The organism is Pseudomonas sp. 2995-1 (assembly GCF_002742505.1).
Lineage (GTDB): Bacteria > Pseudomonadota > Gammaproteobacteria > Pseudomonadales > Pseudomonadaceae > Aquipseudomonas > Aquipseudomonas sivasensis.
In genome coordinates this window covers 1-56,035 of record NZ_LJSA01000319.1, presented here as the reverse complement: position 1 = coordinate 56,035, position 56,035 = coordinate 1, and the positions used below count along the sequence as shown (strand labels likewise).

Here is a 56,035-nt window from a genome sequence, read left to right as displayed (position 1 = left end):
GCTCACCTGCAACCTCAATTACCTGAGTGATACTCAGGCTAGCCTCGGCGCGCGCTGCACGCAAAAAGGCCGCATGCAATCGAGCTTCCGTATCCTCTTGCAAGGTGACGGAGTATTGATGGCGATGGCCACCGATTTGCTGGAACCGCAACTGGCCGACCTGAAGAAATACGCGGTGTTCTCCAAGTCCAAGCTCACCGACGAAAGCGCCGCCTGGGTGCGTTTCGGCCTATCGAACGCTGACCATGCACTCGCCAGCCTGGGTCTTGAACTTCCAGCCGAGACTGACAGCGTAGCGCGTGCCGACGTACTGATCGCCATCCGCGTATCCCCAGCCCGCGCCGAACTCTGGGTGCCTGCCGAGCAAGCCGACACTGTGCGCAGCCAACTGGCCGCTCACGTAAAAGAAGCAGACTTGAATGAATGGCTGCTGGGCCAGATCCGCGCTGGCATCGGCCAGGTCATGCCGCAAACCCGCGAAGTCTTCATCCCGCAAATGCTCAACCTGCAAGCGGTGGGCGGCGTGAGTTTCAAGAAAGGTTGCTACACCGGCCAGGAAATCGTCGCGCGCATGCAGTACCTGGGCAAACTCAAGCGCCGCTTGTACCGCCTGAGCCTCAACGCGGCTGACATGCCCGAGCCAGGCACCCCACTGTTTTCCGCCAGCCACAACAGCTCGATCGGCGAAGTGGTGATTGCAGCAAAAGCTGACCAAGCGATTGAACTTCTGGCCGTATTGCAAGCCGAAGCAGCCGATAGTGGCGATGTGCACTTAGGCACACTGGAAGGCCCAGGTTTAAACCTGCTTGAGCTGCCTTATACCCTCGACCGCGATCGAGAAATCCAGCGTTAGTCGCCGTACCTTTTTGCAGCACCCTAGAGAGCATGAATGAACAAACTGGCGGAAAAAGTCCAACAGGCGTTGGTTAAGGCCATCAACAACGATGACCTGGTTCTGCCGACATTGCCGGAAGTGGCCCTGAACATCCGTCAGGCCGCTGAAGACCCGGAAATCAGCATCAGCCACTTGAGCAAAGTCATCGGTCGCGACACCGCGCTGTCGGCGCGCCTGATCAAAGTGGTCAACAGCCCGTTGTTACGCGCCACTCAGGAAGTCACCGACCTGCACACCGCCATCACCCGGCTGGGTACCAACTACAGCAGCAACCTGGCCATCGGCCTGGTGATGGAACAGATCTTCCACGCCCGCTCCGAAACGGTAGAACAGAAAATGCGCGATGTGTGGCGCCGCAGCCTGGAAGTAGCGGGCGTGAGCTATGCCTTGTGCCGCAGCCACAGTCAGCTCAAGCCAGACCAGGCAGCGTTGGGCGGCCTGGTGCACCAGATCGGCGTGCTGCCGATCCTGACCTACGCCGAAGACCACTACGAACTGCTGTCGGACCCGGTCAGCCTCAACCATGTCATCGACAGCATCCACCCGGTATTGGGCGACAAGTTGCTCGGTGGCTGGGACTTCCCGGAAATGCTGGCGAAACTGCCAGGCCAGTACCTGAACCTGGAACGCGACTCCGCCAGCCTCGACTACATCGACCTGGTGCAGATCGCCGTGCTGTATTGCCATCACGGCACCGATCACCCCTTGGCAAAGGTGGAAGTCTCCAACGTGCCAGCGATGAAGAAACTGCGGGTCGACCCCTACAGTGAAAAACTGCGCGCAGAGCTGGATGAAGCCCGCTTGATGTTCGACTGATCAACCGGCGATAAAACTTACCCGCACCTTCAACCCCGCCTGCGCACCATCGTGCAGGCTGATCTGCGCCAGATGGGCACGGCAGATTTCGCCGACAATCGCCAGCCCCAGGCCTGAGCCCATGCCTTGCTGGCTGCGGCGGTAGAAGCGCTCGAACACCCGGTCGCGTTCATCCAGCGGAATACCAGGGCCGTCATCTTCCACCTCCAGTACCGCAGGCGCCGACACCCGCAAAATCACGTTGCCACCCGGTGGCGTGTGGGCCAGGGCGTTGTCCACCAGGTTGCTCAGCAACTCGTTCAGCAGCGTCGGCTCACCGCGCAACCACACCGGCTCGTCGGCCTCAAGCGCCAATGCCACGCCACGCGCATGGGCCAGGGGCGCCATGGCCATGCCCAGTTCACGGGCCAGCTGGCTCAGATCCAGCAACTGCGCCCCCCCTTCGGCAATCGCCCGCGCGCCATTTTCAATGCGTGCCAGGGACAGCAATTGATTGGCCAGATGGGTCAGGCGGTCGGTGCCCTGGGCGGCGGTTTCCAGGGTGCTGCGCCAGGTCGCCGGATCTTCCGCGCGCAGACCCAGTTCCAGCCGCGCCTTGAGTGCCGCCAACGGTGTACGCAGTTCGTGGGACGCGTCGGCAATAAACTGCGCCTGGCGTTCGAACTGCCCGCGCAGGCGCTCAGTGAAGTGATTGAGGGAACGCACCAGCGGGCCGAACTCATGCTGCACTTCCACCAACGGCAAGGGCCGCAAGTCGTCGGGCTGGCGTTCTTCCACTGCCGTGCGCAAGCGCTCCAGCGGGCGCAGCGCTGCGCTTACGGCGAACCACACCAATAACAACGCGCCGATCGCAAGCATGCCCAAGCGCAGCAAGGTATCGGCCATCAGGCTGCGGGCCATGCTCACGCGCGCTTCATCGGTTTCGGCCACGCGGATTTCCGCCATGCCGTTCATATTCGGCTCGGAGACGGCCTTGAGCAGGCTGACCACACGCACCTGCTGGCCTTGGTACGTGGCGTTGTAAAACCGCGCCAGCGCCGGATAGTCATCGGTGCGAGGCGTGCCCGGCGGCGGGCCGGGCAGGTTCTCGTAACCGGAGATCAGCTTCTGGTCGATGTCATTGACTTGGTAGTAGATACGCCCGGCGCTGTCGTAGGCAAAGGTGTCCAGGGCGACATAGGGCACGTTGGCGCTGAGGGTGCCGTCCACTTGGGTCAGGCCGGCCGCGATGGTCCGTGCCGAGGCCAGCAACGTGCGGTCATAGGCGGTGTCGGCCGCTTCGCGACCGTTCCAGTAGGCACTCATGCCACTGGCGAGCATCAACAGCACCAGCAACAGCGCCAAGTTCCACAGCAGGCGCCAGCGCAGGCTGCTGGGCTTATGCATCGCGGGCTTCCAGCAGATAGCCAAGGCCGCGGAAGGTCACGATGGCGATGGGCTGGCCATCGAGTTTCTTGCGCAACCGGTGCACGTAGATTTCGATGGCATCCGGGCTGGCCTCTTCGTCCAGGCCGAACACCTGGGACGCGAGTTGCTCCTTGCTCATCACCCGGCCTGGGCGCGCGATCAAGGCTTCGAGCACGGCTTGCTCGCGAGAGGTCAAGGTCATCAGCTCGCCGCCCACGGTGAAGCGCCGAGTATCGAGGTCGTACACCAACACGCCGCAGGTCTGCTGGCGCTCGCCGCCCAGCACGCTGCGGCGCAGCAGCGCCTTGACCCGGGCTTCCAGCTCCGTCAGTTCGAACGGTTTGGCGAGGTAATCATCGGCGCCCAGGTTCAGGCCATGCACGCGGTCTTTCACATCACTGCGTGCGGTGAGCATCAGCACAGGCAGATTTTTTCCGCGAGCGCGTAGACGCGCCAGCACCTCGAAACCATCCATGCGCGGCAACCCCACATCAAGGATCGCCGCCGCGTATTCCTCGCTGCTCAAGGCCAAGTCCGCGGCCACGCCATCGTGCAGTACGTCGACGGTCAAACCCGTGCTCTTGAGCGCCTGGGCGACACTTTCGGCGAGTTGCAGATGGTCTTCAACCAAGAGGACACGCATGGATTTCTACCTCGTTCATGGGTGGTCGATGCCACGCCTTGGCGGGCAGTTTACAGGCGCCGCCTGCCCTGTGAAGCCCGAAAACATTGAAAGGCAGCTGAAAGGTTAGTGAAAGCTTCGCCCTTTAGCATCCAGCCAAGGTGGGTCATGCCCGCCGAGCGACCAGATGAGTCGCGACCGAAAAGCGCCTCGATGCGTTTTCGCCAAAATAAGAACAATAACGGAGTGCAACACGATGCTGTCGACCCAGCCACAGGCTTGCCCGCCTGTTCGTTTTTCCCGCCTGACCCACACCGCCCTTGCCAGTGCCGCTGCCCTTGCCGGCTTTTCGCCGCTTGCCCAGGCTGCCTTCTTTGAAGACAGCAGCGCGACCCTGGAAACCCGCAACATGTACTTCAACCGAGACTTTCGCGACGGCACCAGCGCACAGCAATCCAAGCGCGACGAATGGGCCCAGGGCTTCATGCTCAACCTGCAATCGGGCTACACCGACGGCACCGTCGGTTTTGGCGTCGACGCGCTGGGCATGCTCGGAGTCAAACTCGACTCCAGCCCCGACCGCACCGGTACCGGCCTGCTGCCGACCCATGACGATGGTCGCGCCGCCGATGAGTACTCCAAGCTGGGTTTGACCGGCAAGGTGAAGATCTCCGCCACCGAGCTGAAGATCGGCTCGCTGATGCCTGAACTGCCGATCCTCAAGCCCAACGACGGCCGCATCCTGCCGCAGACGTTCAACGGCGGCCTGCTGACTTCCAAGGAGTTCAAGAACCTGACGTTCACCGGCGGTCGCCTGGACAAGGCCAAGGACCGCGACGACAGCAACTACGAGGACATCGCCCTCAACAACAAGAACAGCCGCTTCCTCAGCGGCGCCACCGGCAAGCATTTCAACTTCGGTGGCGTGGACTATAAGTTCGCCGACAAGATCACCGGTAGCTACCACTTCGCCCAGCTCGACGACGTTTACCTCCAGCACTTCCTCGGCCTGGTGGCCGCACGCCCGATGGGCCCCGGCACCTTCGCCACCGACCTGCGCCTGGCTATCAGTGATGAAACCGGTGCTGCCCGTGGCGGCAAGATCGACAATACCTCCCTCAACGGCCTGTTCAGCTATGCCCTCAATGGCCATAAGCTCAGCGCCGGCTACCAGCACATGTCCGGCGACAGCGCCTTCCCGTATGTGGATGGCAGTGACCCGTACCTGGTCAACTTCGTTCAGATCAACGACTTTGCCGGCGCCGACGAGCACTCCTGGCAGGCGCGCTACGACTACGACTTCGCCAAGCTGGGCATTCCCGGCCTGAGTTTCATGAGCCGTTACCTGTCGGGTGACAACATCAAACTCAAGAACGGCGAGACCGGTAAAGAGTGGGAACGCAACACCGAAATCAAGTACGTGGTGCAAACCGGCACGTTCAAAGACGTCGCTGTACGCCTGCGTAACGCCACGTACCGTTCCAACTATTCAGCCCGTGACGCGGATGAAATGCGCGTGCTGGTCAGCTACAGCGTTGCCCTTTGGTAAGTGTGCTCTGGCAGTAGAACCTCACAACAATAAAGATGGAGATAACCATGACCCTTTCACTGCGTAAATTTGCCCTCGCCGCCGGCTGCATGCTGTTCGCCGGTCAACTGCTGGCTGCCGATGAACCCAAGCGCCCGGAATGCATCGCCCCGGCCTCCCCCGGCGGTGGTTTTGACCTGACCTGCAAACTGGCGCAAAGCGCGTTGGTCAACGAGAAGTTGCTCAGCAAGCCGATGCGCGTGACCTACATGCCGGGCGGCGTGGGTGCAGTGGCTTACAACGCGGTGGTCGCCCAGCGCCCTGCTGATGCCGGCACATTGGTGGCCTGGTCCAGCGGTTCGCTGTTGAACCTGGCGCAAGGCAAGTTCGGTCGTTTTGATGAAAGCGCCGTGCGTTGGTTGGCGGCAGTTGGCACCAGCTACGGCGCCATCGCAGTGAAAAGTGATTCGCCCTACAAGACCCTCGACGATCTCGTCAAAGCCTTGAAGAAAGATCCGGGCAGCGTAGTGATCGGTTCCGGCGGCACCGTCGGCAGCCAGGACTGGATGCAAACGGCACTGATCGCCAAGGCAGCCGGGATCAACCCGCGCGAGCTGCGTTATGTCGCCCTCGAAGGTGGAGGCGAAATCGCTACTGCCCTGCTCGGCGGTCACATCCAAGTGGGCAGTACCGACATCTCCGACTCCATGCCGCACATCCTGAGTGGCGATATGCGCTTGCTGGCGGTGTTCTCCGAGAAGCGGCTGGACGAGCCAGAAATGAAGGACATTCCGACCGCCAAGGAGCAAGGCTACGACATCGTCTGGCCGGTGGTGCGCGGTTTCTATCTGGGGCCAAAAGTCAGCGATGCCGACTATGCCTGGTGGAAAGAGGCGTTCGACAAACTGCTGGCCTCGGACGAGTTCGCCAAGCTGCGTGACCAGCGTGAGCTGTTCCCGTTCGCCATGACCGGCCCGGAGCTGGACACCTACGTGAAGAAACAGGTGGCTGACTACAAAGTACTGGCCAAAGAGTTCGGCCTGATCCAGTAATCGCCCCGCCTTCCAAGTGCGGCCACGCCCTCTTTCACAAGGGGCGCGGCCCAGGAGTTCTACATGCTCTTACAACGCATTTTTGCCGCTGTGCTGTTGCTGGCCTGTGCCGGCCTTGCATTGATGGCTTGGCCGTATCAGGCGGCATTTTCCTACGAGCCGGTGGGGCCTCGTGCCTACCCGCTGCTGATGCTAGGGCTGATGAGCCTGGCACTGATCTACATGCTGTTTCGCCCGCAACCTACCAAGCACACCGAGGAAGAACCGGCGCTGGACCGCCAGACCCTGATCAAGATCTGCATCTGCGTAGCCCTGTTGATCGTGTTTGCCGCCACCTTCGAACCCCTCGGCTTCATTCTCAGCAGCATGCTGATCGGCATTCCCATGGCGCGTCTGTACGGCGGCCGCTGGGTGCCCAGCGTGGTGATCGTCAGCCTGATGGCCATTGGTCTTTATCTGCTGTTCGATAAAGCCATGGATGTTCCGCTGCCCCTCGGCCTGCTCGACGTTCTGGAGAACTGATATGGATACTTTCGGCTATTTGGGCCAGGGCTTCGGCGTTGCACTGTCCCCTTACAACCTGGTGACCGCCCTCTGCGGCACCTTGATCGGCACTGTGGTCGGCCTGTTGCCGGGCCTGGGCCCGATCAACGGCGTAGCACTGTTGATCCCCATCGCATTCGCCCTGGGCCTGCCGCCGGAATCGGCGTTGATCCTGCTGGCGGCCGTGTATCTGGGTTGCGAATACGGCGGCCGTATCAGCTCAATCCTGCTGAACATTCCGGGCGAAGCGTCGACCGTGATGACCACCCTCGACGGCTACCCGATGGCCCGTAAAGGCCTGGCTGGCGTGGCGTTGTCCTTGTCGGCATGGAGCTCGTTCATCGGCGCGTTTATCGCTACCTGCGGCATGGTGCTGTTTGCGCCGCTGCTGGCCAAATGGGCAATTGCCTTCGGTCCGGCGGAATATTTCGTACTGATGGTGTTTGCGATTGTCTGCCTGGGTGGCATGGCCGGTGACAAACCGCTGAAGACGTTTGTTGCGGCGCTGATCGGCCTCTTCCTCTCGGCAGTGGGTATTGACGCCAACAGCGGCGTGTACCGGTTTACCGGCGACAACATCCACCTCACCGACGGCATCCAGTTTGTGGTGTTGGTGCTGGGCCTGTTTTCCATCAGTGAGATCCTGCTGCTGCTGGAAAAAACTCACCGCGGCCAGGAAGCGGTGAAGGCCACCGGGCGGATGATGTTCAACCTGAAGGAAGCGGGTTCGGTGTTCGTGGTGAACATCCGCTGCGGCCTGCTCGGTTTCATCATGGGTGTACTCCCCGGCGCAGGTGCGACATTGGCCTCGGCCGTCGCCTACATGACCGAGAAACGCCTGGCCGGTGCCAGCGGCAAATTCGGCCAGGGCGACATGCGTGGCCTCGCCGCGCCGGAAACGGCCATCGGTGCTTCCGCCTGTGGCGCCCTGGTACCGATGCTGACACTGGGTGTACCGGGTTCGGGCACCACGGCGGTGATGATCGGTGCTCTGTCGCTGTACAACATCACCCCTGGCCCGCTGCTGTTCCAACAGCAACCGGACATCGTCTGGGGCCTGATCGCCTCGTTGTTTATCGCCAACATCATGCTGGTGATCCTCAACATCCCGATGATCCGCATCTTCACGCGCATTCTTGCCGTGCCGAACTGGGCGCTGGTGCCGGTGATCGCCATCATCACAGCGATCGGTGTGTACGCAGTGCACGCCACCACCTTCGATCTGTTCCTGATGGTGGGTATCGGCATCTTCGGCTACATCCTGCGCAAGCTGGATTTCCCGCTGTCGCCGGTACTGCTGGGCTTTATCCTCGGCGGCCTGATGGAGCAGAACCTGCGCCGTGCGCTGTCGATTTCCAACGGTGACCTGCAAATTCTTTGGTCGAGCCCGATCACCTTCGGTGTGTGGGTACTGACCGCGTTGATGCTGGCCTTCCCGCTGATCCGCATCTACCGCAAACGTGCCCTGCAGCGTCGTGCCGTGGCCGATGTCTGAGGTCACCTTTAAACAATGGTGGGGAACGCCGCTGGTCGGTCTGGCCGGCGGTTACCTGGCCAGCCTGGTCGGCTGGCCTTTGCCGTATATGGTCGGTTCGTTGCTGGCGATCATCCTCGTGCGTTGCCTCACGCCATGGCAGTTGGCGGAGATTCCCGGCGGGCGCAAATGCGGTCAATGGGTAGTGGGCATCGGCATCGGCCTGCACTTCACCCCGTTGGTGATTGAACAGGTGATGAGCCACTTCGGCCTGATCTTCTTCGGCGCGCTGGTCACCAGCCTGTCGAGCGTGGTCGGCGTGTGGCTGATGCGCCGCAGCGGTGAAGACCGCGCCACCGCGTTTTTCTCCAGCATGCCGGGCGGTTCCGGTGAGATGGTCAACCTCGGCGCACGCAATGGCGCGGTGCTCAGCCGCGTGGCAGCGGGCCAGAGCCTGCGGGTGCTGGTAGTGGTGTTGTGTGTGCCGGCGATTTTCAAGTATTTGCTGGAGGGCGGCGCGCCGCAGTTTCATCCGGCACCGGTGAGTTGGGCGTGGCTGGCGTTGCTGTTTCCTCTGGGTGCGCTGGTAGCCTGGGGCTGGCAGCGTTTGCGTCAGCCAAACCCGTGGTTGTTCGGCCCCTTGTTGGTGAGTGCCACCGCCAGCGTGGTGTGGGACCTGCACATCGGGTTACCTGACGGCGGCAGCCAGATTGGCCAATGGCTGATCGGCAGCGGCTTGGGCTGCCACTTCAATCGTCAGTTCTTCCGGCGCGCTCCGTCGTTCATGGTTCGCACCTTGATCGGCACGGCGTTGACCATGGCGCTGGCGACGCTGGCGGCGGTAGGCTTGAGTGCCCTCACCCACTTGGACCTTCGCTCATTGACCCTGGGCATGATGCCCGGCGGCATCGCCGAGATGAGCCTCACGGCCGAAACCCTGCAACTGTCGGTGCCGCTGGTGACGGCGATGCAGGTAATGCGGTTGTTGTTTGTATTGTTTCTGGCGGAGCCGTTGTTCCGGCATTGGAACCGCCAGCCGATGCACTAAATAGACGCCTTTGCCTGGCACCCAGATGAAACTTTGCTACCATCTGCGGCTTCGGAAGAGGTGGATTCCATGCATATTCAAAAGTTACAGATAGAGAACTTACGGTCTTTTAAGGCCGTAGGGCTCGACTTCAATGTGCCCGCCACAAGTAACTTACAGATCCAATACCCTAACGTGAATGTCTTGCTGGGAGATAACGGCCTCGGCAAGACCAGCGTATTGCGTGCAGTCGCATTGTCGGTGTTGGGGCCTTTGCTCAGCGGAGGGTCCGGCTTTGTTCCCGAAGGCCTGGTTCGTCGTACTGACGCCGCTGAAGAAAAAACGTCTCCCGCCACCATTACTGCAACGCTCCTTTCGACTGACGAAGAAAAAAATCCGAAGCAGACAGACCACCCGCTGCCCGATCAATTTTCGCTGAAGACCCAAATCAGTTCCTTCGGCTCCACCGAGCGCATGCGCAGCAAAGTGTCCCCACGCGATATCGAGAATACGGTCGAGTTTCTTCAGTTCAACGAAGACAATCCTGCGTTTTTCATTGTGGGTTATGGGGCGAGCAGAAGTGTTGAAGCCTCTGCCAGGGTAGATGAAAGTGCACGTAAAAAATCGCGCCTGCGCCGTTATGAACGGGTTGCCAGTCTCTTCGAAGAACACGTCACACTCATGCCATTGTCCTATTGGCTGCCTGAATACGCCAAAAGCAACAAAGGCCGATACACCCAAGTCATCAACCTGATAAACGATCTGCTGCCTCTGAACTGTCAAATTCAGAAAACGGTGCAGGAAAACGAAAACTTATTTGAAATGAACGGCATTGTGCTGCCATTCCGAGCCTTGTCCGATGGGTTCAGGGCTTATATTGGCTGGATAGGCGACATGCTGTTTCATGTCTGCCAGGGTGTCGCGACAGGGCTGAAACTAAGGGAAATGCGAGGTGTTGTAATGGTCGACGAAATCGATCTGCACTTACACCCTGAATGGCAAAAAGTAGTCGTCCCCACTCTGGCAAAAGCCTTACCCAACGTTCAGTTCATCTTCACCACCCACAGCCCATTGGTGGTGGGTTCATTGATGTCACAAAACCTCTTTTTGCTGAGTCAGGAGGAAGGTTCGACGCTCATAAAGCGGCTGCCCGAACATGTGAGGGGCAAGAGTTCCGAACAGATTCTGCTTTCGCCCTATTTCGGCCTGGACAGTACTCGCGCCGAGTCTACGTCAACCAAACTCAACGAACTGGCACGCAGTGCCGTTTCCGGGAATCGCGACGCCAGCGCCAACTACCTGAAACTTATGGCAAGCGGCCTAGGGTTCGACCAGCCCCCGTCACCACCGACCACTTCTGCGCCTAAGCGAAGAAAGAACGGGGAAGGCGTCAAGAAATGATCCGTTATCCAATCCTGGAGAAAGATCTCATTGCACAAATCAAAGAGCGGAATAAAACCTGGCTTGGCCGTGCCAAGGCACGTACTGGAACTTACGTGGCTGCCGGTAAATACACCGGCGGTACTGAGTTCTGGGGCCAGATAAAAACCGTCTATATAGCGCTGCAATATGAAAAATGCGCATATTGCGAAACCAAACTTCAGGGTTCGGTGCTGGCGAGCAAAGTCCACGAAGTGGAGCACTATCGCCCCAAGTCCAGTATCCAGGCCTGGCCCATACACCTTAACTGGGCCACCGGCGCAGCGAGCCCAACGGGGTACTACAAGCTCGCTTATCATCACTTTAACTATGCGATTGCCTGCACCCGTTGCAACTCAACCCTGAAATCAAACTTTTTCCCCATTCGCGGCCATCGCGATGTGCAAGGTTCCGACCCCGCACAAATGGGCAACGAGTTAGCGCTGCTGCTCTATCCGATCTCAACGGTTGACGTGGACGACCCGCAAACGATCATTACTTTTGATGGCGTATTAGCGGTTCCGGCGCAGCAAAACGGGCACGCCTATGAACGGGCGGTCACCAATATCGAATTTTTCCAGCTGAACCATGAGGACCTCACCTCACGGCGAGCGCTTGCACTGATAGAGCTCTGGGTTGCGCTGGAAGCCTTGGCGGCGGACAAGACCGACGTCGCGACGCGAAAGGTCGCACAGCAACTGATGACCTTCAAATGCAGCGCCCAGAGTGAGTTCACCGCTTGTAACCTTGCTTTCCGACAGCTCTACCAATCCGATTACAACGCCGCCAAACAGATGGCTCTCTTACTGGCGCAAGCCCTCCCGGAATAACCCAAGCCCCCTCACAGCGGCGGCAGCCGCCACTCAATCGGCGTCTCGCCATTCTGCTCAAGAAACTTGTTGGTACGGCTGAAATGCCCGCACCCCAGAAACCCTCGATACGCGGACAGCGGCGACGGATGCACTGACGTCAGTACTAAATGCTTGGTGGCGTCGACCAGTTTCTGCTTGCCTTGTGCATGGGCGCCCCACAACAGGAACACCAAATGCGGCTGGTGCTCGCTGACCACTTCGATAATCCGATCGGTAAAGAACTGCCAACCCTTGCCCGCGTGGGCGTTGGCGTTGGCGCGCTCCACGGTCATGGTGGTGTTGAGCAACAACACGCCCTGGTCGGCCCAGCTTTGCAGGCAGCCATGGTTGGGGATGTCGATGTTCAGGTCGCGCTTGAGCTCTTTATAGATGTTGGCCAATGACGGCGGCGTCGGCACGCCCGGTTGCACCGAGAAACACAAACCGTGGGCCTGGCCGGGGCCGTGGTACGGGTCCTGGCCGAGGATCACGACCTTGACCTTGTCCAGAGGCGTGGAGTTGAGCGCATTGAAAATCAGCGGGCCGGGCGGGTAGATCTCTTTGCCGGCAACGTGCTCCAGGCGCAGGAACTCGCGCAACTGAGCCATGTAGGGCTTATCGAACTCATCACGCAGGGCGTGTTTCCAGCTGGGTTCGAGTTTGATACGGTCGCCTTCGGTCATAGTTGAATTGTCTTGTAAAAAATAATGAGGCGAACCCTAGGAAAGCCGGCCTTGCTTGTCAATTGATCTGACACACCATCGGCACTTTCCCACGAAGCGATCATACTGATCCTTCACCCTCCCGAATGAGGTCACAATGAACCTGCACTTCGAAGAGCTCACCGGCAGCGACGGCGCCCGCGTCGGCATCGCCAGCCTTGATGCTGAAGCATCCCTCAACGCCCTGTCCCTGCCGATGATCCTGGCCTTGAGCGATCGCCTGGATGCGTGGGCCAAAGACCCGAACATCGTCTGCGTGCTGCTGCGCGGTAATGGGCCCAAGGCCTTTTGCGCCGGTGGCGAGGTACGCAGCCTGGCAATGGCCTGCCTCGAACAACCCGGCGAAGTGCCCGCCCTGGGTGCACAGTTTTTTGCCGCGGAATACCGCCTCGACTACCGCCTGCATACGTACCCTAAACCGCTGATCTGCTGGGGCCACGGGTATGTGCTGGGGGGTGGCATGGGCCTGCTGCAAAGCGCGGCCATACGCATCGTCACGCCGAGCAGTCGCCTGGCGATGCCCGAAATCAGCATCGGCCTGTACCCGGATGTGGGCGCCAGTTGGTTTCTGTCGCGCCTGCCGGGCAAGCTCGGTCTATTCCTGGGCCTCACCGGCGCGTACATCAACGGCCGTGACGCGTTGGACCTGGGTTTGGCCGACCGTTTCCTGCGCGACGATCAACAGGACGAACTGCTTGATGGCCTGCTGCAACTCAATTGGCAGGAACAGACCGCGATGCAACTCAACAGCCTGCTCAAGGCCCTGGCCCAAGAGGCTTTCAGCCAGCAGCCCGAAGCCCAATGGCTGCCGCGCCGAGCGCAAATCGACGAATGGCTGGACGTGGGCGATGTGCGCTGTGCCTGGCGAGCGTTGAGCCCACTGCGCGACCACGCCGACCCGCTGTTCAGCCGCGCCGGCAAGACTCTGAGCGAAGGCTGCCCGCTGACTGCACACCTTGTGTGGGAACAGATCCAGCGCGCACGGCATTTATCCCTGGCCCAAGTGTTCCAGATGGAATACACCCTGAGCCTCAACTGCTGCCGTCACCCTGAATTCAGCGAAGGGGTACGCGCGCGGTTGATCGATAAAGACCAGAAACCCCATTGGCATTGGCCAGATATCAATACAGTCCCGGACGCCGTGGTACAGGCGCACTTTCATAAGGCGTGGGAAGGTCGCCATCCGCTGGCGGACTTGTCCGATTACTGATTGTTTTCTCCCACAAAAAACGGCGCTTCCTGCGCCGTTTGCATTCAACTCAGATCAACGGTGACCGCCGCGGCCACCGCCATGACCTCCATCGCGTCCATCGCGTCCATCGCGTCCGTGCCTGCCATTACCCCCATGTTCGCCCCAGCCCTGGTTCGGATAAGGCCGGTAACCGGCCCCCGGCCCAGCCGGGTAATAGCGTGGTGCCGGCTGGTAATAACGCGGCGCCGAGTAGTAACGCGGTGCTGGTGCGTAATAGCGCGGCGACGGGTAGTAATCACGGCGATATTGATACGCCGAGCCACCCCCGTAGTAATACGCCGGCGCCGGTGAGGTATAGACCTCGGATCGATAGTAGCTCTGGCCTCCATCGTAGTAGGGCACACAAGCGGAAAGGGTCAGACCGAGTAAAGCGCTGAGCAGCAGTCGTCGATACATGGCGGCCTCCTGGACCGCGAAAGAGCACCTCCAGCGACGCGGGAGGGCGGCATTCAGCTTTCACTGAATGACGAAATATCTGACATCAAAAACCGAATCTGGTGCGTTTTGGTAACAGATTGATACATCTGCATCCGCCAAATTTGTCATCCGCCCAAAATTGCCCATTGGTCGGAGTTTTTAACTGGATGGAACATTTTTGGATGTATTGAAACTTTAAATAATTGGATAGTGTCACTATGACATCGCACAATGCCAAGGAGGCTCTAGCGCGAGCACTCTACCCATATGACCTCGGATTTAAGCCATGAAGATTTCAACCAAACTGTTGCTCTCCTTTCTACTGTGCGCAGTCGTCACCCTGGGCGTGGGTTTACTGGGTATCAAGGGTGTGGTTCGCCTCGCCAACGCACTCGAACTGACGTTTTCGAACAATCTGGTTTCCGTGAGCAACACCGCGGCCACCCTCAACGGCCTGGTCGCCCACAACCGGGGCTTATACCGGTTGATGGATGCCAGCCAGGGCGACGTGTCCCAGCAAGACCGCGACCGCGTGCGCCAGGACATCGCCAAAGAACTCACGAACAGCCAGGCTGCCTACAAGATCTACCGCGCCACCCCGTTGGAAGACGACGAACGGGCAGCAGGCGACAAGCTCGACCAGCTGTGGCCCGCTTACATCAGCAGCTCCGAACGCATCATGTCGATGCTCGAAAGCAATCAGCTCGACCAGGCCCGCGCACAGCTCAACAGCACCAACAATGAAATGTTCCGCCAGGCACGCGACTTGATCCGCGTGATGATCGAGTCCAACAACCGCCAGATCAAAGAAGGCTCCATCGCCGCTGATGAGCTGCGCGACAGCGCGTTGACCTGGATGATCAGCGGCATCGTGCTTGCCTTCATCATCGCCATCACCATTGGTGTGTTGATCACCCGCCTGATCACCCGTCCCATCGCCCAGGCCGTGGAGAGCGCACAACGCATTGCCAAAGGTGACCTGACCCAAGCCATCGTCACCGAGCGTACCGATGAAGCAGGGCAACTGCTGATGGCGCTGTCCGATATGCAGGGTGGTTTGAAAAGCACACTGATGGAAATCGCCAACGCTTCTGACCAGTTAGCGTCGGCCGCCGAAGAACTGAGTGCGGTCACCGATGAAAGCAGCCGTGGCCTCACCCGCCAGAATGACGAAATCCAACAAGCCGCCACCGCCGTCAACCAGATGACCGCTGCAGTGGACGAAGTGGCAAGCAACGCCGTGTCCACTTCAGAAGCCTCGCGCCAAGCCACTACCGAAGCCGAAGAGGGCCGTGAGCAAGTGGCCCAGGCCGTGTCCGGCATGGGTTCGATGGTGGTCGAGATCAACGACTCCACCCAATCGGTCGCCGATCTTGCCGGCCAGGTCCGTGAAATTGGCAAGGTGATCGATGTGATCCGCGGCATCGCCGACCAGACCAACCTACTGGCCCTCAACGCGGCCATCGAAGCAGCCCGTGCGGGCGAACAAGGTCGCGGTTTCGCGGTGGTTGCCGATGAAGTCCGCGCCTTGGCTCATCGAACCCAAATCTCCACGGTCGACATCGAAAAAATGATCGGCGAAGTGCAGGTCGGCGCCGATGACGCCGTGGCCGCGATGAACAAGAGCCTGACCTGGGCCAACAACACCCAGACCCTGGCACAGAACGCCGGTGAGGCATTGGAGCGCATCACCGCCAGCGTGGCGAAGATCAATGAGCGCAACCTGGTGATCGCCTCCGCCTCCGAGGAACAGGCGCAAGTGGCCCGTGAAGTTGACCGCAATCTGCTCAACATCCAGGACCTGTCGACCCAGACCGCCGCCGGCGCCCACCAGACCAACGCCTCCAGCCAGGACCTGTCACGCCTGGCCACCTCGTTCAATGTGCTGGTCAGCAAGTTCCAGCTGTAAGTAGCCTGCCGTGGGTTGGCGCTGTATCGTGCAAGGCCAAGCGAACCTTGCCCGATCAGCCCACTCCATGACCACGCCAACCCTATGCCCCGCCTGCGGCGCCCGCAACGATTGCACCCTGGCCGACCCACGCACGGCCGACCAGGCCTGCTGGTGCTACAGCGTCACCATCGACCCCGCCGTACTTGAAGCGCTGCCGGATGAACTGCGCAACAAAGCCTGCCTCTGCCCGCGCTGCGCCCAAGTCGATGAACAGTTGCGTCGCCGCGATGCGAGTTGACCGTTTCCTCAGCAACCTAGCGCAGTTCAATCGCAAGCAGGTGCGTCTACTATTGGTAGAGCGGCGGGTGAGCGTCGATGGGGTGATCGTCAGCGACCCTCACCATGACGTACGGGAATTCAGCCGCGTGTGCGTTGACGACAACGTGCTACAGGCGGGCAAACCGGCGCGTTATTTCATGCTGCACAAGCCCCAGGGGTGTGTGAGTGCGACTTCAGACCCGCAACACCCCACGGTGCTGGACCTGCTGCATGAGCCGGACAAGGCGGATTTACATATCGCCGGCCGTTTGGATTTCAACACCACCGGCCTGATGTTGATCACCAATGACGGCCAGTGGTCGCGCCGCTTGACGCAACCGACGACCAAGTTGCCCAAGGTCTATCTCGTTGCAACTGAACAGGCCATCGGCGCCGAGTACGCGACCACGTTCGCGGCGGGCCTGTATTTTGCGTTTGAGGACCTCACCACCCAGCCAGCCGAATTGGAGCTGCTGGGGCCGACGACCGCGCGGCTGAGCATCATCGAGGGCCGCTATCACCAGGTGAAGCGCATGTTCGGACACTTCAATAACAAGGTGATCAGCTTGCATCGCGAACGTATGGGACCGATTGAGTTGGATGATGCACTGGCGCCGGGCGAATATCGGCCGTTGACGCTTGAGGAAATCCTCCAGGTCTGATGACCGTTCAGCCGGTGATGGCAAAAACCCATTTATAGGCCTTGCGACATCCCGAGTCTGTGCTTGAATCAAGCTCACCAGTTTAAATATGACTGGCGAGTCGCCTATAACCTCCAAGAAACACCTTGCCCACGCCCGCGCTTTATTCCACGGGCCTTCCAGGCAAACAGCCCGCCATAACAACACCCGTCGGCCAGCCGTCACCGGACCGACATGGGCCTTCATTTTTCAGGCGTATGCCTACCTGTCACAAAGCTCGTGCAGAGTTATCTGCGCGCCCTACCCGCTTGCCAGGAGTCTTACGACATGAGGCCAGAAATCGCTGTGTTGGATATACAGGGTCAGTATCGGGTTTACACGGAGTTCTATCGCGCGGATGAGGCTGAAAAGACCATCATTCTGGTCAACGGCTCAATGGCCACCACGGCATCCTTCGCCCAAACCGTGAAAAGCCTGCACCCGCAGTTCAACGTGGTTTTGTACGACCAGCCCTACGCCGGCCGTTCAAAAATCCATAACCGTCATGAGCAGATGCTGACGAAAGAAGTCGAAGGCCAGATCCTCCTGGAACTCATCGACCACTTTGCCGCCGAGCATGTGCTGTCGTTTTCCTGGGGCGGCGCCGCCACCCTCGTCGCCCTCGCCCAGCGCCCTCGCCGCGTGGAAAAGGCCGTGATCAGCTCGTTTTCCCCGGTGATCAACGCACCCATGCGCGACTATCTGGAGCGCGGTGTCGACTACCTCGGCAACCTTGACCGCGACCGCGTCGGCCACCTTGTTAACAGCACCATCGGCAAACACCTGCCATCGCTGTTCAAGCGTTTCAACTACAAACACGTCAGCAGCCTAGCCGAACACGAATACGGGCAGATGCACTTTCACATCAGCCAAGTGCTCACCAGCGACCGACTGTGCTACCTCAAGGCCGCCAAGGCGATCGATATTCCGGTGCTGTTCCTGAACGGCGAATGGGATGAATACACCAGCGCTCAGGACGCCAGGCAGTTTGGCAACTACGTGGCCAACAGCAGCTTCAGCACTATCCAGGCGACGGGGCATTTTCTGGACATGGAGCATAAGGCAGCGTGCAAGGATAGCCGGGAGGCGGTGGTGGGCTTTTTGAAACCGGAGCGGCAGGTCAGCCGATTGCGTTATCACCAAGGTCAGGCACAGCATGCATTTGCGATTTGAAATGATGATTCATGGCCTGGCTCGTTGTGGCGAAGGATCAGCCGCCTTCGCCGCAACCTGCACATTTTCAAAGAAAAACTTCAAATCCATGTGAACATCTGGTACAAAGTCAGCCGCTCTGAGCGGGTATAGTTTAATGGTAGAACAGTAGCTTCCCAAGCTTCCGACGAGGGTTCGATTCCCTCTACCCGCTCCACTCAGACATAGCACCCACGCCACTATCGTTTTGGCGGGGGATGCCCAAGAAACCGGCCCTTTGAGGCCGGTTTTTTTATGCCCAGGATTTTCTCGCCCGCAAACCTGTACAAATACAAAATTCTGTACAACTATCAACGCTGGAGCGCTGGCACCACGCCTCGCACGATCAAGGAGCCGCGCAATGACGCGTCTGCTGGTTTCACTGTTGCTGGCGTTGAGCTTGGCGAGTTGCAGCCATGTGGAGGTCGATCACTACGCCGACCAGAAACCACAGCTGGACCTTGAGCGCTTCTTCAGCAAACCCGTCAAGGCCTGGGGCATCTTTGAGAAACGCTCGGGCGAAGTCGCCAAGCGTTTTGAAGTGGATATCGCCAGCCATCGCGAGGGCGACAAATTAATTCTCGACGAGAAATTCCTGTACAGCGACGGCACTCGCCAGCGCCGTGTGTGGACCCTTACGCCCGATGGCCCGGGACGCTGGCGCGGACGGGCCGGTGATGTGGTCGGCGAGGCCATCGGCGAGGTCGCCGGGAACGCGTTGCGTTGGCGCTACCGGCTCAACCTCCCGGTGGAGGGCTCGGTATACGAGGTGAGCTTTGACGATTGGATGTACCTGATGGACGAGGACACGATGATCAACCGGTCGAGCATGACCAAGTTCGGCGTGGAATGGGGCCAGGTCACGTTGTTCTTTCGTCGCCAATAACCCCCAAAGGTAGGGTGAACCATGAATGTACAAAAGCTGACCCAACTGGCCGAGAAAGGTGAAATACGTAGTTTGGAGTTGCTGTCCCTGGAGGGCGGTTTTTATATCGCTCGTGTGAAACTGGATCAGGTCGACATCACATTACTGGACGATAACGGCAAGACACTGCGGCTGCGGTCCAGCACGCATTTGCGCGACCTGTTGCAGGGTGTTCCGCCATTTCCCTGTGTGCTGGTGCAACAGTGCGCCCATGACGAAATGTGTGGCATCCGTGAGGGCGCTATCGGGGCGTTACGCATTCCATTTTCGCTGGGTGCAGCCCTTTAAGATCGTTGCGTGTTTGGCTCTCGTCCCGCTTGGCGTGAGCGCTGCACTCAGTAATCAAAGCCCCTCGACGGCTGGCAGGCAACATCACGACGGCAGACCTCGCACAGGTTCGCAGGGTCGCCAACCTGTCAGCGCGATCAACAAGGTCAGCAGTTGGAACACGATGATCAGCAGCACACAACCCGCCCAGCCCCATCGTTCCCAAATCAGCGCTGGGACAATCGCACCGCAACTGCCCCCCAAGTAGTAACACGTGAGGTATACGCCGACGGCACCCGCCTTGTTGTCGCGCGCCGTCGCGGTGGTGAAGGCATTGGCCGCGGCCTGGGCGAGGAACACGCCAGTGGAACTGAGGGCCAGGCCCGTCACGATGCACCACAGAGAGGGCACCAGCGTCAGGGCCGATCCACTGACGCCAAGTACGGCAGCAACCGTCAGCAATTGGGCATGTGGACGCGCCTTGCTCAGGCGGCCGGCGATAGGAATCACAATCAGCGCCAGCAAAAACACCATGTACAGCGTCCCCAAGGCCGCAGACCCAAGATTGAACGGCGGTAAGCCGAGGTACAAACCTGCGTAGGTAAACGCCGCCACCTGGGAAAACAACACGCAAAAGCCTACGGCGTACGCAGCCAATAACGGTTTGCGAAAAACACTCGTAAAGGAAGCCCTGCCCTGCTCCACTCGCGCACGATTGGCGGGCAACAGAAACTGGATAAACCCGCCGACCATCAGGCTCAACACCGCCAGTAACTCAAAGGCTTCACGCCAGCCTACATATTCAGTCATCACCCCCGTGACAAAACGCCCGGCAAACCCGCCCAACACCGTGCCCGCGACATAAAGGCTGGTGACTTCGGTGACGTTGCCACCGCGCCAACGGTCGCCGATGTAGGCCACGCTGGTGGCAAACACCACGGGTATCACCATGCCCTCTACGAAGCGCCACACCAGCACTTCAGCAAAGCTGTCGGCATAGGCGGTCATGAGTGTCGGCCCCGCCAGCAGCAACGCGGCCACGCAGATCACCGTGCGTTGCTCGAAACGCCCGGTCACACGGCTGACAAACGGTGCAGTGATTGCCACGGCCAAGGTAGTCACGGTGATGCTCCAACCCGCTGCGTTGGCGCTGAGATGAAACTGCGCGGCAAAGGTCTGGAGGATGCTCTGGGTCGCATACAGGTTAAGAAATGCCGCACAGCCACACAGGAACAGGGCAAGGCGGGCACAATGCAGACGCGGCTTCATGAAACCTCTCGTTTTATTTTGAAAGGTCTTTATAGAATGGCCGGCAGGTCTGGAACCAATACCGAATTCAGACCGATTGATACCCAAGGATCAGGATGCTCGACCTACGCAAGCTGCGTTACTTTCTGACGGTCGCTGAAGAATTGCACTTCGGCCGTGCAGCCATTCGCCTGCACCTTGCGCAACCACCGCTGACCCGGCAGATTTCAGCGTTGGAAGCGCAGTTGGGTTTCAAACTGTTTGATCGCACCAGCCGCACCGTGACGCTCACCGCGCAAGGCCGGTCGTTCCTGCCCTACGCACGCGGGGTGCTGGAACAGGTGGACTTGGCCCAAGCGATCGCAGACAAATTGGCTGCGGGTACCGCCGGACAACTGTCCGTCGGTTATGCCAGCTCAATCGCCCTGTCAGATCTGTTCAGCCAAGCGATCCAGTCTTTTGCCCGGCAATTTCCGGATGTGCAGCTGACGCTGGTTGAAAGTGCCTCCGGCAGCCTGTGTGCTCAGGTAGCGGATGGGCGGCTGGATATCGGGTTGAGCCGCATGGTGCCGCAACGTCCAGAAGTGCAGGCGCTATCCCTCGCAGAAGAGCGCTTACTGGCGGCGGTGTCCAAAGACAGCCCACTGGCGACTCTGGCCGAGGTCAGCCTGGCGCAGCTCAGTGCCTACCCGTTGATATTATTTCCGGCGGATTATGGCTCGGGGCTCAACCAGTCCATCGAACAGCTTTACCGATACCACGGCGTGCGCCTGCACCTTGGGCCGACTGGGCGGCAGATCACCTCGATCATTGCGCTGGTGGCGGCCGGCCAAGGTATGGCGTTGGTACCGGAATGCACACAAAGCTTGATGAACAAAGGCGTGACGTACAGGCCGTTGGTCGAGGGGGATGCTTACGCGCAGTTGTTAGTGTTGACCCCGGCTGAAACAAAAAGCGTGCTGGTGGAGGCCTTCCTCAGCGTGATCGCTGGGATCTCCCATAACCGGTAACACCTGCGAAAAACCTCGCCACACCTCACAGGATCGCTCGCCTGATGTCAGCAATGCCTGACAGCGGCAATAACAAGTGCCCCGACAATCCCGGTTGGTCGGCCAGAAATGCGGAACCACAGCCATGCTTGAACCTGGACAAGCCACACCAAAGCCCCTATTGCGCCAAATACTCGGCTGGGTGCTGGTATTACCCCTGCTGATCTCGTTTGTACGGTTGCCATTCCCTCTAGGACTGGTGCTGGCACTGGGCGTCATGGCCGGATCGGTCTACGGCTTACGGCTAGCCCATCGTCATGCAACCCGACGAGTCACCCTGTTCGCCTTGATCGTCACCCTGCTGAATGGCATCTCATTGATCGCAATGGGGGCAGCTTCACTGCTTAAAGCCGTGTTTTATCTTGTGTGGCTCTACGCGTATCCGCATTACGCCAACTGGGTGTACTGGAATTTCTAAGCACTGAAGAATTCGATCGCAAGAAACGTAGTTTCCAGTGCAGCGCAGGGAGCTACAGTCTCGATCACGTATCGACACGGCCTGACGAGGACCTCAACCATGCCCTACGAATACAAGCTCATGCCCTCCCCCGTCGGCCAACTCACCCTGGTGGCGCGCAATGGCAAGCTAAGCGCCATCCTCTGGGAGACAGAACGCGCCAACCGCGTGCGCCTGGGGGAGTTGCACGAGGCCAACCAGAATCCGGTGCTGCTGGAGACCGAGCGCCAGTTGCAGGAGTACTTCGCCGGCACGCGCAGCACCTTCGAGCTGGAACTGGATTTCAACGGCACCGCGTTCCAAAAGCAGGTCTGGCAGGCGTTGCTCACCATTCCTTTCGGCGAAACCCGCAGTTACAGCCAGATCGCCCGGCAGATCGGCAACCCCAAAGCCGTGCGCGCCGTCGGCGCTGCGAATGGGCGAAACCCGATTTCGATCGTTGCCCCGTGCCATCGGGTCATTGGTGCGGCGGGCAGCCTGACCGGATTTGCCGGTGGACTGGAAGCCAAACACTACTTGCTCACGCTGGAAGGCACCGGCCAGGCCCAATTGGCGTTCTAGGATTACGCGACAAAATCGTACACATGTGTTCAGGCGCGCAATTGTAAAAAGAAATTTCAGCGAGCCACTGCGGTCCATCATTTCATCGCCATCTCAATAAGGAACCCGGTCATGAAATTCTCCGCAGTCTCGCAATCCCTGTCTCGCTGGGCTGGCAGCCCGCGCACGTTCTACGCAGCGGTGGCGTTGATCTTGGCATGGAGCCTGAGCGGGCCGTACTTTCACTACAACGACACCTGGCAACTGATCATCAACACTTCGACCACGATCATCACCTTCCTGATGGTGTTCCTGATCCAAAACACACAAAACCGCGACAACGACATCCTGCATATCAAGATCGACGAGTTGCTGCGCGTGTCCAAGGATGCGCAGAACGCCGTACTCAGCCTGGACGGCCTGGACCGCAAAGAGCTGGAAAAACTGCGCCAGGAATACCGCAGCATTGGCAATACCGGCACCGTCAACCTGAACAGCAGTTGCGGCCACGCCGCCGACGACGCGGCGCCCGCCAAAACCGATCTGAACCAGGCATAAAAAAACGGCGGTTGGAGACGATCCAACCGCCGTTTTTCAATTCAGGTAACGGCTTCAACCGTCGCCTTGATGACCTTTACCGTAGGTGGACGCCAAGGCTCGGGCCTTCTGCAGGCGCTCCTCCAATTTGGGCAGTGTCTCATCCACCAACGCTTTTATTTCCGGCACATCCGACGCAGCGCCTTCCTTCTTGAACAGCGCGATGGCGTCTTCGTTTTCCTTCACCTGCTGCGCGGTGTAAGCGGCATCGAACGAGTCACCGTCCTTGAGTTCGGGCATCAGGGTTTCAGCTTTGTCGACGATTTTTTCGCGGGGCGCCACGGGCAGGTCGAGCTTCTTGGCGATAGCCGCCAAGTGCTGGTTGGCCAAGGTGCGCTCGTTGATCACCTCGATGGTGTAGTCCTTGATTTCCTGGGACGAGGTTTTCGCGTGTGCCATGCGGCTGGTCTCGATATCGGCCATGCCTTTGGCAGAAGCCTGCTCGATGAATTCAGCAGGCGACTGGGCGAAAGCATTGCTGGCGCCGAGGCCCAGCAGCATCGCGAAACTGGCGGTGCGTAACCGGATAGCCATGCGGCTCATGATGGGTTCCTCCAGGGCAAAAATAAGTACGGGGAACACACCCCGCCCTGAATTCGAATTTTCAGGGCGGTAAAGGTTTAGAAAAAACTCGCCGGTGCGACGAACGGTCGTCGGCGCATCAAGCCGATTTGCTGGCAAACAGGCCCGGTAACGCATGGGCCAGGGCATTGATGGCGAAGCCGATAAACATCACGCCACAGAGCCTAGTGATGAGTATTTCATGGCGCTGATACACCGTGCGTACGCGCTGGGCGCCGACCACGCCGATCAGGATTGCGTAGGCCAACACACCACCGACGAAGCTCAGGAAGATCAACGCCGGCAGCATCGACCAGGTCAGCAATTCGGCACGGCTGGACAGCAACGCCGTAAACGTCGCCACCGCGACTGGATACGCCTTGGGGTTGGTCAAGCCGAACACAATGCCGTGCCAGAACGGATGCCGCGCGGCGCCCTGAGGGGCATCACTGCTGCGACGCTGGGTGCGGATGGCCCGCCAGCCAAGCCAGAACAGATACAGGCCACTGAGCACGCCGAGCACATCGAACGCGCTGCTGCCGACTTCCCGCGCGCCCACAATCGCGACCAACGCCGTACTGCACCACAGCACATCGCCGAGCAAGTGCCCGCACAGAAACCCCGCCCCGGCACGACGGCCGCGGGCGGCGCCGATGCCAAACACTGCCAAGACTCCGGGGCCAGGCGTAATACCGTAGATAAAACCCGACGCGAGGACGGCGAGCAGCAGGGATAGGGTCATGGGCGTGACTCAAACAAAGCGTGGGAAGGTGGAGCGATTCTGCACGTTCCTACGCTAAGGGTAAAACCTCATTCCCGAATAGGGTTTGTCGCGGCAAGCCAACAGACGCGAAGCCAGGTCGCCGACATGGGCTTCGAGCTTATGACCGTCGGGATCAAGGAAATAGAACGAGGCGCCTTCGCTTCGGTTATCGCGCCACTCCTGCACCTCGGCGGCGCGCAGACGCGAGACCAGCGCAGCGAACTCACTCGTTCCGACGGTGAACGCATAGTGGGTGTAATCGGCACCTGGCTTCGACTCGCGTAGCGGATCAAGCGACAGGCATAGCCATAGACCCGGCAATGACAAATAGGCGCCGCTGTCCCAAGTGGCGTCGAGCTTGAGCTGCAACAGCTCATGGTAAAAAGTGACGCTACGACTCAAGTCGGTGATGGCCAGGGTCAAGTGATTGAAGCCTGAGAGCATGTCTTTTTCCTGTTATCTGCGGCCTTCGGACAAAATACCCTGCACCTGCCCAATCAACCACTGCAACCCAGAATCCCCTCCCCGTCGCGCATGCCACGCCAGCTCGAAGGCAAACGACGGAATATGAAATGGCGGCGCCACGGCGACCAGATGCTGGTGATCAATATTCAGCAAGCCTCGCGACGATACGGTCAGGATCAAGTCCGTGCCCTCAATCAACTGCGGCGCCACGCCCCAGTGCGGCAGGCTGATCGCCACATGCCGTCGCTGACGAATCGCCGTCAGCGCTCGTTCGATTTCCGGGGTGCCGCTGCCGCGCATTTCCAGCAGCACATGGGGGCGCGAGAGGTAGGTGGGCAGGTCGAGAGAGCCGTCCTGCGGCAGGCTGCTACGGTCCACCAGACAGGTGTAATGCTCGTCGAACAAGGGCGTAGTACGCAGTTCAGCAGGCATATCGGGGAACACGCCAGCGGCCAGGTCAAGGTCGCCATTGAGCACGCCTTCAACCATGCCTTCGCGGCTGGTCTGGATGATTTGCAGGTCGATGCCCGGTGCTTCACGGCGCAGTACACGAACCAACCTCGGTAAGAAAATCGCCGCGCTGTAGTCCGACATCGCCACACGAAAACGACGCTTTGCCGATGCCGGATCAAAGCGATTCGGCGCCAGTAGCGCCTGCACCTGCGCCAACGCTTCGGCCAGCGGTGCCGCCAATTCCAACGCACGGGCGGTGGGCACCAGCGTGCCGCCCTGACGCACCAGCAACGGATCACCCAGCACATCCCGCAACCGCGCCAGCGCATGGCTGACCGCCGGCTGGCTCAGGTGCACGCGCTCGGCGGCGCGGGTGACGTGTTGCTCACTGAGCAAGGCGTCGAGGATCACCAACAGGTTGAGGTCAATACGGCGCAGATCATTCATCAGCTGCATATCCAGCATAAGAATTTGGAATTTAAATTTGATCGACGAATGGCCTAGAGTCCAGCAAAACCTCTGGGAGATCCAACATGACAACGTTGCAGTGGGCAGGTTTATTGGCGCTAGCGGTAATCGCCGGGGCGGTGGTGCCGTTTCAGAGTGCAATCAATGCCAACCTTGGGCGCGGGCTCGGCCACCCGCTGTGGGCCACCCTGGCGTCACTGCTGGTGAGCATGATGGTGTTGCTGCCGGTGATCGTGGCGCTGCGTCTGCCGCTGCCCAGCCTCACGTTTATCGTCAAGGCGCCGCTTTGGATGTGGGCCGGTGGCGCGTTTGGTGTGTGCTTTATCGCGCTGGCGTTGATGCTGCTGCCCAAGCTGGGTGCGTCGGGGTTTATCGCCCTGGCGTTGGCGGGACAGATGCTTGCATCACTGCTGCTCGATCACTTTGGGTTGTTCGGTCTGGTGGAGCGTCAACTGACAACGCCACGGGTGCTTGGGGCATTGTTGTTGATGGGAGGTGTGGCGCTGATTCAGTTTGGCAACACGTCCGCACGTGCACTGGCAACAGCGAGCTGATCAGCGTTTGGCATCGTTTTCAGTGATGTCATCCGGTGCGCAAGGCAATTCACAGTTGCGCGCGGCCACAGCATCAGCAGCGCTCAGCCGCCAGGCGATTGATCTCGCCCTGCTCCACCACCGGTTGCGGCGCGCCATGGCGCACCGCTTGCAACATGGCTCGGCCGACAGTTTCCGTACTCACCACCCAGCCCGGCTTAACCCGACGCACCAACGAAAGCACTGGCCCGAGCACGGAGTAAAACGCTTGATACAGCGGCGTCTTAGAGCGCACACCGTGCAGCGGCTGAATGATCCCCGGCCGAAACAGGTACACCGCGTTGAACGGCAAGCGCAGCAACGCGTTCTCGGTCTTGCCTTTGACCCGCGCCCACATCGAATGGCCCGCCTCGGAGCTGTCGGTGCCAGCGCCGGACACGTAGATAAACGTCATCTGTGGATTGAGCCGCGCCAAGGTGCTGGCAGCTACGAGCGTCAGGTCATAGGTGAGATGGGTGTACGTGGTTTCATTCATGCCGGCCGACGACACACCGAGGCAGAAGAAGCAGGCATCAAAGCCTTGCAGCAGGTTTTCCAGGGGTTGGAAATCCAGCATGTCGCTGTGCAATACCTGATGCAGCTTGCCGTGTTCCTGGGTCAGGGGCGTGCGGCCAACGGCGACGATTTCCTGGACATCGGCAGCCAACAGGCATTCACGCAGAACGCCTTGGCCAACCATGCCGGTGGCTCCGAATAACAGAACTCTCATAAGGTGACCTCAGCGGCAAGCCGCAAGCTTCATGCTCAAGTTGAATGCATCCAACCTGTAGCTTAACGCTTGCGGCTTGAGGCTGCCCCACTCAAAACGCGCTGCGAAAGATCTCCTCGATCTGACGCTGATCCGCGCGCCGTGGGTTGGTCAGGCCGCACGCATCCTTCAACGCATTGGTCGCCAGCAGCGGAATATCCTGCAACTTGGCACCCAGCTCACGCAGGCCCGCCGGAATTTCAACGTCTTGGGCCAGGCTACGAATGGCGGCGATGGCAGCTTGGGCGCCCTCTTCATCGGTGATGCCCTTGATGTCTGCCCCCAGCGCTCGGCCTACATCGCTCAAGCGTTTGGCGCTTACGCTGGCGTTGAAGCTTTGCACATGGGGCAGCAGCACCGCGTTGCACACGCCGTGGGGCAGGTCGTAGAACCCGCCCAGCTGGTGAGCCATGGCGTGCACAAAACCCAGGGACGCGTTGTTGAACGCCATGCCGGCGAGGAACTGCGCGTAAGCCATGTTTTCCCGCGCGACCTTGTCACTGCCATCACGGACGGCCAGGCGCAGGTTGGCGCTGATCAGTTCGATGGCCTTGATCGCGCAGGCGTCGGTGATCGGCGTGGCGGCGGTGGAGACATAGGCTTCGATGGCGTGAGTCAGGGCGTCCATGCCGGTGGCGGCGGTGAGCCCCTTAGGCATGCCAACCATCAGCGATGGGTCGTTGACCGACAGCAGTGGCGTGACGTTGCGGTCAACGATGGCCATTTTCACGTGACGGGTTTCGTCGGTGATGATGCAGAAGCGGGTCATCTCGCTGGCCGTGCCGGCAGTGGTGTTGATGGCTACCAGCGGCAGTTGCGGCTTGGCCGATTGGTCCACGCCTTCGTAGTCGCCGATATGCCCGCCGTTGGTGGCGCACAGGGCGATGCCCTTGGCGCAGTCATGGGGCGAGCCGCCGCCCAGCGACACCACAAAATCACACGCACTTTGCTGCAACAGCGCCAGGCCTTTCTCGACGTTTTCCACATTGGGGTTGGGTTTGGCACCGTCATAGATCACCGAGTCGATGTCTTGCATCGCCAGTTTCTCGGCGATCATGCTGGCGACGCCCGCCTTGGCCAGACCGGCGTCGGTGACAATCAGCGCCTTGCGAAAACCGTAGTTGCGGATGGCGTTCATGGCTTCGTCGAGGCAGTCGGTGCCCATGATATTGACGGCTGGGATGAAGAAGGTGCTGCTCATGGCGAATCCTCGGATAACGTTTCTGCCTCTAGCATCGGCCTCAGTTGTCTGCGGCATCTTGATCAGGATCAACGTCAGCTCGTGATAAAGTCACCGCCCAGCCGATTTCGAGTAGCCCGCCGCAATGAAGGATTTCCAGGATATTGACGCCCACCTTGAAGACTGGAGTGCCCTGCGCAGCACCATCGACTTCACTGGGATTCTGATCGGCAACGGCGCGAGCCGTACGGTTTGGGAAGACTTTGCCTACGACTCGCTGTTCGAAAACGCCCGCACCGTCGAAGAAAAACCCCTCAGCCCATCCGAACTCAGTGTGTTCGACGCCCTGCAAACCCGCAGTTTCGAACAAGCACTGGGCGCGCTGAAAACCACCAGCCGGGTCAACAAGGCCCTGGCGGTCAGCTCGGCGGCGCCGCGTAATCGCTACTACGCGATCAAGGAAGCATTGATCAACACCATCCACGCCGTGCATATCCCGTGGCGCTTGGTGAAGCCATCGACACTGGCGACGATCAACGCGGAACTGGCCGGTTACTCCACCGTATTCACCAGCAACTATGACCTGCTCAACTATTGGGCGATCCTGCACACGCCGGGCATCGACGATCTGTTCCGCAGCGCCGACGCCAGCTTCGACCTGCGCAACACCCGCACCGACGCCACACGCATCCTGTACCTGCACGGCGGCTTGCACCTGGTGCGGAACCTCGACGGCACCGCACGCAAATTACCCACGACTGACAGCACCTTGCTCAGCAGCTTTGCCATAAACAACACGATCAAGACCCTGGACGATGTGCCGCTGTTTGTCAGCGAAGGCACCGTGCAGGAGAAGCTCAAGACCATCCGCAGTTCGGACTACCTGTCGTTCTGCTATGAGCAGTTGCTGACCTATGAAGGCGCGCTGTGCATCTTTGGGCACGGCCTTGGGCCTCAGGATCAGCACTTGGTGGATGCCATTCGCCACGCCAATTTGAGCACCCTGGCGATCTCGGTGTCGGGGCGCAGTGACGGGTTTATTCGCCAGCAGAAGCGGCGGTATTCGGAGTTATTTGACGGCAGCGGCGTGGAGCTGAAGTTTTTTGCGGCGCGCACGCATCCACTGGGTGATCCAGCACTCTCAGTACCTGTGGAACGCTGATCAAGCCCGCCTTATCAAACTTAAATAAGTTACTGACTTTAAAGGCTTAAATACCAACCCTTAAGTCTAGAGTCCTGCATGAGTCATTTCAGTCGAGCGCCTTGTTGTAGCGAGCGGGCTTGTCCCGCGTAGGGCTGCGCAGCAGCCTAAAAACCAGGCGCAGAGGAGCGGCGGATACACCGCATTCGTCTTCATCAGGGAGCGCTTCGCCCCAAAGCGGGATAAGCCCGACCCGTTGTCGTCCTATGCCTTTCGCAGGTTTCTATGGCGGGGCTATCGCGCCCCCGATGCAGACACCTCGGTGTGTCAGTGACCGCGACATGATGCAATCGCAGGCAAGCCCGCGCCCACACAAGATCAACTGTACGGATAAATCCGTATCCAGCTGTAGGCCCGCGTTCGACGGGGGTTGTGGCTATATGGGCTTCCCTTGAAGCCCTCTAGATTTCGGTTGCCCCCATGAGCTCGCGCGAAAACACCGGCATGGCCCTCGGCCTGCTGGGCGTCATCATCTTCAGCCTGACCCTGCCCTTCACCCGTATCGTGGTGCAGGAAATCCATCCGTTGCTCAATGGCCTGGGCCGAGCGTTGTTCGCGGCGGTACCGGCGGCGGCGCTGTTGCTGTGGCGCCGTGAGCGCTGGCCGACCTGGCGCCAAGTGCGGGGTTTGTGCCTGGTGATCGCCGGGGTCATTCTCGGTTTCCCGGTGCTGTCGGCGTGGGCCATGCAAACCTTGCCGGCGTCCCATGGTGCGCTGGTCAACGGTCTGCAACCGCTTTGCGTGGCGCTGTATGCAGCATGGCTGTCCCATGAACGGCCGTCGAAAGCCTTCTGGGCCTGCGCCGCATTGGGCAGTGCGTTGGTATTGAGTTATGCGTTGATCACCGGCGCCGGAAGCATCCAGGCGGGGGATCTCTTGATGCTCGGCGCGATTGCCGTGGGCGGTTTGGGTTATGCCGAGGGCGGCCGATTAGCCAAGGAGATGGGCGGCTGGCAGGTGATCTGTTGGGCGCTGGTGCTGTCCACGCCGGTGCTGATCGGGCCGGTGTGGTACTTGGCGGCGCAGCATCAAGGTGCGATTTCCATGCGTACCTGGTGGGCGTTTGGGTATGTGTCGCTGTTCTCGCAGTTCCTAGGGTTCTTTGCCTGGTACGCCGGGTTGGCCATGGGCGGCATTGCGCGGGTCAGCCAGATCCAGCTGTTGCAGATCTTCTTCACCATCGCGTTTTCGGCGTTGTTCTTTGGGGAACATATCGAGCCAATTACATGGGTGTTTGCGTGCGGGGTGATTGTGACGGTAATGCTGGGGCGCAAGACGGCGGTGCAACCTGCGCCGGTTCCCAAGCCAAGTGCAGTCTAAATGTGGAAGGGGGCAAGCCCCCCTCCCACATTTGAGCAGTGTTCAGGCCAGGTAGCCATCCGCGCGCAGCAGGGTTTCCAGGCAGTGTTCGGTGATGTGGTAGAACGCCTTGAGTTCCTGAATCTTCTCCAGCAACTGCGTATTGTCCACCGGCTCGTTACGCTTGACCGCAAGGATCATCTTGTTCTTGTTGGTGTGTTCCAACGAGATGAACTCGAACACTTTCGTCTCGTATCCACAGGCTTCGAGAAACAATGCCCGCAAACTGTCGGTAACCATTTCCGCCTGCTGGCCCAGGTGCAAACCGTATTGCAGCATCGGTTTGAGCAGCACCGGGCTCTGAATCTGCAAGCGGATCTGCTTATGGCAGCACGGCGAACACATGATGATCGACGCGCCGGAACGGATGCCGGTGTGGATCGCATAGTCGGTGGCGATATCGCAGGCATGCAGGGCGATCATCACGTCCAGCTCGCTCGGCGCCACGCTGCGTACGTCGCCGCATTTGAACACCAGACCCGGGTGTTCCAGGCGCGCAGCGGCGGTGTTGCACAGGGTCACCATGTCTTCGCGCAATTCAACGCCGGTAACTTCGCCTTCGGCCTTGAGGGTGTTGCGCAGGTAGTCGTGGATCGCAAACGTGAGGTAGCCCTTGCCCGAACCAAAGTCGGCGACACGCACCGGTTGATCCAGCTTCAGCGGTGACGAGGTCAGCGCATGGCTGAACACTTCGATGAACTTGTTGATCTGCTTCCACTTGCGCGACATCGACGGGATCAGCGCCTGCTTGGAATCGGTCACGCCCAGGTCGGCGAGGAACGGCCGGCTCAGATCGAGGAAGCGATTCTTCTCACGGTTATGCTCCGCCGAAGGTGCCTCGCGCAGTTGCTGTGGCTTGCTTTTGAACAGCGAGCTTTTGTTCTTCTTGCTGTATTCCAACTGGGCTTCGTCGGTCAGCGACAGCAAGTGCGCATTCTTGAACGACGCCGGCAGCAGCTCGGCAATCGCCGCCACGCCGTCGGCCAGCGGCAAGTTCTTGGTGATGTCACGGGTCTTGTAGCGGTAGACGAAGGACAGGCATGGCTGCTCCTTGACGGTCACCGCCTTGATGATCAGCCGCTGAAGCTCGGCTTCGTCACCAACGTACTTGGCCAGCACCAGCTTGATAAAGGCGTTCTGCGCAAGGCTTGTGCTCAACAGTTCGATGAACTGGGCGTGGTGATCCGGCGCAGGGAGGACAGGTTGAGCGGTGACGGACATGAACAAAAACGCCTCGGGCTGGGAATGCCGGGCATTTTAGGGGGGATAGTCCACCAGGGCACGGAGTTATTTGACCAGTGGTCACCGCAGACTCAAATGTGGGAGGGGGCTTGCCCCCGATAGCCGTGGATCAGTTGGAACATCGTTGACTGACACTCTGCAATCGGGGGACAAGCCCCCTCCCACATTTTCAGCCAGTGGTGGCGGGGCTATTCCAGTACGACCAGCCGGTTTGGCAGCTCATTCCGCGTCTGCGTTACCGGCACATGCACCTTCAGCAATTCACCGCATGCATCGATACACGCAATAAACCCAGCCAGCGTCTGCCCCTGTTTCACCTGCTGGGTAAACGCCCTGACGATCCCATCCCAATGACTGTCATCCAGGCGGCTGGAGATGCCATCGTCCACCAGGATTTCCACATAACGCTCCGCCTCGCTGACAAAAATCAGCACCCCGGTACTGCCCAGCGTGTGGTGCAGGTTCTGCTCCAGAAACTGCCGGCGCGCCAGGTTGGAAGCGCGCCAGTGCCGCACGGAACGCGGGATCAAGCGGGTCGTGACCTTGGGCAAGCGGAACACCAGGCACAACACGATGAACGTCGCCCATTGCGCCAGCAGCAAGGTGTACATGGTCAGGTAGCCGGACAGGTAATGCACCACACCCGGCACCACCAAGGCGATCAAGCTGGCCCACAACAAGGGGATGTAGGCGTAATCGTCGGCACGCGCGGCCAGCACGGTGACCAACTCGGCGTCGGTCTGTTGCTCGACCCGGGCAATCGCCTCAGCGACTTGGCGTTGCTCGTGTTCAGTCAGTAATGCCATGGTTGTACATGCTCTTTTCTAGTTATTGTCATCACCAGCCACCTGAAGCACCGCCGCCGCCGAAGCCGCCACCGCCGCCGCGAAAACCACCGCCGCCACCGCCTCCCCCGCCGCCGCCGCCGCGTCCACTGCTGCTGAGAATCGCCAGCAGGATCGCGCCCACCGGCAGGCCCATACGGTTGCACAGCCACAACACGCCAATCAGCAGGATAACCAGGCCGATGGAAAACCCGGGATTATCCTTGGCAAAATTGGCATCGGCCACATGGGCCGGTACCGCCAATGGCTCACCGCCCACCACCTGGATCATCGCGGCCACCCCGTCGCTGATGCCCTGGCTGAAATTGCCGGTTTTGAATTTGGGGGTGATCACCTGGTTGATGATCACCCAGGACTGCGCATCGGTCAGCACGCCTTCCAGGCCGTAACCGACTTCGATGCGCAATTTGCGCTCATCGCGGGCGACGATCAACAGCGCGCCGTTGTCCTTGCCCTTCTGGCCAATGCCCCAGTGGCGCCCCAGTTGATAACCGAAGTCTTCAATAGGCACGCCTTGCAGGTCGGGCACGGTGACCACCACGATCTGGTCGCCGGCGGTTTGCTCCAGCGCCTGCAACTGCTGGGACAACTGCGCGCGCACCGCCGGGTCGATCATCTGGGCGTTATCGACCACCCGTCCGGTCAACTCCGGGAAGATCAGCGCTGCCTGGGCCACGCCCACGCAGGCCAGCAGCCACAGCGCCAGCCCTATCCGTAATAAGCGCATCGGCTTACTTGAACTTCACTTGCGGTGCTTTATCGGCATCGGCACTGGTGGCTTCAAACGTTTGGCGGATCGGCAAGTCGCTGTACATCACGCTGTGCCACAGACGACCTGGGAAGGTGCGGATCTCGGTGTTGTAGGCCTGCACGGCCTGGATGAAATCACGACGGGCCACGGCGATACGGTTTTCGGTGCCTTCAAGCTGGGATTGCAGGGCCAGGAAGTTCTGGTTGGCCTTAAGGTCCGGGTAGCGCTCGGACACCACCATCAAGCGGCTAAGCGCGCCGCTCAAACCGTCCTGGGCTTGCTCGAACTGTTTGAGTTTCTCGGGATTGTCGAGGGTGCTGGCGTCGACCTGGATCGAGGTGGCCTTGGCCCGCGCTTCGATCACGGCGGTGAGGGTGTCTTGTTCATGGGCAGCGTAGCCTTTGACCACTTCCACCAGGTTAGGGATCAGGTCGGCGCGGCGTTGGTATTGGTTCTGCACCTGGCCCCAGGCGGCTTTGGCCTGTTCGTCCAGGGTGGGAATGGTGTTGATGCCGCAACCGCTCAGCACCGTGCTGATCAATAGCAAAGCTGCGGCTTTGAAGCCCCAGCGGTAACTTTGTGCTGCTTGCATGGTGTCTCTCCTGAGCAATCTTGATGGAATTTGACGACTGACCCTATAAACCGCGCGCTTGGGGCATAATCCGCTCCCACTACTGGATTGCATCGAATCATTCAGCTAAAAAGATGCCCAGCGCAAATAAGAGTTCAGAAGTGTGGTGCATTTTCTGCAATAACACTCGAACAACAACATATGTTCCCCACATTTTGGCAGAACAGCGCATGTTTGCTGTGCAGTGAGCCGAAAAAGGATATTCATGAAGAAGCTGTGTTTGCTCGGCCTTGTTGCCACGCTGGCCACCCACCCCGTCTGGGCAGAAACAAAGCCTGCTGCGCTTAAAGACAAGGACGCCTTCGTCAGCGACCTGCTCAAGCAGATGACCCTCGATGAGAAGATCGGCCAATTGCGCCTGATCAGCATCGGCCCCGAAATGCCCCGCGAGCTGATCCGCAAGGAAATCGCCGCCGGCCGCATCGGTGGCACGTTCAACTCCATCACCCGCCCGGAAAACCGTCCGATGCAGGACGCGGCCATGCGCAGCCGCTTGAAGATCCCGATGTTCTTCGCCTATGACGTGATCCACGGCCACCGCACCATCTTCCCGATCAGCCTGGCCCTGGCCTCCAGCTGGGACATGGACGCCATCGGCCGCTCCGGGCGCATCGCTGCACAGGAAGCCGCCGCTGACAGCCTCGACATCACCTTCGCGCCGATGGTCGACATCTCCCGCGACCCTCGCTGGGGCCGTACCTCCGAAGGTTTCGGCGAAGATACCTACCTGGTGTCGCGAATTGCCGAAGTCATGGTCCGGGCCTTCCAGGGCGCTAGCCCCGCAAATGCCGACAGCATCATGGCCAGCGTCAAGCACTTCGCCCTGTACGGCGCGGTGGAAGGCGGCCGCGACTACAACGTGGTCGATATGAGCCCGGTCAAGATGTACCAGGACTACCTCCCGCCGTACCACGCGGCGATCAAGGCCGGCTCCGGCGGCGTGATGGTGGCGCTCAACTCGATCAACGGCGTGCCTGCCACTGCCAACACCTGGCTGATGAACGACCTGCTGCGCAAGGACTGGGGCTTCAAAGGCTTGGCCGTCAGCGACCATGGCGCGATCTTCGAACTGATCAAGCACGGCGTGGCCAAGGACGGGCGTGAAGCCGCGAAGCTCGCGATCAAGGCCGGCATCGACATGAGCATGAACGACTCGCTGTACGGCAAGGAATTGCCTGGGCTGCTCAAGTCCGGTGAGATCGAACAGAGCGACATCGACAACGCCGTGCGCGAAGTGCTCGGCGCCAAGTACGACATGGGCCTGTTCAAGGACCCGTACCTGCGCATCGGCAAGGCCGAGGATGACCCGGCAGACACCTATGCCGACAGCCGCCTGCACCGCGCCGAGGCCCGCGATATCGCGCGCCGCAGCCTGGTATTGCTGAAAAACCAGAACAACACCCTGCCACTGAAAAAATCCGCGACCATCGCGCTCGTGGGCCCACTGGCCAAGGCGCCGATCGACATGATGGGCAGCTGGGCCGCTGCCGGTAAGCCGGAACAATCGGTGACCCTGCTCGACGGTTTGAATGCGGTCATCGGCGAGAAAGGCAAGATCATCTACGCCCGTGGCGCCAACATCACCAACGACAAGGCCGTGGTGGACTACCTCAACTTCCTCAACTTCGATGCCCCGGAAGTGGTGGATGACAAGCGCGCACCGCAGGTGCTGATCGATGAGGCCGTCAAAGCGGCCAAGGATGCCGACGTGATCGTCGCGGCCGTGGGTGAGTCCCGTGGCATGTCCCACGAATCGTCGAGCCGCACCGACCTGAACATCCCGCAAAGCCAGCGCGACCTGATCAAGGCGCTCAAGGCCACCGGCAAGCCGCTGGTGCTGGTGCTGATGAACGGCCGCCCGCTGTCGATCCTGGAAGAGAACCAACAGGCCGACGCGATCCTGGAAACCTGGTTCGCCGGCACCGAAGGCGGCAACGCCATCGCCGACGTGCTGTTCGGTGACTACAACCCGTCGGGCAAGCTGCCGATTACGTTCCCACGCTCCGTGGGCCAGATTCCGACCTACTACAACCACCTAACCATCGGCCGGCCGTTTACCCCAGGCAAACCGGGCAACTACACCTCGCAGTACTTCGATGACACCACCGGGCCGCTGTTCCCGTTTGGTTATGGCCTGAGCTACACCACGTTCAGCCTGTCGGATATGGCGCTGTCGTCCACCACCCTGAACAAGACCGGCAAGCTCGACGCCAGCGTCACGGTGCAGAACACCGGCAAGGTCGACGGCGAAACCGTGGTGCAGATGTATATCCAGGACGTCGCGGGTTCAATGATCCGTCCGATCAAAGAACTGAAGAACTTCCAGAAAATCATGCTCAAGGCTGGTGAAGAGCGCACCTTGCACTTCACCATCACCGAGGAAGACTTGAAGTTCTACAACACCCAGCTCAAGTACGCGGCGGAACCCGGCGAGTTCAATGTACAGATCGGCCTGGACTCCCGGGATGTGCAGCAGCAGACGTTCGAACTGCTCTAACGCCTGACGCGCTCAAACAATATGGGAGGGGGCTTGCCCCCGATTGCGGTGTACCAGCCAGCAGATCTGTAGCTGAGTCATCGCTATCGGGGGCAAGCCCCCTCCCACATTTGATCTCAGTGTTCTTGCTAGCCGCGTCGGTCCAGCACGTTCACCACCAACCGATCAATCCACCCCCACACCCGCTGTTTCACCCGCCGCCACAACGGTCGCGCCTTCCACGCCTCCAGGCTCACCGCCTGACTCTGGGCAAAATCCCGTTCGAAACTGCCTTCGACCGCCAGCGTCAATTCCGGGTCCAACGCTTCAAGGTTGGCTTCCAGATTGAAGCGCAGATTCCAGTGGTCGAAGTTGCACGAGCCGATGCTGACCCAATCGTCCACCAGCACCATTTTCAGGTGCAAAAAGCACGGCTGGTATTCAAAAATCTGCACGCCCGAGCGTAATAAGCGTGGGTAATAGCGATGCCCGGCGTAACGCACCGACGGGTGATCGGTACGCGGGCCGGTGAGCAGCAAACGCACATCTACCCCACGCCCTGCCGCCCGGCGCAAGGCACGGCGCACGCCTCATGTGGGCAAGAAATACGGCGTGGCCAGCCAGATTCGTGTCTTGCTGCTGTTGAGCGCGCGGATCAGCGATTGCAGGATGTCGCGGTGCTGACGGGCGTCCGCATACGCGACACGGCCCAGTCCCGGGCCGGTCGCTGGTACTTTGGGCAGGCGCGGCAAGCCGAAATGGGTGGCCGGTTTCCACTCCCGGCGCGCCACGTTGGCGTGCCATTGGCGATCGAACAGCGCCTGCCAATCCAGCACCAGCGGGCCGCTGATCTGCACCATCACTTCGTGCCATTCGGCGGTGTCTTCGCCCGGCGTCCAGAATTCATCGGTGACGCCTGTGCCGCCGACCACGGCGATATTCTGGTCGATAAGCAGCAGCTTGCGGTGGTCGCGGTACAGGTTGCGCATCCAACGGCGCCAGCTCAGGCGATTGTAGAAACGCAGCACCACACCGGCATCGGTCAAACGCTTACGCAGTCCCAGGGTGAACGCGAGACTGCCGTAGTCGTCGAACAGGCAACGCACCAGCACGCCACGTTCGGCGGCGAGCACCAGCGCCTGCACCAGCGCTTCGGCGCACGCGCCCGCCTCCACCAAGTACAACTCAAGATCCACCTGGCGCTCAGCGCGGGCAATGCCCACGAGCATTTGTGGAAAGAAATTCGGTCCGTCGATCAACAACTCGAAACGGTTGGCGCTGCGCCACGGGAACACCGCGCCGCTCACGTCAGCGCGCCGTAAAAATCAGCACCGCACCCACCGGCACCGACAAGCTGATCGACTTGAGCCCCGCCGCTTCACGCAATGCCGCCACACCCGGTGCCAGGTCGAAGTCCTCGGCGTGCAACACCACAGGTTCCAGGGTCACCACCTGGAAACGCCGGTCATCCAGGCGCGTGGCCAGGAGTTCTGCGCTGTAGGTCTGGGTTTTTCCGTGCAAGGTGACGTTCAGCGGCAAGCGCAATTCCAGTTGCGCGCCGGGGGCCAGGTCATTGATCGGTTGCAGGTTGATCTGTGCACTGATCAACGCATCAGGAAAAGTCTTGATCTCGAAAAGCTGATTGCGCATGCGCTCGTCACGCAGCGGGATGCTGCTGTTGACTGACTCCAGCTCCACTTCCAATTGCGCCGCGCCCTTGCTGTCGACCTTACCGTGCAGCACCAGGAAGCGATGGACTTCAGCGATCTCGGTGTTTTTGGTGGTAACGAACGACAGGCGCGAGGACTCGTTGTCCAGGTACCAATCGGCGTGGGCGGGTACGGCGGCAGCGACCAGCAGGGCAAAGGCCAGGGGTTTGATAACAGACGCGTTGAACATTAAGGACTCGTGGGGAAAAAACCTGCACGAACCTTAAGCGCAATGTCACAAGCGGCGCAAATCCAATGTGGAGGCGGGGCGGGTCAAGGACTCAGGCGACAGCCCTGGCGGTCGCCGAACCAGCGTGCACGGTGCGTACGCCCCAACCCGCTCGCCGTCACTTCACTGCGCTCCGGGTTATCACTGAACGCACTGGTGGGCACGTACTGCTTCACATATCCCCGGCAATAGTCGGCTGGATTGTTCGCCACATACCGGCACGAGCAATACTCCTTGGCGGTATACGCCGCAATGATGTCGGGGAAGGCTTGCAAGTTAACGCGCTCGTGCCAGATCCAACCCAGCAGGGCCAGGACCAACAGTAAAAAGACACTGGTAAACGGCCGACGACGGATCATGGTTGCACCGCCGCGAGCACGCGTTTGAGCAGTTCGTTGTGGCGGTAGCTGCCGTCGCGATCGTCGCCGTAACGCACGATCACCAGGTGTTCGGTGGGCATCACGTACAGCGCCTGGCCCCAATGGCCGAGGGCGGCAAAGGTGTCGGCGGGGGCGTCGGGCCAGGGTCGCGGGGTGCCCTGGTTCAGCCACCAATGACCGCCAGGGACGGCTTCGTCCTGACCGGCCTTGTAGTTGTCGAAGGGCTGGCGGTTGAAAGCCACCCAGTCTTCAGGCAGCAATTGTTGCTCGCCCCAGCGACCGTCCCGCGCCATCAGCAAACCGACGCGGGCCAAATCGCGCGCGGTCAGGTAGGCATAGGACGAGGCGACGAAGGTTTCATCGGCATCGGTTTCCCACGTGGCGTTGCGAATGCCTAGCGGCTTGAACAGCGCATCCCACGGGTAACTCATATAAGCCTTGTGACCCAGCATGCCTTTGAGCGCGGCGGACAAAATATTGCTGTCGCCGCTGGAATAGCGGAAGACCTGGCCCGGTGCACTGAAGGATTCGGTATTGGCGGCGAACTCAGCCATATCGGCACGGCCACGGGTATAGAGCATCGCCACCACCGAGGATTTCAGCGGGGCGTATTCGTAGTCTTCCTGCCAGTCCAGGCCCGAGGCCCAGTGCAGCAGGTCGGCCATGGTCACCGTGGGATGCTGCTTCATCGGCGGGTAGAAGCGCGCCACCGGGTCAGTCAGTTTGAAGCGATTATCGCCATAGGCGACGCCCAGAACGGTGGCCATCAGGCTCTTGCTGATAGACCAGGTCAGATGCGGCGTGTCGGCGGTGGTGGGCGCAGCGTAGCGTTCATAGATGATCTGGCCGTCGCGGATTACCAGCAGCGCATCGGTGCGAACGCCTTGGCGAGTGGCATCGTCACGCGGCGGGAACGCGTAGGCATCCAGTGCTTGGATGGCGGGCCCGGCGAGCGGCGTGCCCTTGGCCCAGTCCTTGTCGGGCCAGGTGTCGGCGCGGGCGGTAACGGTGGCAAACAGCAGGGCAACGCACAGCAGGCCTCTGACCATGGACACAGACTCAAGGGGGCATTCAAGCCCGCGAGCCTAGCCGAGGGTGATGACAGATTTGCGACAAAGGGGCTGTCATCCAAGCGTCACCATAACTTCATGGAGATGACACCGAGCCTACATAGCCTGAGTTTGGACAAACAAGTCGACCGGCCGGAACGTGGCTGGCACTCGGAGATTCGCCATGACTCAGATCGCCCGCATCAGCGACACCGGCAATGAACGCCGTCTGCAAGCCGAACGCCTGGTTGGCGCACAAGCGTTGCAGGAAGCCCAGGCCCTGCGGTTCAACGTATTCAGCGGCGAGTTCAACGCCAAGCTGAAAGGCGCGGAACTGGGTCTGGACATGGATGACTATGATGTTCACTGCAGCCACATCGGCGTGCGGGACTTGAACAGCGGACGACTCGTCGCCACCACCCGTTTGCTCGACCACCAGGCTGCCAGCACCTTGGGCCGGTTCTACAGCGAAGAAGAATTCAGCCTGCACGGCTTGCTGCACCTGCAAGGCCCAATCCTGGAAATCGGCCGCACCTGCGTCGACCCGGCCTACCGTAACGGAGGCACCATCGCTGTGCTGTGGGGCGAGTTAGCTGAAGTCCTCAACCAAGGCGGCTATAGCTATTTGATGGGCTGCGCGAGCATCCCGATGCACGACGGCGGCATCCAGGCCCACGCAATCATGCAGCGCCTGCGCGAACGCTACCTGTGCAACGAACACCTGCGCGCCGAACCGAAAAAACCGCTGCCGGCGCTGGACCTGCCGACCAACGTAATCGCGGAGATGCCTCCGCTGCTCAAGGCCTACATGCGCCTGGGTGCAAAGATCTGCGGCGAGCCGTGCTGGGATGAAGATTTCCAGGTGGCCGACGTGTTCATCCTGCTCAAGCGCGATGAGTTGTGCCCGCGTTATGCGCGCCACTTCAAGGCGGCCATGTGATGAGCCGCCTGCGCGTGTACGGGCGCATTGCCCGCGTGCTGGTGGTCGTGGCGCTGGGTTTAAGCATGGCCAGTGTGTTTGGTGTGTTCGAGCGCTTGGGCATCGCCAACTCCATGGTGCGGCGCCAGAGTTGGTCGCGATTCTTTATGGCGCGGCTGACCAACGCCCTGCCCTTTCGCGTGACCGTGCACGGTGAGTTGCCGACGCAGCCGATGCTGTGGGTGAGCAATCACGTGTCCTGGACCGATATTCCGTTGCTGGGCGCGGTGGCGCCGATGTCGTTCCTGTCCAAGGCGGAAGTGCGCACTTGGCCGGTGGCGGGATGGTTGGCAGCCAAGGCCGGTAGCCTGTTTATCCGTCGTGGTTCGGGCGACAGCCAGTTGATCCGCAAGCAGATGACCCGTCACCTGGAACAACGGCATCCATTGCTGATGTTCCCCGAAGGCACCACCACCGACGGGCGCAGCCTGCGTACCTTCCACGGACGCTTGCTGGCCAGTGCGATTGATGCGGACGTGGCGCTGCAACCGGTGGCGATTCGTTATCTGCGCGATGGGCAAGTGGACCCATTGGCACCGTTTATTGGCGATGATGATTTGCTGTCGCACCTGATGCGCTTGTTCGGCAACGATCAGGGCGATGTGGAAATCCATGTGCTCAAGCCGATTGCCTGCGCCGGGCAGGAACGCGCGGCGCTGGCGCATCAGGCGCAGCAGGCGGTGCAGAGGGCGTTGTTTGGGCCGGTGCCGGAGGCTGAACAAGTAGCGACGCGACCAGCCTTTGCCGCGTGATATGAGCCAGACACTGCTCCAAATGTGGGAGGGGGCTTGCTCCCGATAGCAGTGGATCAGCCAGCATCAGTGGTGGCTGGCACACCGTAATCGGGAGCAAGCCCCCTCCCACATTTAGCTTTGTGTTGTCAGATGGTTATGCGCGAAGGCTTGCAGTTCGGGGTAGAAGATCCGGAAGTCTTCACTCAACGGCTCATACAACTCACGCAATTCCTGCATCGCAAACCCTAATTCCTGGGGCTGCGTCAGCCGTCGCGAAATCCCCCGCAACACCTGCTCCATCACCGCAAACTCGCGGTACGACCCCAACCAATCATCCGCGGCCATATACGGCGCAATCTGCGCCAAGCGTCCCGGTAACTGCGGTTCGGCCGCCAATACGCGGTACACCTGCGAGGTGAAGTGCTCCAAGGGTTGGTCGGCATACAGCGCCCAGTCCCGCGCCAGGCAGTGATCGAAAAACACGTCGAGGACGATTCCCGCATAACGCCTGCGGGTGAGGCTGAAACGCGACAACGCCTCTCCCACCCGCGGGTGACTGTCGGTGAAGCGGTCGATGGAGCGATGCAGCTGGATCGCCGTTTCGATGGGCGGGCTGAACTGGCCCTGCAGGCGACCTTTGACGAAATCGCCATAGAGGCTGCCCAGCAGTTGTGCAGGAAGTTGGCCGCCCAGATGCAGATGTGCGAGATAATTCATGGCGCGCAGTCTAGCACTGCCGTCAACGTATCGTTATAACCCGATATACCGATTTGGGCTGAGTTAAGACCAAAATCATATTGGTATATCGGGATATAACGATTTAAGGTTCGCCTCATCGCGATATAACGCTTTACGACACTGAGCACCTGCCATGTCCATCGACCTCGACGAAATAATAAAAGCCCTGGCGCACCCAGTACGACGAGACATCCTCACCTGGCTCAAAGACCCGAAAGTGCAATTCCCCGAGCAACTGCACAACCACGAATACGGCATCTGTGCCGGTCAGATCGACCAACGCTGCGGCTTGTCCCAGTCGACCGTGTCGGCCCACCTGGCCACCTTGCAACGGGCGGGTTTGATCAGCAGCCAGAAGGCCGGGCAGTGGCACTTCTTCAAACGCAACGAGGAAACCATCCAGGCCTTCCTTGCGGCGCTCACCACAGAACTCAGCGCTGACGACAACGCAGCGCTGTAACAAGGAAACCCAAATGCCCCTCTCGCTACTCATACTGGCCCTGAGCGCCTTCGCCATCGGCACCACCGAGTTCGTCATCATGGGCCTGTTGCCCGATGTGGCGGCAGACCTCGGCGTGTCGATCCCCGGCGCCGGCTGGCTGGTCACCGGTTATGCCTTAGGCGTAGCCATTGGCGCGCCCTTCATGGCACTGGCCACCGCCAAGCTGCCGCGCAAGGCCGCACTGGTAGCGTTGATGGGCATCTTTATTGTCGGCAACCTGCTCTGCGCCCTGGCCAGCGACTACAACGTGCTGATGTTTGCCCGCGTGGTTACCGCGCTATGCCATGGCGCGTTCTTCGGGATCGGCTCGGTGGTGGCGGCCAACCTGGTGCCAGCCAACAAACGCGCTTCGGCCGTGGCATTGATGTTCACTGGTTTGACCCTCGCCAACGTACTCGGCGTGCCGCTGGGCACCGCGCTGGGCCAGGAAGCCGGCTGGCGCTCGACCTTCTGGGCGGTGACGGTGATTGGTGTGGTGGCGTTGATCGGCCTGATCCGCTTCCTGCCAGCCAAGCGTGACGAAGAAAAACTCGACATGCGCGCCGAACTGGCCGCCCTCAAAGGTGCCGGCATCTGGTTGTCGCTGAGCATGACCGCGCTGTTCGCCGCATCGATGTTCACCCTCTTCACCTATGTTGCGCCGCTGCTCGGCGATGTCACCGGCGTGACACCCAAAGGCGTGACCTGGACCCTGCTGTTGATCGGCCTGGGCCTCACCGTGGGCAACATCATCGGCGGCAAACTGGCCGACAAACGCCTGGCCGCAACCTTGATCGGCGTGTTTATCAGCATGGCGGTGGTATCCACCGCACTGACCTGGACCAGCGTCGCGGTGATCCCGACTGAAATCACGCTGTTCCTCTGGGCTACCGCGTCGTTTGCCGCTGTCCCTGCGTTGCAGATCAACGTGGTGACCTTCGGCAAGGCCGCACCGAACCTGGTGTCCACCTTGAACATCGGCGCCTTCAACATCGGCAACGCCCTCGGCGCCTGGGTCGGCGGCAGCGTGATCGCCCACGGCTTCGGCCTGACCAGCGTGCCTCTGGCGGCAGCGGCCCTGGCGATCCTGGCGCTGCTGGTGACCCTGATTACTTTCCGTCAGGGCGGCGATGCCGACCTGGCCCCTGCGACCAACTGATCAACTTCAAAGAGAAGGGTGTTTTCCCATGACGACTATTTTCGATCCGATCACACTGGGCGACCTGGAACTGTCGAACCGCATCATCATGGCGCCGCTGACCCGCTGCCGCGCTGATGAAGGCCGCGTACCCAACGCACTGATGGCTGAGTACTACGTGCAGCGTGCGTCCGCAGGGCTGATCCTCAGTGAAGCCACCTCCGTGACCCCGCTGGGTGTGGGCTACCCGGACACCCCAGGCATCTGGTCCAACGACCAAGTGCGCGGCTGGGCCAACGTGACCAAGGCAATTCACGGCGCGGGCGGCAAGATCTTCCTGCAACTGTGGCATGTGGGTCGTATCTCCCATGAGTCCTACCTGAACGGCGAAACCCCGGTGGCGCCGAGTGCGATCCAGCCAAAAGGCCACGTCAGCCTGGTTCGCCCACTGGCCGACTACCCTACCCCGCGCGCCCTGGAAACAGCTGAAATCGCCGACATCATCGACGCCTACCGCACCGGTGCCGAAAACGCCAAGGCCGCTGGTTTTGACGGCGTGGAAATCCACGGCGCCAACGGCTACCTGCTCGACCAGTTCCTGCAAAGCAGCACCAACCAGCGCACCGACAACTACGGCGGCTCCCTGGAAAACCGTGCGCGCCTGCTGCTGGAAGTGACCGACGCAGCCATCGAAGTCTGGGGCGCCGGGCGTGTGGGTGTGCATTTGGCACCGCGTGCCGACTCCCACGACATGGGCGACGATAACCTCGCGGAAACCTTCACCTACGTCGCCAGCGAACTGGGCAAACGTGGCATCGCCTTTATCTGCTCCCGTGAAAAAGAAGGCGCGGACAGCCTCGGCCCACAACTGAAAAAAGCGTTCGGCGGCGTATACATCGCCAACGAACGCTTTACCAAAGACAGCGCCAATGCCTGGCTGGCCGAGGGCAAAGCGGATGCGGTGGCTTGGGGCGTACCATTCATTGCCAACCCGGATCTGCCAGCACGTCTGAAGGCAGATGCGCCGCTCAACGAAGCACACCCGGAAACCTTCTACGGCAAGGGCCCGGTGGGTTACATCGACTACCCGACCCTGCCGCTTTAATCGGCCGAAACCTAAAACCAAATGAGAAAGGGGGCTTGCCCCCGATGGCGGTGCGTCAGTCACTGTATGTGTTGACTGAACCACTGCCATCGGGGGCAAGCCCCCTTTCACGTTGTTGGCGGCCTACAGGTTCTGGCTACATTGCTTCACAGAACCGCAACAAAATCCCTACAAAATACTTAGGCGGCTACCTATCAACCGCCCACCAGCCCGTATATAAAGTCATCCCACCAATCAGGCAGAAGGACGATTGACCGTCCTTAAGCTTTACTGTTGACACAACCTGATGCAATTACGCATTTTGTTTCAATTGCGCAGGCTCGGGCTCAGACGCAGCATGTCTAGCCCTGCATCTACCCAGCGCTCGGCTTCCTGATGCAATTGGAAGCTGTCGGGGACCAACAGCCACTGGCCAATCAGCCCGTTGATGTAGGCATGCATGCAAACAGCACCGCGGGTGGTATCGAGGTTTTCCGGAAGTTGCCCGCGATGGACCGCATTACGCAGAGTCAGGCCGATGCGCAGATTGCATTCCAGACTGTGGGTCTGGCGCTGGCGGCGCATGTCGCACATTTCATCGGTGAATTCGCACTTATGAAACAGAATCTCATTGATGCGGCGGGTTTTCGGGTCCAGGGCCACTTGATGAAACAGATGAATCAGCAGCTTGCGCATGCACCCCAGTGGATCGAGTTCGTCCTCGCTCTCACTGGCCCTGGCCAATTCGTCCAGCGGCTCATGCAAAGTGTCGAGCAGCGCCTGCAACAGGTCGGACTTATTGCTGAAGTGCCAGTAAATCGCGCCCCGCGTCACGCCGGCCAACGCGGCGATGTCCGCCAGCGTCGTACGCGCGACGCCGCGATCGTAAAAGGCTTGCTCGGCGGCTTGAAGAATTTGGCTGCGCGTTTCCTGAGCTTCCTCTTTAGTGCGACGAACCATGGCAGTAGAACCTCAATCAGGACACTTGAGACTATCGTTAACGCAACGTTAATAGACGCGAACGATCATCTGAATATTTGTGGGACGACACCGTCATGGGTGTCGAACGTAATGGAATCGAGGCTTCGGGTGTTGCTTTGTCAACATTGCGCGAAGCCTGTCAAGAGTTTACAAACAACCATGAACGTAAGTATATTGCGTAGCAAGCTACTTATCTACTCACAGCCTGTTTTTTACCCTTCCACCCTTCTTGTGCGCACCCTGCGCGCCTGACCCGAGGATCTTCATGCAACTTAAGCCAGCTGTTACCGCTCTGGTCACTGCCGTCGCCCTGGCATCGCTGCTCAGCGGATGTAAAAAGGAAGAAGCGGCTCCGCCCGCTCAAATCCCTCAGGTCGGCGTGGTCACCCTTCAACCGCAAGCCTTTACTCTGACATCCGAGCTACCAGGCCGCACCACCGCCTACCGCATCGCGGAAGTTCGCCCTCAGGTCAACGGCATTATCCTCAAGCGTCTGTACAAAGAAGGCGCCGACGTGAAGGAAGGCCAGCAGCTGTATCAGATCGATCCGTCGGTCTATGAGGCCACCCTGAAAAGCGCACAAGCCACGCTGACCCAGACCAAGTCCATCACCGATCGCTACAAGCAGTTGGTTGATGAACAAGCCGTCAGCCGTCAGGAATACGACACCGCTGTCGCGAACCGCATGACTGCCGAAGCAAACGTTCAAACCGCCCAGATCAATGTGCGCTACACCAAGGTGTACGCGCCGATTTCCGGGCGTATCGGCCGTTCTGCCGTCACCGAAGGCGCGCTGGTCAGCAATGGCCAGGCCGATGCGATGGCCGTGATTCAGCAACTGGACCCGATCTACGTCGACGTCACACAGTCGTCGGCTGAAATGCTGAAACTGCGCCGCGACCTGGAGAGCGGCCAGTTGGAAAAAGCCGGTGCGAATGCCGCCAAGGTCAAGTTGACCCTGGAAGACGGCAGCGATTACGGCCAGGACGGCAAGCTAGAGTTCTCCGAAGTCTCGGTCGACCAGACCACCGGCTCGGTCACCCTGCGCGCCGTGTTCCCTAACCCTGACCACACCCTGCTGCCGGGCATGTTCGTACACGCCCAATTGCAAGCCGGTGTGAACAGCAAGGCCATCCTGGCACCGCAGCAAGGCGTGACCCGTGATCTCAGGGGTATTCCAACAGCGCTGATCGTCAACGCCGACAACAAGGTCGAGCAGCGTGAACTGGTGGCCAACCGCACCGCCGGCGCCTACTGGCTGGTGGAAAAAGGCCTGAACGCCGGGGACCGCCTGATCACCGAAGGGCTGCAGTACGTCAAGCCGGGCGCTGAGGTCAAGGTCAAGGACGCTGACAACGCCAAGCCCGCAGGTTCCGCTGCTGCTCCTGCTGCCGCTGCTGGCAAAGGGGAGTAATCCATGTCGAAATTTTTTATCGACCGTCCCATTTTCGCCTGGGTAATTGCCCTGGTGATCATGCTGGTCGGGGCACTTTCGATCATGAAGTTGCCCATCAACCAGTATCCGGCCATTGCGCCGACCGCGATTGATATTCAGGTGACCTACCCAGGCGCGTCCGCACAAACCGTGCAGGACACCGTGGTACAGGTCATCGAGCAACAGCTCAACGGTATCGACAACCTGCGTTATGTTTCCTCGGACAGTAACTCCGACGGCAGCATGACGATTACCGTGACGTTCAACCAGGGCACTAACCCGGACATCGCCCAGGTTCAGGTGCAGAACAAGCTGAACCTGGCAACCCCACTGCTGCCGCAAGAAGTGCAGCAGCAGGGTATCCGCGTGACCAAGTCGGTGAAGAACTTCCTGATGGTAATCGGTCTGGTGTCGGAAGACGGCAGCATGACCAAGGACGACCTCTCCAACTACATCGTCTCGAACATCCAGGACCCGATTTCACGGACCGCTGGTGTGGGTGACTTCCAGGTGTTCGGTTCGCAGTACGCCATGCGTATATGGCTTGACCCGGCAAAGCTGAACAATTACCAGCTTACGCCGGTGGATGTCAGCACGGCGATTTCCGCACAGAACGTCCAGGTGGCTACCGGCCAACTGGGCGGCCTGCCTGCCCTGCCCGGCACCCAGTTGAACGCCACGATCATCGGCAAGACCCGCCTGCAGACGGCCGAGCAGTTCGGCAATATCCTGATGAAGGTCAATACCGACGGTTCACAGGTACGCCTGAAGGATGTCGCCCGTATTGAGCTCGGTGGTCAGAACTACAGCATTGCTGCGCAGTTCAACGGCAAGCCCGCTTCGGGTATGGCGATCAAGCTGGCGTCGGGCGCCAACGCGCTGGACACCGGCAAGGCCATCCGCGCCACCGTGGCGTCGCTCGAACCGTTCTTCCCGCCTGGCATGAAGGCCGTGGTGCCCTATGACACCACGCCTGTAGTGACCGAATCGATCTCCGGTGTCGTCGACACCCTGGTCGAAGCGATCGTGCTGGTGTTCCTGGTGATGTTCCTGTTCCTGCAGAACTTCCGCGCCACCATCATCACCACCATGACGGTGCCGGTGGTATTGCTGGGTACCTTCGGGATCCTGGCCGCGTTTGGCTTCACCATCAACACCCTGACCATGTTCGGCATGATCCTGGCCATCGGCTTGCTGGTGGACGATGCCATCGTGGTGGTCGAAAACGTTGAGCGGGTAATGGCCGAGGAGCACTTATCGCCAAAAGACGCGACGATCAAATCCATGGGCCAGATCCAAGGCGCCCTGGTGGGTATTGCCCTCGTACTGTCGGCGGTACTGTTGCCGATGGCGTTCTTCGGTGGATCCACCGGTGTGATCTACAAACAGTTCTCCATCACCATTGTCTCGGCGATGGCGCTATCGGTACTGGTTGCCCTGATCTTCACCCCGGCCTTGTGCGCCACCATGCTCAAGCCGATCGACCCCGAGAAGCACGGCCAACCCAAGCGTGGTTTCTTCGGCTGGTTCAACCGCACCTTCGACCGTGGCGTACTGAGCTACGAGCGCGGCGTGGGCAACATGATCAAGCACAAGATCCCGGCGTTCCTGGTGTACGCGCTGATCATCGCCGGCATGATCTGGCTGTTCATGCGCATCCCTGCTGCGTTCCTGCCCGATGAAGACCAGGGCGTGATCTTTGCCCAGGTGCAGACACCAGTCGGCTCTTCGGCTGAACGGACGCAAAAAGTCATCGACGATATGCGCGCGTTCCTTCTCAACGACAAGGAAGGCGAGCCGGGCGAAGGCAAAGGCGTGAAATCGGTGTTTACCGTGAACGGCTTCAACTTCGCCGGTCGTGGCCAGAGTTCGGGCCTGGCCTTCGTGATGCTCAAACCGTGGGGCGAGCGTGATGCTTCCACCTCGGTATTCGAGATCGCCAAGCGCGCCCAGGGCTACTTCATGCAGACCTTCAAGGACGCCATGGTATTTGCCATCGTTCCGCCGTCTGTACTGGAACTGGGTAACGCCACCGGCTTCGACGTGTTCCTGCAAGACCAAGGCGGTGTCGGCCATGACAAACTGATGGCGGCACGTAACCAGTTCCTGGGTATGGCAGCACAAAGCAAGATCCTGGCAGGTGTGCGCCCTAACGGCGTGAACGATGAGCCGCAGTACGAACTCACCGTTGACGACGAAAGGGCCAGTGCCCAAGGCATCACCCTGTCGAGCATCAACCAGACCCTGGCGATTGCCTTGGGTGGTAGCTACGTCAACGACTTCATCGACCGTGGTCGGGTGAAGAAGGTGTACGTGCAAGGTGAAGCCGCCAGCCGGATGTCCCCGGAAGACCTGAACAAATGGTTCGTGCGCAGCGACTCCGGGAAGATGGTGCCGTTGTCGTCCATCGCCTCGGGCAAGTGGATCTTCGGTTCGCCAAAACTCTCGCGTTACAACGGTGTGGCGGCGATGGAAATCCTCGGTACGCCAGCACCGGGTTACAGTACCGGTGACGCCATGGCCGAAGTCGAACGCATCGCTAAGCAATTGCCAGCGGGCGTGGGCTACGCCTGGACGGGCCTGTCGTATGAAGAACGCCTCTCCGGCTCCCAGGCGCCGGCGTTGTATGCGCTGTCGCTGCTGGTGGTGTTCCTGTGCCTCGCGGCACTGTACGAAAGCTGGTCGATCCCGATCGCAGTGATCCTGGTGGTTCCGCTCGGCGTGGTGGGTGCGTTGATCGCCACCAGCATGCGCGGCTTGTCCAACGACGTGTTCTTCCAGGTGGGCTTGCTGGTGACGGTGGGTCTGGCGGCGAAGAACGCCATCCTGATCGTGGAGTTCGCCAAAGAGCTCCACGAACAAGGCAAAGGCATTGTCGAGTCCGCCATCGAAGCATCGCGTATGCGCTTGCGTCCGATCATCATGACCTCCATGGCGTTCGTCCTCGGCGTACTGCCGCTGGCGATCTCATCGGGCGCCGGTTCAGGCAGCCAGCACGCGATCGGTACCGGCGTAATTGGCGGTATGATCACGGCCACTGTCCTGGCGATCTTCTGGGTGCCACTGTTCTTTGCAACCGTGTCCGCCGCGGGCGAGCGTAAAAAGACTGAACCTAAGCAAACTCCTAAAGAGGCTGGCCAATGAGCAAGTCGCTACTTTCCCTAGCCGTCACCGCCTTCGTGCTCAGTGGCTGCTCGCTGATACCTGACTACCAGCGCCCCGAAGCGCCGGTGGCGGCACAGTTCCCGCAGGGGCCGGCGTATTCGCCAGCCCAGGCGCCGAACCAAGCCGCTGCCGAGCAGGGCTGGAGGCAGTTTTTCCATGACCCTGCCCTGCAACAGCTGATCAAGACTGCGCTGGAAAACAACCGTGACCTGCGCGTTGCTGCCCTGAACATCGATGCCTATGCCGCGCAGTACCAGATCCAGCGCGCCGATCTGTTCCCGGCCGTATCGGCCACGGGCAGCGGCAGCCGTTCGCGTACGCCGGCCAAGCTGTCGCAGACCGGTGAAGCGACCATCGCCAGCCAGTACTCGGCTGGCTTGGGGATCAGTTCCTACGAGCTGGACCTGTTCGGCCGTGTCCGCAGCCTGAGTGAAGAAGCGCTGCAGAAGTACTTCGCCACCGAAGAAGCGCGGCGCAGCACCCAGATCAGCCTGGTGGCCAGTGTGGCCAATGCCTACCTGACCTGGCAGGCCGACAAGGAACTGCTCAAGCTCACCCAGGACACCCTGGGCGCGTTCGAGCAGAGCTTCAAACTGACCTCGCGCAGCAACGAAGTCGGCGTGGCCTCGGCCCTCGATCTCAGCCAGGCCCGCACGTCGGTGGAAAACGCCCGCGTGCAACTGGCGCGTTATACCCGCCAGGTGGCCCAGGACGAAAACAGCCTGACCCTGCTGCTGGGCACCGGCCTGCCGGCGAATATCGCCAGCAAGCCACTGTCGGATGACCTGCTCAGCGACGTGCCGGCCGGGTTGCCATCGGACCTGCTGCAACGTCGTCCCGACATCGTGCAGGCCGAGTACAACCTCAAGGCGGCCAACGCCAACATCGGCGCGGCCCGTGCAGCGTTCTTCCCGAGCATCACCCTGACGGCCAGTGCGGGCACCGCAAGCCCGACCCTGGGCGGTCTGTTCAAAGGCGGTTCGGGCACGTGGTCGTTTGCACCGCAGATCAACATCCCGATCTTCAACGCTGGTAGCCTGCGCGCAAGCCTGGACTACTCGAAGATCCAGAAAGAGATCAACGTGGCGAACTACGAGAAAGCCATCCAGACCGGCTTCCAGGAAGTCTCCGACGGCCTCGCCGCCCGTGAGACCTACAAGCAGCAACTGGATGCCCAGCGTGGCTTCGTCGGGGCCAACCAGGATTACTACCGCCTGGCTGAGCGTCGCTACCGCATTGGTGTCGACAGCAACCTGACCTTCCTTGACGCACAACGCCAGCTGTTCAGTGCCCAGCAATCGCTGATCACCGACCGCCTGGCGCAGCTGACCAGCGAGGTCAACCTGTACAAGGCCCTCGGCGGCGGCTGGAACGAGCAGACGGCGAAGAATGAGCCGTTGAAAGAAGAAGCACCGGCGTTGAAGTTGTTCTGACAATGGCGCTGTAAAAAACCGCTTCCCTCACCGGAAGCGGTTTTTTTATGCCCGCCGTTATTGTGAATGGGCTCCCCCCCCCTCACCACAGAACATCCTCTCGCCTTGCTTTCCCGACAACCTTTCAGGCTAAAATTGGTCACAGATTCTTACAGACCACAGAGGGAGCTTGTCGTAATGATCGTAGGAATCGACCTGGGAACCACCAACAGCCTCGCGGCCGTCTGGCGTGGGGATGCCGCTGAACTGGTGCCCAATGCCCTTGGCCAGTTGTTGACCCCTAGCGTGGTCGGGCTGGATGATCAAGGCCGTGTCCTGGTAGGCCAGGCCGCCAAAGAGCGCCTGCACACCCACCCGCACCTGACGACTTCGCTGTTCAAGCGCTACATGGGCAGCGCCACTGAAGTGCGTCTGGGTGATCGCTCGTTCCGCCCCGAAGAACTCTCGGCGCTGGTGCTCAAGAGCCTCAAGGAAGATATCGAACGCACCTACGGCCACCCCGTCACCGAAGCCGTCATCAGCGTGCCCGCCTACTTCAGCGATGGTCAGCGCAAAGCCACGCGCATCGCCGGTGAATTGGCGGGGCTCAATGTTGAAAAACTGATCAACGAACCCACCGCCGCCGCCCTCGCCTACGGCCTGCACCAGCGCGACAAAGAGACGTCATTCCTGGTCTTCGACCTAGGCGGCGGCACCTTTGACGTGTCGATCATCGAACTGTTCGACGGCGTAATGGAAGTACGTGCCAGTGCCGGTGACAACTTCCTCGGTGGCGAAGACTTCGACACCCTGCTGCTGGAACACTTCGTCGACAGCCAGCGTAATGCCGACGGTTTCCCGCCCACCAACAGCGTACTGCAGGCCCTGCGCCGCGAAGCCGAACGTGTGCGCAAAGCCCTGGGCCAGGACGACAGCGCCGAGTTCGCTCTGCGGGTCGATGGCCAACAGTGGGTGCAGACCATCACTCAACAGGAAATGGCCAAGCTCTACACACCGCTGCTGGAACGCCTGCGCGCACCGATTGAACGCGCCCTGCGCGATGCACGGATTCGCGTCAGCGACCTCGATGAAATCCTGCTGGTGGGCGGTACCACGCGCATGCCGCTGGTGCGCAAACTCGCCGCCGGATTGTTCGGGCGCTTCCCGTCGATCAGCCTCGACCCCGACCAAGTGGTCGCCCACGGCGCCGCGATCCAGGCCGCGCTCAAAGCCCGTTCCGCTGCGCTTGAAGAAGTCGTTCTGACCGACGTGTGCCCCTACACCCTGGGCATCGAAACCTCGAACCAGTACGGCGGCCATATCGAAAGCGGCCATTACCTGCCGTTGATCGAACGCAACAGCAGCGTACCGGTGAGCCGGGTCAAAAGCGTGGTGACGCTGCACGACAACCAGAGCCAGGTGCTGCTGAAGATCTACCAGGGCGAAAGCCGCCTGGTGAAAGACAACATCGAACTGGGCCAACTGGACATCGCGGTACCCAAGCGCAAAGCCGGTGAAGTCTCGCTGGACGTACGCTTCACCTACGACAACAACGGCCTGCTGGAAGCCCAGGTGAGCATCCCCCTGACCGGCGAGCAGCACTCGCTGGTGATCGAAAACAACCCCGGCGTGCTCAGCCCGCAGGAAATCCAGCAACGCCTGCAAGCCCTGGCGCAGTTGAAAGTTCACCCGCGCGACCAGCAGGTCAACACCGTGCTCACCGCGCGCCTCGAACGGCTCTACCAGGAAAACCTCGGCGAGCTGCGTGAGCAACTCGGCCACTGGGCCGCACAGTTCCAGCAGATACTCGACACCCAGGACGAACGCCGCATCCGCGAGGCCCGCAGCGAACTGACCCGGCAACTTGAGCAGCTCGACAATGGGTTCTGGCGCTGAGGACACACTCATGGATTGCTGGAGCGTGCTGCAACTGCCGGAAGAGGCCGACGAACGTGCCATCAAGCGCAGCTATGCGCGGATGCTGAAAAACTGTCGCCCGGATGACGATGCCAAAGGCTTCCAGCGCCTGCGCGAAGCCTATGAACAAGCGCTGAGTGAAGTACGCTGGCGGGCTGATAACGAAGAGGAAGAACACGTCCAGGCGCCCGTGGCCGAAGCGGTCTACGGAAACCTGAATGACCTGACCGAACTGATGGACCTCAGCCCCGTCAGCCCTGCGCCCTTCGAGCCACTCACAACAGACCCAGCCCAGGCACTGCTCAATGGCCTCAACGCGCGTAACCTTGATGAACGCTGGGCCCAGGCTCAGCGACAGGGCTGCACCGATGCGTTCCAGGCCGGCCTGTTGCGCCATTGCTTCGAAGCACCGGGCGAACGCAGCGCCATCGCCGGTTGGGCCGCGCAACACCTAGAATGGCTGACCCCCTGGCAGCAGGTGGCAATGACGTCCTGGCAATACGAAGCGCTGACCGGCGAGCTGCTGCAAGACTACCGCCGCACCCTGCAGGAACTGCTGGAGCAAAAGGCCGAGCGCGAATTCATCACCCAGCTCACGCAGTACAACGACCAACCCTGGCTGCAGGTGTTCGACCTGCAACAGCAGTGGCAGCGCATCGTCCTGCACCTGTTGCATGACACCCAATGGAGCGTGCCGCTGTTCGAGCGCGTGTGCCAGGCATTCGGCTGGGACGACCAGAAAGGCGTCTACCCGGAACCGGTGTGGATGTGGCGCGAATTGGTGTCGCGTTGCGAACAGGAAAGCTTCTACGCCAACCTGCAAGACAAGGCCCGGGACACGACATGGAAATCCGCCGACGCCATGGCGGCGCGCCTGTTGCTCACGCCAATGTCGGCGACGCAACAAAAACAGATGACGCAGAGCTTCGACAGTAATGCCTGGAACGCCTGCCAGCATCTGGCCGAAGTTCTGGCCTGGCGCTACCCGCAGTTGGTTGAGCGGCTTCCCCAGGCCAATGTATTTTTTTGGCGAGAATTCCTCCCCAGGCCGGTCTCCCATCAAAGTTGGATACGGGTATGGGGTGGCCTGGCGCTGGCAGCCGCCTTGGCCGTTTCCCCACATACAAAAATGGATAGGCTCAGCGACGCCGTCATTGTGGTGATACTGACCTTTGCTCCGGCCATTATCGGCATACGTGGCACTCAGTTGTGGGCTGTCTTGACATCACACCTGATCGTTCAGGACCTGTGGCTCAGCAAGCGCCTGCTGCCGTCACGGTTCAACCCTCATCAACACTGGCTGGTGCTGCGCCACGGCATTCCTCAAGTGGGCATGCTGCTGATGTTCGGCTTACTGCTGGGCGTGATGGGCATGCTGACGTACGTGGGAATGATCGGCATACATCTGTTTCACCGCAGGCGTATCGGCAAAGTGAATGAGTATGTCGAGCACTTTTACCCTTGGGTCAGCGGCTTGCATTGGGCGCACTGGAGTCCGCTGCAGGTGGCTTTCCTGGCCGTGATGGCAGCGGTCACCCTACTCTGCCAGAGGTACTTGCCAGAGATCCCGTGGACGAGCCTGCTCTACTTCCTCTGAGCCATTGAACCGACGCCTCCCTGGCAAAGGGAGGCCCGGTAACTTGCGTTCGATCATCGCCCACAACCCGCCCGCCCCCGATT

At 60.2% G+C, this 56,035-nt stretch carries 54 protein-coding genes, 1 tRNA gene and 1 pseudogene (1 of these 56 cut by a window edge); 35 read left to right on the top strand and 21 right to left on the bottom strand.

Going from position 1 to position 56,035, the window contains the following annotated elements:
* A protein-coding gene (locus AOA61_RS06420) for a folate-binding protein YgfZ (RefSeq protein WP_099601371.1) crosses the window boundary here: on the top strand, positions 1-853 show its 3' portion. It extends 89 nt beyond the left edge of the window; only the last 853 of its 942 coding nucleotides appear in the window; the start codon falls outside the window, past its left edge; it ends in the stop codon at positions 851-853.
* Positions 854-889: 36 nt separating this feature from the next.
* On the top strand, positions 890-1,711 hold the full coding sequence (locus AOA61_RS06415) for an HDOD domain-containing protein (RefSeq protein ID WP_032888536.1): 822 nt from the start codon (positions 890-892) through the stop codon (positions 1,709-1,711).
* Here the strand turns inward: AOA61_RS06415 and AOA61_RS06410 are convergent, their stop codons facing one another.
* Together AOA61_RS06410 and AOA61_RS06405 are read right to left on the bottom strand one after the other, a co-directional pair.
* Positions 1,712-3,097: a sensor histidine kinase gene (locus AOA61_RS06410; protein WP_032888534.1), complete on the bottom strand. Its 1,386-nt coding sequence runs from the start codon at positions 3,095-3,097 to the stop codon at positions 1,712-1,714.
* The gene (locus AOA61_RS06405; RefSeq protein WP_017736361.1) at positions 3,090-3,761 is read right to left on the bottom strand and encodes a response regulator; all 672 of its coding nucleotides are present in this window, start codon (positions 3,759-3,761) and stop codon (positions 3,090-3,092) included. Before AOA61_RS06405 ends, AOA61_RS06410 begins: the two co-directional genes overlap by 8 nt.
* Before the next feature lie 235 nt (positions 3,762-3,996).
* Here AOA61_RS06405 and AOA61_RS06400 point away from each other — a divergent pair, with 235 nt between their 5' ends.
* From AOA61_RS06400 to AOA61_RS06370, 7 genes are all read left to right on the top strand, one after another.
* Entirely contained in the window at positions 3,997-5,289 is a 1,293-nt protein-coding gene (locus tag AOA61_RS06400) for an OprD family porin (protein ID WP_099601370.1), read from the top strand.
* Positions 5,290-5,330: 41 nt separating this feature from the next.
* Positions 5,331-6,320: a tripartite tricarboxylate transporter substrate binding protein gene (locus tag AOA61_RS06395; protein WP_163033161.1), complete on the top strand. Its 990-nt coding sequence runs from the start codon at positions 5,331-5,333 to the stop codon at positions 6,318-6,320.
* A gap of 63 nt (positions 6,321-6,383) precedes the next feature.
* On the top strand, positions 6,384-6,842 hold the full coding sequence (locus AOA61_RS06390; protein WP_032888529.1) for a tripartite tricarboxylate transporter TctB family protein: 459 nt from the start codon (positions 6,384-6,386) through the stop codon (positions 6,840-6,842).
* A gap of 1 nt (position 6,843) precedes the next feature.
* Positions 6,844-8,358, top strand: a complete 1,515-nt coding sequence (locus AOA61_RS06385) for a tripartite tricarboxylate transporter permease (RefSeq protein WP_095184070.1) — start codon at positions 6,844-6,846, stop codon at positions 8,356-8,358.
* Complete coding sequence (locus AOA61_RS06380; RefSeq protein WP_032889255.1) at positions 8,351-9,385, top strand: AbrB family transcriptional regulator; 1,035 nt, start codon at positions 8,351-8,353, stop codon at positions 9,383-9,385. Before AOA61_RS06385 ends, AOA61_RS06380 begins: the two co-directional genes overlap by 8 nt.
* A 69-nt stretch (positions 9,386-9,454) precedes the next feature.
* Entirely contained in the window at positions 9,455-10,765 is a 1,311-nt protein-coding gene (locus tag AOA61_RS06375; protein ID WP_099601369.1) for an ATP-binding protein, read from the top strand.
* Entirely contained in the window at positions 10,762-11,613 is an 852-nt protein-coding gene (locus tag AOA61_RS06370) for a hypothetical protein (RefSeq protein ID WP_099601368.1), read from the top strand. Before AOA61_RS06375 ends, AOA61_RS06370 begins: the two co-directional genes overlap by 4 nt.
* Positions 11,614-11,624: 11 nt before the next feature.
* Here AOA61_RS06370 and ung read toward each other — a convergent pair whose 3' ends face one another.
* On the bottom strand, positions 11,625-12,317 hold the full coding sequence (gene ung / locus AOA61_RS06365) for a uracil-DNA glycosylase (RefSeq protein WP_032888523.1): 693 nt from the start codon (positions 12,315-12,317) through the stop codon (positions 11,625-11,627).
* 136 nt (positions 12,318-12,453) lie between these two features.
* Here ung and AOA61_RS06360 point away from each other — a divergent pair, with 136 nt between their 5' ends.
* The gene (locus tag AOA61_RS06360; RefSeq protein ID WP_099601367.1) at positions 12,454-13,566 is read left to right on the top strand and encodes an enoyl-CoA hydratase/isomerase family protein; all 1,113 of its coding nucleotides are present in this window, start codon (positions 12,454-12,456) and stop codon (positions 13,564-13,566) included.
* Positions 13,567-13,620: 54 nt separating this feature from the next.
* On the opposite strand, the gene AOA61_RS06355 is transcribed toward AOA61_RS06360, so the two are convergent.
* On the bottom strand, positions 13,621-14,004 hold the full coding sequence (locus AOA61_RS06355) for a hypothetical protein (RefSeq protein ID WP_099601366.1): 384 nt from the start codon (positions 14,002-14,004) through the stop codon (positions 13,621-13,623).
* A gap of 307 nt (positions 14,005-14,311) precedes the next feature.
* Between AOA61_RS06355 and AOA61_RS06350 the strand changes: the two genes are divergently transcribed.
* From AOA61_RS06350 to AOA61_RS06320, 7 genes are all read left to right on the top strand, one after another.
* Positions 14,312-15,934, top strand: coding sequence for a methyl-accepting chemotaxis protein (locus AOA61_RS06350; protein ID WP_099601365.1), 1,623 nt, complete (start codon positions 14,312-14,314; stop codon positions 15,932-15,934).
* A gap of 67 nt (positions 15,935-16,001) precedes the next feature.
* Positions 16,002-16,214 (top strand): cysteine-rich CWC family protein, encoded by a 213-nt coding sequence (locus AOA61_RS06345; protein ID WP_099601364.1) that lies wholly within the window; start codon positions 16,002-16,004, stop codon positions 16,212-16,214.
* Entirely contained in the window at positions 16,204-16,896 is a 693-nt protein-coding gene (locus AOA61_RS06340) for a pseudouridine synthase (protein ID WP_099601363.1), read from the top strand. The genes AOA61_RS06345 and AOA61_RS06340 overlap by 11 nt, the downstream gene beginning before the upstream one ends.
* Positions 16,897-17,202: 306 nt before the next feature.
* Positions 17,203-18,087, top strand: a complete 885-nt coding sequence (locus tag AOA61_RS06335) for an alpha/beta fold hydrolase (protein WP_099601362.1) — start codon at positions 17,203-17,205, stop codon at positions 18,085-18,087.
* A gap of 122 nt (positions 18,088-18,209) precedes the next feature.
* Positions 18,210-18,283: transfer RNA gene (locus AOA61_RS06330), tRNA-Gly, on the top strand.
* Positions 18,284-18,466: 183 nt separating this feature from the next.
* On the top strand, positions 18,467-18,991 hold the full coding sequence (locus AOA61_RS06325; RefSeq protein WP_032888513.1) for a DUF3833 domain-containing protein: 525 nt from the start codon (positions 18,467-18,469) through the stop codon (positions 18,989-18,991).
* A gap of 21 nt (positions 18,992-19,012) precedes the next feature.
* Entirely contained in the window at positions 19,013-19,318 is a 306-nt protein-coding gene (locus AOA61_RS06320; RefSeq protein ID WP_099601361.1) for a DUF6482 family protein, read from the top strand.
* Positions 19,319-19,402: 84 nt separating this feature from the next.
* Here AOA61_RS06320 and AOA61_RS06315 read toward each other — a convergent pair whose 3' ends face one another.
* The gene (locus AOA61_RS06315) at positions 19,403-20,566 is read right to left on the bottom strand and encodes an MFS transporter (protein WP_099601360.1); all 1,164 of its coding nucleotides are present in this window, start codon (positions 20,564-20,566) and stop codon (positions 19,403-19,405) included.
* Positions 20,567-20,661: 95 nt separating this feature from the next.
* Here AOA61_RS06315 and AOA61_RS06310 point away from each other — a divergent pair, with 95 nt between their 5' ends.
* From AOA61_RS06310 to AOA61_RS06295, 4 genes are all read left to right on the top strand, one after another.
* On the top strand, positions 20,662-21,555 hold the full coding sequence (locus AOA61_RS06310) for a LysR family transcriptional regulator (protein ID WP_099601359.1): 894 nt from the start codon (positions 20,662-20,664) through the stop codon (positions 21,553-21,555).
* Positions 21,556-21,679: 124 nt separating this feature from the next.
* Positions 21,680-22,012: a hypothetical protein gene (locus AOA61_RS06305; protein WP_099601358.1), complete on the top strand. Its 333-nt coding sequence runs from the start codon at positions 21,680-21,682 to the stop codon at positions 22,010-22,012.
* Positions 22,013-22,111: 99 nt separating this feature from the next.
* Positions 22,112-22,612 (top strand): methylated-DNA--[protein]-cysteine S-methyltransferase, encoded by a 501-nt coding sequence (locus tag AOA61_RS06300; RefSeq protein ID WP_032888503.1) that lies wholly within the window; start codon positions 22,112-22,114, stop codon positions 22,610-22,612.
* A 111-nt stretch (positions 22,613-22,723) separates the two neighbouring features.
* Positions 22,724-23,149 carry a low affinity iron permease family protein gene (locus AOA61_RS06295; protein ID WP_032888502.1) on the top strand — a complete coding sequence of 142 codons (426 nt, stop codon included), beginning with the start codon at positions 22,724-22,726 and terminating at the stop codon, positions 23,147-23,149.
* Between the two features lie 54 nt (positions 23,150-23,203).
* Here the strand turns inward: AOA61_RS06295 and AOA61_RS06290 are convergent, their stop codons facing one another.
* The 4 genes from AOA61_RS06290 to AOA61_RS06275 form a co-directional block, all read right to left on the bottom strand.
* Positions 23,204-23,731, bottom strand: a complete 528-nt coding sequence (locus AOA61_RS06290; protein ID WP_005785958.1) for a DUF4142 domain-containing protein — start codon at positions 23,729-23,731, stop codon at positions 23,204-23,206.
* 118 nt (positions 23,732-23,849) lie between these two features.
* Positions 23,850-24,491, bottom strand: a complete 642-nt coding sequence (locus AOA61_RS06285; protein WP_032888500.1) for a LysE family translocator — start codon at positions 24,489-24,491, stop codon at positions 23,850-23,852.
* A 54-nt stretch (positions 24,492-24,545) separates the two neighbouring features.
* Complete coding sequence (gene fos, locus AOA61_RS06280) at positions 24,546-24,956, bottom strand: fosfomycin resistance glutathione transferase (RefSeq protein WP_099601357.1); 411 nt, start codon at positions 24,954-24,956, stop codon at positions 24,546-24,548.
* 12 nt (positions 24,957-24,968) lie between these two features.
* The gene (locus tag AOA61_RS06275) at positions 24,969-25,895 is read right to left on the bottom strand and encodes a LysR family transcriptional regulator (protein WP_099601356.1); all 927 of its coding nucleotides are present in this window, start codon (positions 25,893-25,895) and stop codon (positions 24,969-24,971) included.
* A 68-nt stretch (positions 25,896-25,963) separates the two neighbouring features.
* Between AOA61_RS06275 and AOA61_RS06270 the strand changes: the two genes are divergently transcribed.
* Positions 25,964-26,452, top strand: a complete 489-nt coding sequence (locus AOA61_RS06270) for a DMT family transporter (RefSeq protein ID WP_095184055.1) — start codon at positions 25,964-25,966, stop codon at positions 26,450-26,452.
* Positions 26,453-26,525: 73 nt separating this feature from the next.
* On the opposite strand, the gene AOA61_RS06265 is transcribed toward AOA61_RS06270, so the two are convergent.
* Both AOA61_RS06265 and yiaY read right to left on the bottom strand, forming a co-directional pair.
* Complete coding sequence (locus AOA61_RS06265) at positions 26,526-27,200, bottom strand: NAD(P)H-binding protein (protein ID WP_099601355.1); 675 nt, start codon at positions 27,198-27,200, stop codon at positions 26,526-26,528.
* Positions 27,201-27,291: 91 nt separating this feature from the next.
* Entirely contained in the window at positions 27,292-28,440 is a 1,149-nt protein-coding gene (gene yiaY / locus AOA61_RS06260; protein WP_095184053.1) for an L-threonine dehydrogenase, read from the bottom strand.
* A 124-nt stretch (positions 28,441-28,564) separates the two neighbouring features.
* On the opposite strand from yiaY, the gene AOA61_RS06255 reads away from it, so the two are divergent.
* Complete coding sequence (locus AOA61_RS06255; RefSeq protein WP_099601354.1) at positions 28,565-29,581, top strand: DUF4917 family protein; 1,017 nt, start codon at positions 28,565-28,567, stop codon at positions 29,579-29,581.
* A 459-nt stretch (positions 29,582-30,040) separates the two neighbouring features.
* The gene (locus AOA61_RS06250) at positions 30,041-30,940 is read left to right on the top strand and encodes a DMT family transporter (RefSeq protein ID WP_032888485.1); all 900 of its coding nucleotides are present in this window, start codon (positions 30,041-30,043) and stop codon (positions 30,938-30,940) included.
* A gap of 42 nt (positions 30,941-30,982) precedes the next feature.
* Here the strand turns inward: AOA61_RS06250 and AOA61_RS06245 are convergent, their stop codons facing one another.
* From AOA61_RS06245 to AOA61_RS06230, 4 genes are all read right to left on the bottom strand, one after another.
* A complete protein-coding gene (locus AOA61_RS06245) occupies positions 30,983-32,200 on the bottom strand; it encodes an SAM-dependent methyltransferase (protein WP_099601353.1) in 1,218 nt (405 codons plus the stop codon).
* 209 nt (positions 32,201-32,409) lie between these two features.
* Positions 32,410-33,027, bottom strand: coding sequence for a TPM domain-containing protein (locus tag AOA61_RS06240; RefSeq protein ID WP_032888481.1), 618 nt, complete (start codon positions 33,025-33,027; stop codon positions 32,410-32,412).
* Between the two features lie 31 nt (positions 33,028-33,058).
* A complete protein-coding gene (locus AOA61_RS06235) occupies positions 33,059-33,793 on the bottom strand; it encodes a YgcG family protein (protein WP_099601352.1) in 735 nt (244 codons plus the stop codon).
* Between the two features lie 4 nt (positions 33,794-33,797).
* The gene (locus AOA61_RS06230) at positions 33,798-34,409 is read right to left on the bottom strand and encodes a LemA family protein (protein ID WP_099601351.1); all 612 of its coding nucleotides are present in this window, start codon (positions 34,407-34,409) and stop codon (positions 33,798-33,800) included.
* 244 nt (positions 34,410-34,653) lie between these two features.
* Here AOA61_RS06230 and bglX point away from each other — a divergent pair, with 244 nt between their 5' ends.
* Positions 34,654-36,945 (top strand): beta-glucosidase BglX, encoded by a 2,292-nt coding sequence (gene bglX, locus AOA61_RS06225; RefSeq protein ID WP_095184048.1) that lies wholly within the window; start codon positions 34,654-34,656, stop codon positions 36,943-36,945.
* 128 nt (positions 36,946-37,073) lie between these two features.
* On the opposite strand, the pseudogene AOA61_RS06220 reads toward bglX, so the two are convergent.
* The 4 genes and pseudogenes from AOA61_RS06220 to AOA61_RS06205 all read right to left on the bottom strand — a co-directional run bounded on the left by AOA61_RS06220 (position 37,074) and on the right by AOA61_RS06205 (position 40,291).
* A pseudogene (locus AOA61_RS06220) lies at positions 37,074-38,231 on the bottom strand (phosphatidylserine/phosphatidylglycerophosphate/cardiolipin synthase family protein).
* A gap of 1 nt (position 38,232) precedes the next feature.
* Complete coding sequence (locus tag AOA61_RS06215; RefSeq protein WP_032888323.1) at positions 38,233-38,823, bottom strand: YceI family protein; 591 nt, start codon at positions 38,821-38,823, stop codon at positions 38,233-38,235.
* Between the two features lie 83 nt (positions 38,824-38,906).
* Positions 38,907-39,221, bottom strand: coding sequence for an amidase (locus AOA61_RS06210; RefSeq protein WP_099601350.1), 315 nt, complete (start codon positions 39,219-39,221; stop codon positions 38,907-38,909).
* The gene (locus AOA61_RS06205; protein ID WP_099601349.1) at positions 39,218-40,291 is read right to left on the bottom strand and encodes a serine hydrolase; all 1,074 of its coding nucleotides are present in this window, start codon (positions 40,289-40,291) and stop codon (positions 39,218-39,220) included. Before AOA61_RS06205 ends, AOA61_RS06210 begins: the two co-directional genes overlap by 4 nt.
* Before the next feature lie 184 nt (positions 40,292-40,475).
* Between AOA61_RS06205 and olsB the strand changes: the two genes are divergently transcribed.
* Positions 40,476-41,231 carry an L-ornithine N(alpha)-acyltransferase gene (gene olsB / locus AOA61_RS06200; RefSeq protein ID WP_032888332.1) on the top strand — a complete coding sequence of 252 codons (756 nt, stop codon included), beginning with the start codon at positions 40,476-40,478 and terminating at the stop codon, positions 41,229-41,231.
* Positions 41,231-42,022, top strand: a complete 792-nt coding sequence (locus tag AOA61_RS06195) for a lysophospholipid acyltransferase family protein (protein ID WP_099601348.1) — start codon at positions 41,231-41,233, stop codon at positions 42,020-42,022. Before olsB ends, AOA61_RS06195 begins: the two co-directional genes overlap by 1 nt.
* 114 nt (positions 42,023-42,136) lie before the next feature.
* Here AOA61_RS06195 and AOA61_RS06190 read toward each other — a convergent pair whose 3' ends face one another.
* Positions 42,137-42,721: an ACP phosphodiesterase gene (locus AOA61_RS06190; RefSeq protein WP_032888337.1), complete on the bottom strand. Its 585-nt coding sequence runs from the start codon at positions 42,719-42,721 to the stop codon at positions 42,137-42,139.
* A gap of 154 nt (positions 42,722-42,875) precedes the next feature.
* Here AOA61_RS06190 and AOA61_RS06185 point away from each other — a divergent pair, with 154 nt between their 5' ends.
* Genes AOA61_RS06185 through AOA61_RS06175 form a run of 3 tightly spaced genes read left to right on the top strand, consistent with a single transcriptional unit; the run spans position 42,876 to position 45,466 of the window.
* Complete coding sequence (locus tag AOA61_RS06185; RefSeq protein ID WP_012722694.1) at positions 42,876-43,202, top strand: helix-turn-helix transcriptional regulator; 327 nt, start codon at positions 42,876-42,878, stop codon at positions 43,200-43,202.
* Between the two features lie 13 nt (positions 43,203-43,215).
* The gene (locus AOA61_RS06180) at positions 43,216-44,382 is read left to right on the top strand and encodes an MFS transporter (RefSeq protein WP_095184044.1); all 1,167 of its coding nucleotides are present in this window, start codon (positions 43,216-43,218) and stop codon (positions 44,380-44,382) included.
* A 28-nt stretch (positions 44,383-44,410) separates the two neighbouring features.
* Positions 44,411-45,466, top strand: a complete 1,056-nt coding sequence (locus AOA61_RS06175; RefSeq protein WP_032888343.1) for an alkene reductase — start codon at positions 44,411-44,413, stop codon at positions 45,464-45,466.
* A gap of 306 nt (positions 45,467-45,772) precedes the next feature.
* On the opposite strand, the gene AOA61_RS06170 is transcribed toward AOA61_RS06175, so the two are convergent.
* Positions 45,773-46,405: a TetR family transcriptional regulator gene (locus AOA61_RS06170; RefSeq protein WP_032888346.1), complete on the bottom strand. Its 633-nt coding sequence runs from the start codon at positions 46,403-46,405 to the stop codon at positions 45,773-45,775.
* A 286-nt stretch (positions 46,406-46,691) separates the two neighbouring features.
* Between AOA61_RS06170 and AOA61_RS06165 the strand changes: the two genes are divergently transcribed.
* The 5 genes from AOA61_RS06165 to AOA61_RS06145 all read left to right on the top strand — a co-directional run bounded on the left by AOA61_RS06165 (position 46,692) and on the right by AOA61_RS06145 (position 55,952).
* Positions 46,692-47,840 (top strand): efflux RND transporter periplasmic adaptor subunit, encoded by a 1,149-nt coding sequence (locus AOA61_RS06165; RefSeq protein ID WP_032888349.1) that lies wholly within the window; start codon positions 46,692-46,694, stop codon positions 47,838-47,840.
* Positions 47,841-47,843: 3 nt separating this feature from the next.
* Positions 47,844-51,005: an efflux RND transporter permease subunit gene (locus tag AOA61_RS06160; protein ID WP_032888352.1), complete on the top strand. Its 3,162-nt coding sequence runs from the start codon at positions 47,844-47,846 to the stop codon at positions 51,003-51,005.
* Positions 51,002-52,459: an AdeC/AdeK/OprM family multidrug efflux complex outer membrane factor gene (gene adeC, locus AOA61_RS06155; RefSeq protein WP_095184043.1), complete on the top strand. Its 1,458-nt coding sequence runs from the start codon at positions 51,002-51,004 to the stop codon at positions 52,457-52,459. Before AOA61_RS06160 ends, adeC begins: the two co-directional genes overlap by 4 nt.
* Before the next feature lie 177 nt (positions 52,460-52,636).
* Positions 52,637-54,334: a molecular chaperone HscC gene (locus AOA61_RS06150; protein WP_099601347.1), complete on the top strand. Its 1,698-nt coding sequence runs from the start codon at positions 52,637-52,639 to the stop codon at positions 54,332-54,334.
* Positions 54,335-54,344: 10 nt separating this feature from the next.
* On the top strand, positions 54,345-55,952 hold the full coding sequence (locus AOA61_RS06145; protein WP_099601499.1) for a J domain-containing protein: 1,608 nt from the start codon (positions 54,345-54,347) through the stop codon (positions 55,950-55,952).
* Positions 55,953-56,035: the final 83 nt, after the last annotated feature.

Excerpts from the sequence above, each read along its gene's own strand:
- AOA61_RS06255 (WP_099601354.1), top strand. The coding sequence starts at position 28,565 with ATGAAGGATTTCCAGGATATTGACGCCCACCTTGAAGACTGGAGTGCC.
- AOA61_RS06345 (WP_099601364.1), top strand. The coding sequence starts at position 16,002 with ATGACCACGCCAACCCTATGCCCCGCCTGCGGCGCCCGCAACGATTGC.
- AOA61_RS06205 (WP_099601349.1), bottom strand. The coding sequence starts at position 40,291 with ATGGTCAGAGGCCTGCTGTGCGTTGCCCTGCTGTTTGCCACCGTTACC.
- AOA61_RS06265 (WP_099601355.1), bottom strand. The coding sequence starts at position 27,200 with ATGAGAGTTCTGTTATTCGGAGCCACCGGCATGGTTGGCCAAGGCGTT.
- AOA61_RS06270 (WP_095184055.1), top strand. The coding sequence starts at position 25,964 with ATGACAACGTTGCAGTGGGCAGGTTTATTGGCGCTAGCGGTAATCGCC.
- AOA61_RS06415 (WP_032888536.1), top strand. The coding sequence starts at position 890 with ATGAACAAACTGGCGGAAAAAGTCCAACAGGCGTTGGTTAAGGCCATC.
- ung (WP_032888523.1), bottom strand. The coding sequence starts at position 12,317 with ATGACCGAAGGCGACCGTATCAAACTCGAACCCAGCTGGAAACACGCC.
- AOA61_RS06235 (WP_099601352.1), bottom strand. The coding sequence starts at position 33,793 with ATGCGCTTATTACGGATAGGGCTGGCGCTGTGGCTGCTGGCCTGCGTG.
- AOA61_RS06210 (WP_099601350.1), bottom strand. The coding sequence starts at position 39,221 with ATGATCCGTCGTCGGCCGTTTACCAGTGTCTTTTTACTGTTGGTCCTG.
- AOA61_RS06170 (WP_032888346.1), bottom strand. The coding sequence starts at position 46,405 with ATGGTTCGTCGCACTAAAGAGGAAGCTCAGGAAACGCGCAGCCAAATT.
- AOA61_RS06150 (WP_099601347.1), top strand. The coding sequence starts at position 52,637 with ATGATCGTAGGAATCGACCTGGGAACCACCAACAGCCTCGCGGCCGTC.
- AOA61_RS06380 (WP_032889255.1), top strand. The coding sequence starts at position 8,351 with ATGTCTGAGGTCACCTTTAAACAATGGTGGGGAACGCCGCTGGTCGGT.
- AOA61_RS06390 (WP_032888529.1), top strand. The coding sequence starts at position 6,384 with ATGCTCTTACAACGCATTTTTGCCGCTGTGCTGTTGCTGGCCTGTGCC.
- AOA61_RS06190 (WP_032888337.1), bottom strand. The coding sequence starts at position 42,721 with ATGAATTATCTCGCACATCTGCATCTGGGCGGCCAACTTCCTGCACAA.
- AOA61_RS06355 (WP_099601366.1), bottom strand. The coding sequence starts at position 14,004 with ATGTATCGACGACTGCTGCTCAGCGCTTTACTCGGTCTGACCCTTTCC.
- AOA61_RS06175 (WP_032888343.1), top strand. The coding sequence starts at position 44,411 with ATGACGACTATTTTCGATCCGATCACACTGGGCGACCTGGAACTGTCG.
- adeC (WP_095184043.1), top strand. The coding sequence starts at position 51,002 with ATGAGCAAGTCGCTACTTTCCCTAGCCGTCACCGCCTTCGTGCTCAGT.
- AOA61_RS06230 (WP_099601351.1), bottom strand. The coding sequence starts at position 34,409 with ATGCAAGCAGCACAAAGTTACCGCTGGGGCTTCAAAGCCGCAGCTTTG.
- AOA61_RS06400 (WP_099601370.1), top strand. The coding sequence starts at position 3,997 with ATGCTGTCGACCCAGCCACAGGCTTGCCCGCCTGTTCGTTTTTCCCGC.
- AOA61_RS06320 (WP_099601361.1), top strand. The coding sequence starts at position 19,013 with ATGAATGTACAAAAGCTGACCCAACTGGCCGAGAAAGGTGAAATACGT.
- AOA61_RS06240 (WP_032888481.1), bottom strand. The coding sequence starts at position 33,027 with ATGGCATTACTGACTGAACACGAGCAACGCCAAGTCGCTGAGGCGATT.
- AOA61_RS06290 (WP_005785958.1), bottom strand. The coding sequence starts at position 23,731 with ATGAGCCGCATGGCTATCCGGTTACGCACCGCCAGTTTCGCGATGCTG.
- AOA61_RS06370 (WP_099601368.1), top strand. The coding sequence starts at position 10,762 with ATGATCCGTTATCCAATCCTGGAGAAAGATCTCATTGCACAAATCAAA.
- AOA61_RS06160 (WP_032888352.1), top strand. The coding sequence starts at position 47,844 with ATGTCGAAATTTTTTATCGACCGTCCCATTTTCGCCTGGGTAATTGCC.
- AOA61_RS06305 (WP_099601358.1), top strand. The coding sequence starts at position 21,680 with ATGCTTGAACCTGGACAAGCCACACCAAAGCCCCTATTGCGCCAAATA.
- AOA61_RS06350 (WP_099601365.1), top strand. The coding sequence starts at position 14,312 with ATGAAGATTTCAACCAAACTGTTGCTCTCCTTTCTACTGTGCGCAGTC.
- AOA61_RS06385 (WP_095184070.1), top strand. The coding sequence starts at position 6,844 with ATGGATACTTTCGGCTATTTGGGCCAGGGCTTCGGCGTTGCACTGTCC.
- AOA61_RS06325 (WP_032888513.1), top strand. The coding sequence starts at position 18,467 with ATGACGCGTCTGCTGGTTTCACTGTTGCTGGCGTTGAGCTTGGCGAGT.
- AOA61_RS06275 (WP_099601356.1), bottom strand. The coding sequence starts at position 25,895 with ATGCTGGATATGCAGCTGATGAATGATCTGCGCCGTATTGACCTCAAC.
- AOA61_RS06360 (WP_099601367.1), top strand. The coding sequence starts at position 12,454 with ATGAACCTGCACTTCGAAGAGCTCACCGGCAGCGACGGCGCCCGCGTC.
- AOA61_RS06250 (WP_032888485.1), top strand. The coding sequence starts at position 30,041 with ATGAGCTCGCGCGAAAACACCGGCATGGCCCTCGGCCTGCTGGGCGTC.
- AOA61_RS06180 (WP_095184044.1), top strand. The coding sequence starts at position 43,216 with ATGCCCCTCTCGCTACTCATACTGGCCCTGAGCGCCTTCGCCATCGGC.
- yiaY (WP_095184053.1), bottom strand. The coding sequence starts at position 28,440 with ATGAGCAGCACCTTCTTCATCCCAGCCGTCAATATCATGGGCACCGAC.
- AOA61_RS06410 (WP_032888534.1), bottom strand. The coding sequence starts at position 3,097 with ATGCATAAGCCCAGCAGCCTGCGCTGGCGCCTGCTGTGGAACTTGGCG.
- AOA61_RS06295 (WP_032888502.1), top strand. The coding sequence starts at position 22,724 with ATGAAATTCTCCGCAGTCTCGCAATCCCTGTCTCGCTGGGCTGGCAGC.
- AOA61_RS06310 (WP_099601359.1), top strand. The coding sequence starts at position 20,662 with ATGCTCGACCTACGCAAGCTGCGTTACTTTCTGACGGTCGCTGAAGAA.
- AOA61_RS06145 (WP_099601499.1), top strand. The coding sequence starts at position 54,345 with ATGGATTGCTGGAGCGTGCTGCAACTGCCGGAAGAGGCCGACGAACGT.
- AOA61_RS06185 (WP_012722694.1), top strand. The coding sequence starts at position 42,876 with ATGTCCATCGACCTCGACGAAATAATAAAAGCCCTGGCGCACCCAGTA.
- AOA61_RS06245 (WP_099601353.1), bottom strand. The coding sequence starts at position 32,200 with ATGTCCGTCACCGCTCAACCTGTCCTCCCTGCGCCGGATCACCACGCC.
- AOA61_RS06195 (WP_099601348.1), top strand. The coding sequence starts at position 41,231 with ATGAGCCGCCTGCGCGTGTACGGGCGCATTGCCCGCGTGCTGGTGGTC.
- AOA61_RS06405 (WP_017736361.1), bottom strand. The coding sequence starts at position 3,761 with ATGCGTGTCCTCTTGGTTGAAGACCATCTGCAACTCGCCGAAAGTGTC.
- olsB (WP_032888332.1), top strand. The coding sequence starts at position 40,476 with ATGACTCAGATCGCCCGCATCAGCGACACCGGCAATGAACGCCGTCTG.
- AOA61_RS06285 (WP_032888500.1), bottom strand. The coding sequence starts at position 24,491 with ATGACCCTATCCCTGCTGCTCGCCGTCCTCGCGTCGGGTTTTATCTAC.
- fos (WP_099601357.1), bottom strand. The coding sequence starts at position 24,956 with ATGCTCTCAGGCTTCAATCACTTGACCCTGGCCATCACCGACTTGAGT.
- AOA61_RS06340 (WP_099601363.1), top strand. The coding sequence starts at position 16,204 with ATGCGAGTTGACCGTTTCCTCAGCAACCTAGCGCAGTTCAATCGCAAG.
- bglX (WP_095184048.1), top strand. The coding sequence starts at position 34,654 with ATGAAGAAGCTGTGTTTGCTCGGCCTTGTTGCCACGCTGGCCACCCAC.
- AOA61_RS06315 (WP_099601360.1), bottom strand. The coding sequence starts at position 20,566 with ATGAAGCCGCGTCTGCATTGTGCCCGCCTTGCCCTGTTCCTGTGTGGC.
- AOA61_RS06300 (WP_032888503.1), top strand. The coding sequence starts at position 22,112 with ATGCCCTACGAATACAAGCTCATGCCCTCCCCCGTCGGCCAACTCACC.
- AOA61_RS06335 (WP_099601362.1), top strand. The coding sequence starts at position 17,203 with ATGAGGCCAGAAATCGCTGTGTTGGATATACAGGGTCAGTATCGGGTT.
- AOA61_RS06165 (WP_032888349.1), top strand. The coding sequence starts at position 46,692 with ATGCAACTTAAGCCAGCTGTTACCGCTCTGGTCACTGCCGTCGCCCTG.
- AOA61_RS06375 (WP_099601369.1), top strand. The coding sequence starts at position 9,455 with ATGCATATTCAAAAGTTACAGATAGAGAACTTACGGTCTTTTAAGGCC.
- AOA61_RS06215 (WP_032888323.1), bottom strand. The coding sequence starts at position 38,823 with ATGTTCAACGCGTCTGTTATCAAACCCCTGGCCTTTGCCCTGCTGGTC.